At 44.0% G+C, this 57,671-nt stretch carries 59 protein-coding genes and 7 tRNA genes (1 of these 66 running past the window's edge); 14 read left to right on the forward strand and 52 right to left on the reverse strand.

The window, feature by feature from the left end:
• Positions 1-127: 127 nt before the first annotated feature.
• The 9 genes from KSZ58_RS17845 to KSZ58_RS17885 all read right to left on the reverse strand — a co-directional run bounded on the left by KSZ58_RS17845 (position 128) and on the right by KSZ58_RS17885 (position 2,610).
• On the reverse strand, positions 128-1,234 hold the full coding sequence (locus KSZ58_RS17845) for a site-specific integrase (RefSeq protein WP_008817711.1): 1,107 nt from the start codon (positions 1,232-1,234) through the stop codon (positions 128-130).
• Positions 1,235-1,416: 182 nt separating this feature from the next.
• Positions 1,417-1,492 (reverse strand) — tRNA-Phe (locus tag KSZ58_RS17850).
• Positions 1,493-1,495: 3 nt separating this feature from the next.
• Positions 1,496-1,572: transfer RNA gene (locus KSZ58_RS17855), tRNA-Met, on the reverse strand.
• 40 nt (positions 1,573-1,612) lie between these two features.
• Positions 1,613-1,703: transfer RNA gene (locus tag KSZ58_RS17860), tRNA-Ser, on the reverse strand.
• An 18-nt stretch (positions 1,704-1,721) separates the two neighbouring features.
• Positions 1,722-1,798, reverse strand: a tRNA-Ile gene (locus tag KSZ58_RS17865).
• A gap of 12 nt (positions 1,799-1,810) precedes the next feature.
• Positions 1,811-1,887, reverse strand: a tRNA-Met gene (locus KSZ58_RS17870).
• 18 nt (positions 1,888-1,905) lie between these two features.
• A tRNA-Pro gene (locus KSZ58_RS17875) sits at positions 1,906-1,982 on the reverse strand.
• 7 nt (positions 1,983-1,989) lie between these two features.
• Positions 1,990-2,066 (reverse strand) — tRNA-Arg (locus tag KSZ58_RS17880).
• Between the two features lie 184 nt (positions 2,067-2,250).
• The gene (locus KSZ58_RS17885; RefSeq protein WP_009270750.1) at positions 2,251-2,610 is read right to left on the reverse strand and encodes an iron chaperone; all 360 of its coding nucleotides are present in this window, start codon (positions 2,608-2,610) and stop codon (positions 2,251-2,253) included.
• A 359-nt stretch (positions 2,611-2,969) separates the two neighbouring features.
• Here KSZ58_RS17885 and KSZ58_RS17890 point away from each other — a divergent pair, with 359 nt between their 5' ends.
• Both KSZ58_RS17890 and KSZ58_RS17895 read left to right on the forward strand, forming a co-directional pair.
• Complete coding sequence (locus KSZ58_RS17890) at positions 2,970-3,113, forward strand: 2-C-methyl-D-erythritol 4-phosphate cytidylyltransferase (protein WP_198290057.1); 144 nt, start codon at positions 2,970-2,972, stop codon at positions 3,111-3,113.
• Entirely contained in the window at positions 3,110-4,462 is a 1,353-nt protein-coding gene (locus KSZ58_RS17895; protein WP_009270751.1) for an IS4 family transposase, read from the forward strand. Before KSZ58_RS17890 ends, KSZ58_RS17895 begins: the two co-directional genes overlap by 4 nt.
• A gap of 120 nt (positions 4,463-4,582) precedes the next feature.
• On the opposite strand, the gene KSZ58_RS17900 is transcribed toward KSZ58_RS17895, so the two are convergent.
• From KSZ58_RS17900 to KSZ58_RS17950, 11 genes are all read right to left on the reverse strand, one after another.
• Positions 4,583-5,245 (reverse strand): V-type ATP synthase subunit D, encoded by a 663-nt coding sequence (locus tag KSZ58_RS17900; RefSeq protein WP_008817714.1) that lies wholly within the window; start codon positions 5,243-5,245, stop codon positions 4,583-4,585.
• Positions 5,246-5,247: 2 nt separating this feature from the next.
• Complete coding sequence (locus tag KSZ58_RS17905) at positions 5,248-6,690, reverse strand: V-type ATP synthase subunit B (RefSeq protein WP_008817715.1); 1,443 nt, start codon at positions 6,688-6,690, stop codon at positions 5,248-5,250.
• A 12-nt stretch (positions 6,691-6,702) separates the two neighbouring features.
• Positions 6,703-8,454, reverse strand: coding sequence for a V-type ATP synthase subunit A (locus tag KSZ58_RS17910; RefSeq protein WP_008817716.1), 1,752 nt, complete (start codon positions 8,452-8,454; stop codon positions 6,703-6,705).
• 34 nt (positions 8,455-8,488) lie between these two features.
• On the reverse strand, positions 8,489-9,085 hold the full coding sequence (locus KSZ58_RS17915; protein ID WP_009270752.1) for a V-type ATP synthase subunit E: 597 nt from the start codon (positions 9,083-9,085) through the stop codon (positions 8,489-8,491).
• A gap of 10 nt (positions 9,086-9,095) precedes the next feature.
• Positions 9,096-9,404, reverse strand: coding sequence for a V-type ATP synthase subunit F (locus tag KSZ58_RS17920; RefSeq protein WP_008817718.1), 309 nt, complete (start codon positions 9,402-9,404; stop codon positions 9,096-9,098).
• Between the two features lie 18 nt (positions 9,405-9,422).
• The gene (locus KSZ58_RS17925) at positions 9,423-9,866 is read right to left on the reverse strand and encodes an ATP synthase subunit C (RefSeq protein WP_002609959.1); all 444 of its coding nucleotides are present in this window, start codon (positions 9,864-9,866) and stop codon (positions 9,423-9,425) included.
• Between the two features lie 14 nt (positions 9,867-9,880).
• The gene (locus KSZ58_RS17930) at positions 9,881-11,803 is read right to left on the reverse strand and encodes a V-type ATP synthase subunit I (RefSeq protein ID WP_008817719.1); all 1,923 of its coding nucleotides are present in this window, start codon (positions 11,801-11,803) and stop codon (positions 9,881-9,883) included.
• A 14-nt stretch (positions 11,804-11,817) separates the two neighbouring features.
• On the reverse strand, positions 11,818-12,864 hold the full coding sequence (locus KSZ58_RS17935; RefSeq protein WP_008817720.1) for a V-type ATPase subunit: 1,047 nt from the start codon (positions 12,862-12,864) through the stop codon (positions 11,818-11,820).
• A 39-nt stretch (positions 12,865-12,903) separates the two neighbouring features.
• Positions 12,904-13,215 (reverse strand): hypothetical protein, encoded by a 312-nt coding sequence (locus tag KSZ58_RS17940; RefSeq protein ID WP_008817721.1) that lies wholly within the window; start codon positions 13,213-13,215, stop codon positions 12,904-12,906.
• A gap of 797 nt (positions 13,216-14,012) precedes the next feature.
• Positions 14,013-15,269: a cation:proton antiporter gene (locus KSZ58_RS17945; RefSeq protein WP_008817722.1), complete on the reverse strand. Its 1,257-nt coding sequence runs from the start codon at positions 15,267-15,269 to the stop codon at positions 14,013-14,015.
• 414 nt (positions 15,270-15,683) lie between these two features.
• Positions 15,684-16,637, reverse strand: a complete 954-nt coding sequence (locus tag KSZ58_RS17950; RefSeq protein ID WP_009270753.1) for an RluA family pseudouridine synthase — start codon at positions 16,635-16,637, stop codon at positions 15,684-15,686.
• 208 nt (positions 16,638-16,845) lie between these two features.
• On the opposite strand from KSZ58_RS17950, the gene KSZ58_RS17955 reads away from it, so the two are divergent.
• On the forward strand, positions 16,846-19,191 hold the full coding sequence (locus KSZ58_RS17955; protein WP_175627780.1) for an ATP-dependent DNA helicase: 2,346 nt from the start codon (positions 16,846-16,848) through the stop codon (positions 19,189-19,191).
• A 308-nt stretch (positions 19,192-19,499) separates the two neighbouring features.
• Here KSZ58_RS17955 and KSZ58_RS17960 read toward each other — a convergent pair whose 3' ends face one another.
• From KSZ58_RS17960 to deoD, 3 genes are all read right to left on the reverse strand, one after another.
• Positions 19,500-19,733, reverse strand: coding sequence for a hypothetical protein (locus KSZ58_RS17960; protein WP_224720920.1), 234 nt, complete (start codon positions 19,731-19,733; stop codon positions 19,500-19,502).
• Between the two features lie 265 nt (positions 19,734-19,998).
• Entirely contained in the window at positions 19,999-21,189 is a 1,191-nt protein-coding gene (locus KSZ58_RS17965) for a phosphopentomutase (protein ID WP_009270755.1), read from the reverse strand.
• Between the two features lie 48 nt (positions 21,190-21,237).
• On the reverse strand, positions 21,238-21,954 hold the full coding sequence (deoD, locus tag KSZ58_RS17970) for a purine-nucleoside phosphorylase (protein WP_002609936.1): 717 nt from the start codon (positions 21,952-21,954) through the stop codon (positions 21,238-21,240).
• 141 nt (positions 21,955-22,095) lie between these two features.
• Here deoD and KSZ58_RS17975 point away from each other — a divergent pair, with 141 nt between their 5' ends.
• Positions 22,096-22,797, forward strand: a complete 702-nt coding sequence (locus tag KSZ58_RS17975; protein WP_008817726.1) for a Crp/Fnr family transcriptional regulator — start codon at positions 22,096-22,098, stop codon at positions 22,795-22,797.
• On the opposite strand, the gene KSZ58_RS17980 is transcribed toward KSZ58_RS17975, so the two are convergent.
• From KSZ58_RS17980 to KSZ58_RS18050, 16 genes are all read right to left on the reverse strand, one after another.
• Positions 22,798-23,442 (reverse strand): HAD family hydrolase, encoded by a 645-nt coding sequence (locus KSZ58_RS17980; RefSeq protein ID WP_008817727.1) that lies wholly within the window; start codon positions 23,440-23,442, stop codon positions 22,798-22,800.
• 243 nt (positions 23,443-23,685) lie between these two features.
• Entirely contained in the window at positions 23,686-23,796 is a 111-nt protein-coding gene (locus tag KSZ58_RS17985) for a PTS lactose/cellobiose transporter subunit IIA (protein WP_207636088.1), read from the reverse strand.
• 352 nt (positions 23,797-24,148) lie between these two features.
• Positions 24,149-24,352 carry a DUF4143 domain-containing protein gene (locus tag KSZ58_RS23525; RefSeq protein ID WP_374102574.1) on the reverse strand — a complete coding sequence of 68 codons (204 nt, stop codon included), beginning with the start codon at positions 24,350-24,352 and terminating at the stop codon, positions 24,149-24,151.
• Between the two features lie 62 nt (positions 24,353-24,414).
• Entirely contained in the window at positions 24,415-24,522 is a 108-nt protein-coding gene (locus KSZ58_RS23530; protein WP_374102572.1) for a hypothetical protein, read from the reverse strand.
• Between the two features lie 932 nt (positions 24,523-25,454).
• Positions 25,455-25,760, reverse strand: coding sequence for a DUF1648 domain-containing protein (locus KSZ58_RS17995; RefSeq protein ID WP_009270757.1), 306 nt, complete (start codon positions 25,758-25,760; stop codon positions 25,455-25,457).
• Between the two features lie 203 nt (positions 25,761-25,963).
• Entirely contained in the window at positions 25,964-26,194 is a 231-nt protein-coding gene (locus KSZ58_RS22895) for a hypothetical protein (protein WP_224720919.1), read from the reverse strand.
• Between the two features lie 170 nt (positions 26,195-26,364).
• Positions 26,365-26,745 carry a hypothetical protein gene (locus KSZ58_RS18005; RefSeq protein WP_009270758.1) on the reverse strand — a complete coding sequence of 127 codons (381 nt, stop codon included), beginning with the start codon at positions 26,743-26,745 and terminating at the stop codon, positions 26,365-26,367.
• A gap of 31 nt (positions 26,746-26,776) precedes the next feature.
• Complete coding sequence (gene rlmD, locus KSZ58_RS18010; RefSeq protein WP_009588236.1) at positions 26,777-28,138, reverse strand: 23S rRNA (uracil(1939)-C(5))-methyltransferase RlmD; 1,362 nt, start codon at positions 28,136-28,138, stop codon at positions 26,777-26,779.
• Positions 28,125-28,742, reverse strand: a complete 618-nt coding sequence (locus tag KSZ58_RS18015; protein ID WP_008817800.1) for an HAD family phosphatase — start codon at positions 28,740-28,742, stop codon at positions 28,125-28,127. The genes rlmD and KSZ58_RS18015 overlap by 14 nt, the downstream gene beginning before the upstream one ends.
• 296 nt (positions 28,743-29,038) lie before the next feature.
• Positions 29,039-29,974, reverse strand: coding sequence for a sulfite exporter TauE/SafE family protein (locus tag KSZ58_RS18020; RefSeq protein ID WP_008817801.1), 936 nt, complete (start codon positions 29,972-29,974; stop codon positions 29,039-29,041).
• Between the two features lie 199 nt (positions 29,975-30,173).
• A complete protein-coding gene (proC, locus tag KSZ58_RS18025; RefSeq protein WP_021419989.1) occupies positions 30,174-30,980 on the reverse strand; it encodes a pyrroline-5-carboxylate reductase in 807 nt (268 codons plus the stop codon).
• 28 nt (positions 30,981-31,008) lie between these two features.
• A complete protein-coding gene (hypD, locus tag KSZ58_RS18030) occupies positions 31,009-33,390 on the reverse strand; it encodes a trans-4-hydroxy-L-proline dehydratase (protein ID WP_009270794.1) in 2,382 nt (793 codons plus the stop codon).
• 3 nt (positions 33,391-33,393) lie between these two features.
• Entirely contained in the window at positions 33,394-34,308 is a 915-nt protein-coding gene (locus tag KSZ58_RS18035; protein ID WP_009588237.1) for a trans-4-hydroxy-L-proline dehydratase activase, read from the reverse strand.
• The gene (locus KSZ58_RS18040) at positions 34,305-34,880 is read right to left on the reverse strand and encodes a helix-turn-helix domain-containing protein (protein ID WP_161129247.1); all 576 of its coding nucleotides are present in this window, start codon (positions 34,878-34,880) and stop codon (positions 34,305-34,307) included. Before KSZ58_RS18040 ends, KSZ58_RS18035 begins: the two co-directional genes overlap by 4 nt.
• Positions 34,881-35,276: 396 nt before the next feature.
• Entirely contained in the window at positions 35,277-35,681 is a 405-nt protein-coding gene (locus tag KSZ58_RS18045) for a DUF2752 domain-containing protein (RefSeq protein ID WP_008817806.1), read from the reverse strand.
• Positions 35,682-35,687: 6 nt separating this feature from the next.
• A complete protein-coding gene (locus KSZ58_RS18050) occupies positions 35,688-36,014 on the reverse strand; it encodes a DUF4234 domain-containing protein (protein WP_008817807.1) in 327 nt (108 codons plus the stop codon).
• Between the two features lie 198 nt (positions 36,015-36,212).
• On the opposite strand from KSZ58_RS18050, the gene KSZ58_RS18055 reads away from it, so the two are divergent.
• A complete protein-coding gene (locus KSZ58_RS18055; RefSeq protein ID WP_238135817.1) occupies positions 36,213-36,575 on the forward strand; it encodes a hypothetical protein in 363 nt (120 codons plus the stop codon).
• Between the two features lie 39 nt (positions 36,576-36,614).
• Here KSZ58_RS18055 and htpG read toward each other — a convergent pair whose 3' ends face one another.
• Entirely contained in the window at positions 36,615-38,558 is a 1,944-nt protein-coding gene (gene htpG / locus KSZ58_RS18060) for a molecular chaperone HtpG (RefSeq protein WP_009270798.1), read from the reverse strand.
• A 495-nt stretch (positions 38,559-39,053) separates the two neighbouring features.
• Between htpG and proB the strand changes: the two genes are divergently transcribed.
• Positions 39,054-39,848 carry a glutamate 5-kinase gene (gene proB, locus KSZ58_RS18065; protein ID WP_008817810.1) on the forward strand — a complete coding sequence of 265 codons (795 nt, stop codon included), beginning with the start codon at positions 39,054-39,056 and terminating at the stop codon, positions 39,846-39,848.
• The gene (locus KSZ58_RS18070; RefSeq protein ID WP_009270799.1) at positions 39,849-41,096 is read left to right on the forward strand and encodes a glutamate-5-semialdehyde dehydrogenase; all 1,248 of its coding nucleotides are present in this window, start codon (positions 39,849-39,851) and stop codon (positions 41,094-41,096) included.
• A gap of 300 nt (positions 41,097-41,396) precedes the next feature.
• Here KSZ58_RS18070 and KSZ58_RS18075 read toward each other — a convergent pair whose 3' ends face one another.
• The 7 genes from KSZ58_RS18075 to KSZ58_RS18105 form a co-directional block, all read right to left on the reverse strand.
• Positions 41,397-42,017 carry a PD-(D/E)XK nuclease domain-containing protein gene (locus KSZ58_RS18075; protein WP_009270800.1) on the reverse strand — a complete coding sequence of 207 codons (621 nt, stop codon included), beginning with the start codon at positions 42,015-42,017 and terminating at the stop codon, positions 41,397-41,399.
• Positions 41,996-42,136, reverse strand: a complete 141-nt coding sequence (locus KSZ58_RS18080; protein ID WP_009588258.1) for a hypothetical protein — start codon at positions 42,134-42,136, stop codon at positions 41,996-41,998. Before KSZ58_RS18080 ends, KSZ58_RS18075 begins: the two co-directional genes overlap by 22 nt.
• Before the next feature lie 143 nt (positions 42,137-42,279).
• Positions 42,280-42,525 carry an AAA family ATPase gene (locus KSZ58_RS18085; RefSeq protein ID WP_253278434.1) on the reverse strand — a complete coding sequence of 82 codons (246 nt, stop codon included), beginning with the start codon at positions 42,523-42,525 and terminating at the stop codon, positions 42,280-42,282.
• 65 nt (positions 42,526-42,590) lie between these two features.
• Complete coding sequence (locus KSZ58_RS18090; RefSeq protein WP_009270802.1) at positions 42,591-42,962, reverse strand: AAA family ATPase; 372 nt, start codon at positions 42,960-42,962, stop codon at positions 42,591-42,593.
• Between the two features lie 46 nt (positions 42,963-43,008).
• Positions 43,009-43,200 (reverse strand): AAA family ATPase, encoded by a 192-nt coding sequence (locus KSZ58_RS18095; RefSeq protein WP_009270803.1) that lies wholly within the window; start codon positions 43,198-43,200, stop codon positions 43,009-43,011.
• Positions 43,201-43,437: 237 nt separating this feature from the next.
• Positions 43,438-44,436, reverse strand: coding sequence for an isocitrate/isopropylmalate dehydrogenase family protein (locus tag KSZ58_RS18100; protein ID WP_009270804.1), 999 nt, complete (start codon positions 44,434-44,436; stop codon positions 43,438-43,440).
• 1 nt (position 44,437) lies between these two features.
• Positions 44,438-45,772, reverse strand: coding sequence for a citrate synthase (locus KSZ58_RS18105; RefSeq protein ID WP_008817817.1), 1,335 nt, complete (start codon positions 45,770-45,772; stop codon positions 44,438-44,440).
• Positions 45,773-45,892: 120 nt separating this feature from the next.
• Between KSZ58_RS18105 and KSZ58_RS18110 the strand changes: the two genes are divergently transcribed.
• Together KSZ58_RS18110 and KSZ58_RS18115 are read left to right on the forward strand one after the other, a co-directional pair.
• The gene (locus KSZ58_RS18110; protein WP_009270805.1) at positions 45,893-47,815 is read left to right on the forward strand and encodes an aconitate hydratase; all 1,923 of its coding nucleotides are present in this window, start codon (positions 45,893-45,895) and stop codon (positions 47,813-47,815) included.
• A 214-nt stretch (positions 47,816-48,029) separates the two neighbouring features.
• Positions 48,030-49,349, forward strand: coding sequence for a serpin family protein (locus KSZ58_RS18115; protein ID WP_009270806.1), 1,320 nt, complete (start codon positions 48,030-48,032; stop codon positions 49,347-49,349).
• Between the two features lie 308 nt (positions 49,350-49,657).
• Here the strand turns inward: KSZ58_RS18115 and KSZ58_RS18120 are convergent, their stop codons facing one another.
• From KSZ58_RS18120 to KSZ58_RS18130, 3 genes are all read right to left on the reverse strand, one after another.
• Positions 49,658-50,584 carry a PD-(D/E)XK nuclease family transposase gene (locus KSZ58_RS18120; protein WP_009270807.1) on the reverse strand — a complete coding sequence of 309 codons (927 nt, stop codon included), beginning with the start codon at positions 50,582-50,584 and terminating at the stop codon, positions 49,658-49,660.
• A gap of 453 nt (positions 50,585-51,037) precedes the next feature.
• Positions 51,038-52,348 (reverse strand): MFS transporter, encoded by a 1,311-nt coding sequence (locus KSZ58_RS18125; RefSeq protein WP_008817821.1) that lies wholly within the window; start codon positions 52,346-52,348, stop codon positions 51,038-51,040.
• A gap of 74 nt (positions 52,349-52,422) precedes the next feature.
• Entirely contained in the window at positions 52,423-52,950 is a 528-nt protein-coding gene (locus KSZ58_RS18130) for a metallophosphoesterase (RefSeq protein WP_009270808.1), read from the reverse strand.
• Between the two features lie 255 nt (positions 52,951-53,205).
• Between KSZ58_RS18130 and KSZ58_RS18135 the strand changes: the two genes are divergently transcribed.
• On the forward strand, positions 53,206-53,436 hold the full coding sequence (locus KSZ58_RS18135; protein ID WP_008817823.1) for a hypothetical protein: 231 nt from the start codon (positions 53,206-53,208) through the stop codon (positions 53,434-53,436).
• 306 nt (positions 53,437-53,742) lie between these two features.
• Complete coding sequence (locus KSZ58_RS18140; protein ID WP_008817824.1) at positions 53,743-54,339, forward strand: GNAT family N-acetyltransferase; 597 nt, start codon at positions 53,743-53,745, stop codon at positions 54,337-54,339.
• 272 nt (positions 54,340-54,611) lie between these two features.
• Here KSZ58_RS18140 and KSZ58_RS18145 read toward each other — a convergent pair whose 3' ends face one another.
• Positions 54,612-54,992 carry a PTS sugar transporter subunit IIB gene (locus KSZ58_RS18145; RefSeq protein ID WP_008817825.1) on the reverse strand — a complete coding sequence of 127 codons (381 nt, stop codon included), beginning with the start codon at positions 54,990-54,992 and terminating at the stop codon, positions 54,612-54,614.
• On the reverse strand, positions 54,986-55,825 hold the full coding sequence (locus KSZ58_RS18150; RefSeq protein WP_009588240.1) for an alpha/beta fold hydrolase: 840 nt from the start codon (positions 55,823-55,825) through the stop codon (positions 54,986-54,988). The genes KSZ58_RS18145 and KSZ58_RS18150 overlap by 7 nt, the downstream gene beginning before the upstream one ends.
• Positions 55,826-56,004: 179 nt before the next feature.
• Between KSZ58_RS18150 and KSZ58_RS18155 the strand changes: the two genes are divergently transcribed.
• The 3 genes from KSZ58_RS18155 to KSZ58_RS18165 all read left to right on the forward strand — a co-directional run.
• On the forward strand, positions 56,005-56,622 hold the full coding sequence (locus tag KSZ58_RS18155; protein ID WP_008817827.1) for a TetR/AcrR family transcriptional regulator: 618 nt from the start codon (positions 56,005-56,007) through the stop codon (positions 56,620-56,622).
• Positions 56,623-56,707: 85 nt separating this feature from the next.
• Positions 56,708-57,406, forward strand: a complete 699-nt coding sequence (locus KSZ58_RS18160; protein ID WP_009270810.1) for an ABC transporter ATP-binding protein — start codon at positions 56,708-56,710, stop codon at positions 57,404-57,406.
• A 9-nt stretch (positions 57,407-57,415) separates the two neighbouring features.
• A protein-coding gene (locus KSZ58_RS18165; protein ID WP_009270811.1) for an ABC transporter permease crosses the window boundary here: on the forward strand, positions 57,416-57,671 show its beginning. 1,994 nt of this gene lie beyond the right edge of the window; the window shows 256 of its 2,250 coding nt (coding positions 1-256); the start codon lies at positions 57,416-57,418; the stop codon falls past the right edge of the window.

Genomic DNA, 57,671 nt, shown 5'->3' on the forward strand with positions numbered 1-57,671 from the left:
CGAAAAAAGGGCCTAAAACCAGATTCACTCAAAAAGTTGTTTTCAGTGTACCCAAAATACAAAAATCATAATAAAAAAGGCTGTGATTTTCAGAGAAACACTAATTTCTCTTACTCGTCACAGCCCCCTATTTTTTGAATACATTATTGATGATTTGAATCATAGCATCTTCTGTTTCATTGAACAGGTGAGAATAGGTTTTCAGCACCTCTTCTACTGTGTTTCCGAGGCGATCTGCAATGGCCTTGATATTTGCCCCGTGGTTAATCAAAAGCGTGGCATGGGAGTGTCTAAGGTCATGAATACGAATCTGCGGCAGCCCTGCAGCATCAGCCACTCTGTGAAATCTTTTATTAAGCAGCTTCGGAATAATCGGCTGATCCATACCAAACAGAAAGCCATCCGCAGACGCTCCAGGGCATGAATCATACCATTCAAGATATTTCTTCATAATCTGAAGCTCCTCCTCCGGCATTTTTATGACCCTGTAAGAGTTTTTGGTTTTAGGAGGTGTTACTACATACCTCTGACCACTCACGTACTGAGAAACAGTCTTATTGACGCGTATCGTCCCCTTCACGATATCCACATCGTCTTTTCTATTCAGGGCGAGCACTTCACCACGACGCATCCCCATATAATACAGAGTGCAGCAGATCGTATAATACATGATGTCGTCCTTAGGAAATGCCTGTACAAAGCGTTTCCACTCGTCAGGAGTGTAGAACTGCATTTCTTCTTTCAACTCGTCAGGGCGCTTAAAATTGGGGATAGAAGAAACAGGGTTACGCTCAATAAGATTCTGTTTAACAGCAAAGCTGAAAAGCTTATTCAGATACGTTCTCATCTTGTTAACATACGACAGTTTGTATTCTGGAGTGTTGTAGCTTTCGATGAAATCTTTTATCGTTTTGCTTCTGATCAGGTTGATTCTCTTATCATATAGCTCATTCATCTGGTCAAACATGTATTTATCAGTGGCAAGCGTGCTTGATTTCGTACTTCCTTGCTTTTCCCGTAAATACATTTCAGTAAGCTCTTTGAATGTGATATTGGAAGCCCGCATCTGTTCCAGATCCTCATTGTACTTAGCTAGGAAGCTATCCTCAATTTTCATAGCTTCTTTTTTTAGCTTGCAGCCTCTTGCCACACGATGATAGTCTTTGAAGCTCCCATCCTCCAATTTCACTTTACCACGTATATACCACTTACCGTTTCTCTTTTCAACAGCCATGAAACACACCCTCTTTCCTATCTCTAATATCAGTATAGCACCTAATCAGAATATAAAAAAGTAGATTTTTTCGTCATGTTTTCGTCATTTTGGTGTTTTTCGTCATAACAAGCAATGCAGCAAAACATAAAAAAAGCCTTTAAATAAAGGGTTTTCTTTATCTAAAGGCTTGTTTTCTTAAATGGTGGTCCCGGTCGGAATCGAACCAACGACACATGGATTTTCAGTCCATTGCTCTACCGACTGAGCTACGGGACCATTTGGTTGCGGGGGAAGGATTTGAACCAACGACCTCCGGGTTATGAGCCCGACGAGCTACCAGGCTGCTCTACCCCGCGATGTTTAATGAGCTATTCTTTTTTTTGTTGAAGATTTAAATGGCGGAGGAACTGGGATTCGAACCCAGGCGCCAGTTTCCCGACCTACCGGTTTTCAAGACCGGACCCTTCAACCACTTGGGTATTCCTCCAGATGTTCGGTAACATAATGGTGGACCCTGTAGGACTCGAACCTACGACCCACCGGTTATGAGCCGGATGCTCTGACCAACTGAGCTAAGGGTCCAATTAGCAAAATTGGTGGCGGGGGCGAGACTCGAACTCGCGACCTTCCGGGTATGAACCGGATGCTCTAGCCAACTAAGCTACCCAGCCGTGTTTACAATTTTACAATGGTCGGGATGACAGGATTTGAACCTGCGACCCCTTGATCCCAAATCAAGTGCACTACCAAGCTGTGCTACATCCCGAAATAAATGGCGCGCCCAGCAGGAATCGAACCCACAACCTTTTGATCCGTAGTCAAACGCTCTATCCAGTTGAGCTATGGGCGCATCGTTTTTCGTTTTCTATCTTCACGCTGTTCTCATCAGCGCTCATATATAATACAACAGAAAGACCATTTATGCAAGACTTTTTTTGAATTTTTTTCGTTTTTTTTATACAGATGCAAAATAGCCTTATAAATAAAGGACTTGTGCCTTTTTCTCCGATTGCTTTCACTCCTCTTTTGCAGGATTAATCGTGTGTCTCATTATATTCTTTACAAAAAATCAGTATTCTGCGAATCAAAGCAAGCGGCAGTTTTTCATGCAGCGGCAGATGAATTGCCGTTTTAGTACATTTATAGGAAGCAAGCTCCTCCTGAAATTCACGAATAGCATCATTCCCCGGATAGAAGCCGATATAGCCCTTGCACTGCCCCACCTGCACCAGATACCCATGATACAGAAATGTTGGCAATCCCCAGCTGATTTTCTCCTCTGCATCCGGCACCAGCTCTCTGCATATTGAAAGTATGTCCTGTATGCGGGCGCGATACTCCTCGTCACATCCCTGTACATAGTCCTGTATTGTCCGATACGTAGCCTTTACCATATATTCCTCTCCTTTACATGAACACGTTTCCTTATACCTCTATCTCTATCTCTATCTCTATCTCTATCTCTAGTATAGCACAGCATCAAAAAAAAGAGCCGCTAAGTTGCGGACTCAATGTCATCAACTTAAGGTATCTTGACAAATGTGTGGTTTATTGTATAGAAAACGAAAAAAGGTGAAATGATTACCTAAAATGGGTATCTATTTCACCTTTAATTATGCTATAATTGTAGTGTGAAATGAAAGGATGATTACACATTATTTAATATATATCTCAATTGATTTGTAGTGTGTATGATGGTGCTGTTATGTATGTGAGAACTTGGAAAAAAGGATCCAAAATCTATGCCAGTATTGTGAAATCTACTAGAAATGGTACAAAAGTTTCTCAGGAGACTGTTGCTTATCTTGGAGAAGTCACTTTTGATCAGATCCCTTATCTTAAAGCTGCTTATGCTAAGAATAAACCATTATTGGTTTATCCGGAGGAGTCCTTATGATGTCGTGTGAAAAATCTTATCTAAACAGGATTCATAGAACCGCTTTTCTGCTCGATACTGAATATATTGATATTATCCGTGGAAATAATCAAAATGCTTATACGAGAAAGAGAAAAATCCTTTTGCCTCATATCTTTATGCAGATGCTTGCCACAACCGGAAAATCACAGAAGAATGAAATTTCTGATTTCATTGAACAAGTTGATGAAAATATAGAAATATCTCAAACAGGTTATTTTAATGCGCGGATGAAATTTAACCCTGATGCCCTTCGTACAATTCTCCATGATATCAACAGAGATGTATATGCAGAAAAGAAATTATTAAAATTAAATGATTATTATATTATGGCGATTGCTGGAAGCGATTTTTTGATACCTAAATGGAGAGATAATAAAGAGGTTTGGAAAACAAAATTGCACGATGGTGATAATGATCCTGTGATGGGTTCTGCTTCCAGTATTTTTGATGTCATTAATAAATGTATTATAGATATATCTATAAATTCGTATAAATACAGTGAGAAATCAAGCGCAGAAGATCATTTGGGTTATGCACGAGATATCTTACCTCAAGGATCAAAAATGGTTTGTATATTTGACAGAGGATATCCTTCTATTAAGCTGATCGATCAGATGTTAGAAAGCGGTCAATATTTTGTCTTTCGATTAAAAGCAAATGATTTTAAAAGGGAATGTGAAGAACTTCGTGATGATGAAGATGATAAATGGATTGATGTCATATATGATAGATTGCGGAGTAATCACTTCCGTGAGGATAGATCATTTCGGATAAAACTTATGAATACTACCTACCATTTACGTTTTGTGAAATTCCAAATCGTACTCAATGACGGAAGAACAGCTACAGAGATATTATTGACAAATCTTTCTGAAACTGATTTTGATACAGAAAGTATGAAGGAACTGTATCATCTGCGCTGGGACATAGAAACCTGCTATCGCTCCATGAAGTCACAATTAAAGATGGAAGAATTCTCAGGTTATCGGGAACAATTGATAAAGCAGGATATATACGCATGTGCATTAGTATACAATGCTGTATCTGATATCGTATGTTCAAAAGAAAACTTAAGTACCATACAACAGGAAAGATATAAATATGAGATGGCATTTAATAGAAATTATGCTAGTGGAAAATTGAAACACTATCTACTGAAGATATTTGTGTATTATGATCATCCAAAGCTAGCCAAAAAAGCATCAGTAAAAATGGATAAAGAGATGATGCGTCATCTCTGTCCAATACGCCAAGACAGAAATAGCATATATAGCAGACAGAAAAAGCGATTGAATAAACATAGAATGACTTATCGTTATTCTTATTGATGTAGTGTGAAATAGTATGATAGTGCCAAATTCGTGTTTTTTTGCGCACTTATTTTTCAAAAAAAAGTATCCTCTATAGGAACATATTGATTGTTCTCTATACTGAATACTCTTTTTTTGTCAAGATACCTTAAGTTGATGACATTGAGTTGCGGACTCTTCAGCTTTTCTTCGATCCTTGGTTGCCTTGATGACCTTCTGACGGGAAAACTCCTCCCGCTCCTTTTCCTCAAGTGCATCCGTTATGAACTTGATATTATGTTCAAAATCCGGAATTACGATGTTCTTCAGAGCATTGGCACGCTTCTGCGCCTTGCGGATTGCATTCGCAAGCCGATAGACACTGTTCTCCACCTCTGCCAGAATCACTGTCATTTCCTTAACCTTATAGAAACAGCGGTAAGCATAATCCAGCTTGGAATTCGCATGATCCAAGCCGTATGTCAGCTTATACTCCTGCTTATCATATTGAATCTTTGGAATCTCCACACCCATGACGCTTCGATAACTGATATGAATACCGGTATCCACCGGCACTGCCTCTACCAGATCACTGATGACTCCCAGAGACATATTCGCCTGCTGCAGGGCATAGTACGCCTTCTGATACGTAATTGTAATCTTATCACGCAGCAGCTTTACATCATCCATAAGCGACATCATTTCACGCGTCAGGATATTCCGTTTCCGATCCATCAGCTCATAGCCCATATGAGCCAGATCATTTGATTTCTTTGTCGCAATCAGATTTCCTTTGGTAGGAAACACCTGTTTATTGGCCATAATCAGTTACCCTGAGATGCCAGTTCCTTGATGATAGGCCCACTCTTCAGGCCAAAGCGTTTCACCGCACGTTCATGATCGTAGTACACTTCAAGAACCTCGTTGTCTACACGGTCAAGCTCTGCACGCGGCAGGACACTGAGCAGATCCCAGCCCAGATCCAGCGTTTCTTCAATACTGCGGTTATCATCAAATCCCTGATTCAGGAAATGCTCCTCAAATAACGTACCAAAGGACATATACTGCTTGTCGACATCACTCAGCTCATCCTCACCGATAACAGAAGCCAGACTTCTGGCATCCTGCACCTTCGCATAGGCTGCGAACAGCTGGTTGGAAACATCTGAATGATCCTTTCTTGTAAAGCCTTCACCGATGCCATCCTTCATCAGACGTGACAAAGAAGGCAGAACACCAACCGGCGGATAAACACCCATCTGGTTCAGATTACGATCCAGTACAATCTGCCCTTCGGTAATATAACCGGTAAGGTCAGGAATCGGATGGGTAATATCATCATTGGGCATGGTCAGAATCGGAATCTGTGTTACAGACCCTCCGGCACCCTTGACAATCCCTGCTCTTTCATACAGCGAAGCCAAATCAGAGTACAGATATCCCGGATATCCTTTACGTCCCGGAATCTCCCCCTTACTGCTGGAGAATTCACGAAGCGCCTCGCAATAGGAGGTGATATCTGTCAGAATAACCAGTACATGCATATCCTGCTCATACGCCAGATACTCTGCAGCGGTTAAGGCACAACGCGGTGTCAGCGTACGCTCAATGATCGGGTCATTGGAAAGATTGATGAACATAACAACCTTTTCCATAACCCCTGCTTCCTCAAAGGAGCGTTTGAAATAATCCGCAACGTCATTTTTCACACCCATGGCTGCAAAAACGATACAGAAGTTCTTACCATCCCCTTCCGATATCTTCGCCTGCTTAACAAGCTGAACAGCCAGCTCATTGTGCGGCATACCGGATCCGGAGAAGATCGGCAGCTTCTGCCCGCGAATCAGCGTCGTTAAGGCATCAATACTGGAAATACCGGTATTGATATAGTTTCGCGGATATACACGGGAAACCGGATTCAGCGGCTGTCCGTTGATATCCGCACTTTTCTCGGCATAGATTTCTCCCAGCCCGTCGATGGGCTGTCCGCTTCCGTTAAAGGTTCGCCCCAGCATCTCGCGTGACAACGCCAGCTCCATCGGCTTTCCTGTAAATTTTGTTTTTGTGTTTTTCAGGGAGATTCCATTGGTTCCCTCAAACACCTGAATGGCAGCTTTCCTGCCCTCCAGCTGAACCACTCTTCCCAGACGTGTCGTTCCATCTCCGCACTTGATTTCCACCATCTCTTCATAGCTGGCGTTTTCCACGTTATCCAGGAAGACAAGAGGTCCGTTAATTTCACTTAATCCTACATATTGAAGACTCATGCACTTTCCTCCTTACGCAACCTGTGAGACAGCCGCATCAATCTGTCGGAAGTAATCATCCAGCAGCTCGATGTGGTCATTCGGCACATCGTATTTCATTTTGGTAACCTTGTCGAAAATACCGGAAGCCACAACCTGACTCATCGGTTTCCCCTGTGCTACCAGATCCTTGCATTTCTTATATAAATACAGAATAACATCCATCATTTTCATTTGTTTTTGTAAAGGTACATACGTATCATCCTTATGGAACGCATTCTGCTGCAGATATCCTACCCGGATGACCTTGCAGATTTCGATAACCAGCTTCTGATCCTCCGGTAACACATCGCTGCCGATCAGTTTTACGATTTCCATCAGCTTCGCTTCCTCTGCCAGCAGACTCATAATTTCCTGACGGCTGCGCAGAAAGCGCATATCCACATTTTTATTGTACCATTTCGTTAAGTCTGTCACATATTCGGAATAGCTTTCCGTCCAGTTGATGGCAAAATAATGACGCGCATAGGCCAACTGTTTGTCCAGCGCCCAGAAGCAGCGCACAAATCGCTTGGTGTTCTGAGTTACCGGCTCAGAGAAATCAGACCCCTGCGGTGATACGGCACCGATGATGGATACCGATCCCACCTGATCATTCAGTGTCTTCATATAGCCGGCACGCTCATAGAACTGTGAGATACGACTTGGCAGATAAGCCGGAAAGCCTTCCTCGGCCGGCATTTCCTCCAGACGTCCACTGATTTCACGAAGCGCCTCCGCCCAGCGTGATGTGGAGTCTGCCATGATGGCAACATGATAACCCATGTCACGATAATACTCTGCCAGTGTCAGACCGGTATAAATACTCGCCTCACGTGCCGCAACCGGCATGTTGGATGTGTTGGCGATCAGTACGGTACGATCCGTCAGCGGGCGATTGGATTTCGGGTCGATCAGCTCGGAGAATTCCTCCAGAACCTGCGTCATCTCGTTTCCACGCTCACCGCAGCCGACATAGACAATGATATCGGCATCACACCACTTCGCCAGCTGATGCTGCGTCATGGTCTTTCCGGTACCAAAGCCGCCCGGAATCGCTGCCGTACCACCCTTGGCAATCGGGAACAGGGTATCAAAAATACGCTGTCCGGTAATCAAAGGCACACTGATCGGTAATCGTTCCGCTACAGGACGTGCCGTTTTGATCGGCCATTTCTGTACCAGTGTCAGCTCATGAAGCTTATCCTTTTCATCCTTCACCTTCAGGATGCATTGATTGATGCTGTATGTTCCGTTCTCTGCCGCTTCCACAACCGTTCCATACAGGGTTGGCGGAATCATGCAGCGATGCTCGATCAGATCCGTTTCCGGAAGCGTCGCAAAAATCTGCCCGGGAACAACCTCATCCCCTACAGAAACCTTTACCGTTACATCCCATAAGACCTCTTCATCCAGCGGTGCCACATCGCTTCCGGTCGCAATAAAGGCTCCGGATTCCTTTGCGATTTCCTTCAACGGACGTTCAATGCCGTCAAAGATATTACGCAGGATACCAGGCCCCAATGTTACAGAAATCGGACTGCCCGTAGGCTCGACTGGTTCTCCCGGCTTTAATCCTGTTGTGGATTCATACACCTGAATCGTCGTTGCCTCTTTGCTGATGGAAATCACCTCTCCCATCAGACGTTTATGACCGACATATACTTTCTCCAGCATGGAGAAGTCGACTGCATTTTGGACCTTTACGACTGGACCGTTGATGGAATATATAACATTTTCACTCACATTATCACCTCAATCATACGGTTTCGTATGCAATTTATTTTATAAACAATCCGGAGTTCGTATAGAACCAGTCTTTCTGTTCATCGATGCCGGTGTCAAAGGTTTCATCTACAACGATTCCTTTTTCCTCACATTCCATGCGAAATCCTCCAAGCAGAATATCTGCATCGCATTTCCCCTCACAGGGCTTTCCATACGCCTCACAGATATCCTTCAAAACAGCCTGATCTCTGTCTGCGACATAAAACACAACCTGTTCATAACCCAGCTGTGCCAGATCAGAAGCTTTTTTCTTTAAAAGCTCTACATAATCCTTACGGATGGCAAATTCCTTCAGCTGCTGTTTTGCGGCCCTGAATACCGCATCGGTAAGCTCACGGCGTTTTTTCATAAGTCTGCGATTCGTTTCCTCATGTGCCTTGCTTAGCCGAATGGCATGCTCGCTGGCCATTTCCTTCAGCTCCTGTTCTCTGGTAAGTCCAGCCTCACGTTGTGCTTCCAGCTCCAGGCCCTCCATGGATTTTTTTCGGATTTCATCTATTTCCTGTTCAATACCGGCAATCTCGATGTCGCTAACTCGTTTTATCTCTTCCTCAAAGTACTGCTCCAATTTAATTTTGTCATCTAGCATAGCAAACACCTCATAGTTTCACACCGATTGCCTCGGATACATAGCGGTCAATGGTCTCTCCGATCTTTGCGGAGCCATGACGGTCGGGAATCTCGACAATCAGCGGTTTCTTTTGTTTCAGTTTTAATTCAGAAATAACCTCGGGGCAGGTTTCGATCAGCTTTGTCGTCATTAAAACGATAGCTATATCCTCCATATGCATCACACGCTCCAGCTCCTCCAGAACCTCATGACGCTCATGGACAACCACCCCTTCGATCCCTGCCAGACGCATCCCCATCTGGGTATCGATGTTATCACTGAGCAGGTAGAATTTCACGAATGATCACCACCCGTATTACAGCTTCATGAAGATAATGAAGATAGAGATTAGAAGACCGTAGATAGCAACACCTTCACCCAGGGCAACGAAGATCATGGATTTACCGAAGTTCTTCTCATTTTCAGAGAATGCTCCGATTGCGGCAGGTGCAGCGGCAGCAACGGCGATACCTGCACCAAGTGCGGAAAGTCCGGTCGCAAGTGCAGCGGCGATAAAGCCCAGACCCTGACCGATGGAGCCGGCCATTTTCATTGTGACATCATCAGCACCTGCAGCATAAGCCTTCGTAGCACTGAAGAACACTGTTCCCAATACGATTGCAAAGAAGAAGCAGACGTGCGTAATCATACGGCGTTTTGCTACGGATACACTCTTCTTTCCACGGAATACATTCACCAGCGGTAAAGAAATCAGCGCGATCAGAATAAGCGGTAATAAAAGTTCAAACATGTTTAACATGATAGTTCCTCCTTTTAATCATTCAGTGATTTAAACATAATACCGTTCCCCGTGAAATAACGGGAAAACATTTCATAGAATTCCAGACGAAGCACCTGGATTCCGACGATCATACCCTCCAGACACATGACGAAGATATTACCGAGAATCATCACGATCCATCCGGCACCTCCGGCCATGTCCATAATCAGCATAACAGCCATCATCATACCGGCATGTGACAGGACGAAGCCGCCGACACGCAGGTAGGAGATGGTATTGGTGATAAAGGACAGACAGATTTCAAACAGCTCGAAGAAGCTTTCCACAAAGAAGCCTCCAAAGCCATCCGGAAACATCTCCTTTTTCTCCATTTTTCTTTCCAGTGCCTCCTTCAGGAAAATCAGTACCAGCGGTACAAGCAGAAAGACAATGGCAAATACCGGATTGGTGATGACGCTGACTCCGCTCAACAGCTGATAAGCGCCTCCTCCAACCAGGGAAATATAGAAGACAAGTCCGGCAATCCCGTTCTGTGAAAAGAACAGCTCGCCGTAGTTTTTGTTTTTGATCTGCAGATACAGATTGATGCCGATACTGATTACGATTAAAACAGCTCCCAGCCCCACTGCCATGACAAGCAGTACGGGAATGAAATTGCTGGTCATAACCTCAACCGGCTTCTCAGATAGACCAAATACGGTCTTATACAAAGGATTCAGCAGCTCCTCGTTACCGAATACAGAACCGTATACAATACCGAAGATACTGGAGAAGATACCGATACGCATACCGATTTCCCCAAGCCGCATCCCTTTCCATTTATAAAACAGATATCCGACCAGGATCAGAACAAATCCCTGTCCCAGGTCTCCAAACATAATACCGAACAGAAGTGAATACGTAAACGCTACAAAGGGCGTTGGATCGATTCCTTCATATTCGGGAGTGCCATACATTTCTACAAACATCGAGAAGGGCCTGGCAAACCACCCATTCTTTAATTTGGTCGGAGGCGAAAGTCGCTTGTCGCTATGGGCAGGCCTGACTTCGATTTCCACCTCCTTCAAATTCGAGAATGATTCCTTCAATTTTGGCACATCTTCTTCAACCACAAAACCTGTAATGGAAAATCTTTCACCGAGACCCAGTACATATTTTCTGGCTTCAAAGGTATGGTTTATAAACTCCAGTTCCGCCTTGATGTCAGCGAAATTGTCAATGCATTCCGCCTTCAGAGCTTCAATGACTTCATTGACATGCTGCAACTGCTTGAGATCGTTGTCGATTTCCTCCTGCAGATTCTCTTTGGCCTGAATCGGATTTCCATGGACGAATTCCGGAATACGGATACGTTCAAAGTACAGAGAGGAGAAAATATTGTCCACATCTCCCTCGTATTTCGCGGTTGTGAAATATACACACCAGCTATACGTATCATCCGTACTGAATGACTTGAATACAAACGGGCGGTTGCGGTAATACTGCAGCTTTTCGACACTGTCGATCGGCAGTCTTCCGAAACGAATCTTGATATACTTGCATTCAAACAGATCATCCAGATTCAAATCAATGCTTTCTATATTGCGGACCTGCGTCAGCGCATCGCGGTTTTCCTGGATAACAGTCTCCAGCTCGCGGCGTATTGCAGCCCCGTTTTCAAAGCGCTCGTGGATGGAATCAATATACTTGCGGATGCCTTCCAGATCATACGCACCGTTTTTTACGTCCTTCACCGGAAGCGTCATATCCATGTCCTGCAGCACCTCATTGAAATGCGTCAGTACATCGGTTATCGGGTTTTCATCACTCAGCGTGGTAAGTCCGTGTACACTGTCCACAAACTTACTGGCCGGTTCCGGATGAAAGTAATCCAGTTCCACGAATTTCAAAAGTACATCGTTGAGATATTCATTATCCGCAAGGATGTTGACCAGTTTCATTTTTGAAATTGCCATGAACATTCTCCTTTCTAGTAGATCAGCATGCGCTCCATATCCTCAATGGATACATGATAACGCACACCTTCAATAATATTGATGATATTTTCCAGCTCACGCTCTGCGGTATACAGATAGCTGGAATATACCAGGGGGGCATCGAGAGAATAATAGATATTCTTCTTTGCCAATGCATACAGAAAGGAATCGGTATAGTGTTCGATATATACATAATCCTTCTCCATATCCTCAATTCCCAGACGATACGTGCTGCTTTGCAGCAGCTTGATAAATGCACGCGCATTCGGCTGTGCAATCAGCTCTTCCACAAATGCGGCGGACAGATGCTCATGCACCGGTACCAGCGATTCACGAATGACATCCTCACGGGCATTGAAGTATTTTTTGTAGCGGTAAATCTTTTCAATGTTGCTAAGCTCAATCTGGGTTGCGAAATACTGCTTGACTGCTTTTCTGCTTTTTCCCTTCAGCGTTTTGTCAATCACCTGAAAGGTATGGGTGTAATGCTGCATCTGCAGCTGTGTTTCAATCTTTGTATAGTCAATATCATTTTCCTCACCCTTTTTCACACGGTAAGGAAGCAGTACCGCATAATACATCGTATGCTTTAAAACATCCAGCAGCTCATCATAGCTATGAACATTCCCCAGCCGCAGCAGATCAAAGCTGGTGTACGACTTTAGAAAGATAGGAAATTCCGCAATGGCAGCTTCATACTCCCGGGAAATCAGTACCCGGATACGGGACAGAATCAAATCGATTTCAATCTGCTGCATATGCAGCCGGTAATACGGCTTCATGGCCGCATCCGCATAACGGTATAATTTCATGGTTTTCTTGAAAATTTCCTGTCGCAGGATACTTTCCAGCTGACCTCGGTGAATATTGTTCTCACGCACATCCTTCAGGGCAGCGGCATAGGAGGTCTCATGCTTCAGGTAACCGGCGATTTCCGCCACGCTTTTCTTATGCAGCAGCTCCTGATACATTTCTTCACTCAGCGCTTCCCCATGCATGCTTCTGGCCTTCGCCACAATAACACCTTCTGCCATACTCATATACACATCACCTCCCAACGTGTACAGGCGAACACATAACTACATCGCCAGTGTTCGTTTTACAATCTGTGAAACCCACTCCTCCTTATGCTCCTCATATTTCTGCTGGAGAGCATTGAGCGATTCCTCATAGGCTGCTTCTTCCTGCTGCATAGCATTCTGCAAATCCGCATCCATCTGTTCGCGCTTCTTCGCTATACAGTCTTCTGTTTCCTTTCGATACTTTTCTCTGATTTCCATACTCTGGTCCTGTATCAGATTCTGGATATTGTGGCGTTCCTGCTGTTTCTGCTCAACACGCGCTCTTGCCTGCTTGTCGGCATCTACGATTTTACGAATGATTTCTTCCAAAAAACGACACCTCCTTTATCCTTATTATATCACCGATTCGTTTGGCCGTTCACCAAACTTCTAGAAGTATACACCTTTTTATTTTGGTGTGCAAGCAAAGATTTCACTCCTTTTTATTATAAAATCGGTTCCGCAAAACCCCTGTAAAAATTGCGGTTTTCCATCCATTTTTCGTGTATTTTTTACCTTATGAAAATTTTGTAAACAAAGCGATACTGAAACCCCTTTTTCTGTACACGGCTGTTGGTTGTTGTTTCTGATTTAAAATACTGTTCAAGGGCTGCCTTCGTACATGCTGTTCCATATTCCATAATTGAAAATTTCAATTATGGAAAATATAAACAAAACATAAATTCTCTAAATTTTTCAGCTGCTCATAAAAGGAATACCTCCTATCACATATTGCGGACGGTCTGCACCATGAAAGAGGCACAACTGCACATCAGCTGCAAAGAGGCCTTCCTTTCCATACCCTCTTCAACAAGGCATCAACCGATTCGAAACTTACCATTCTTTATATGGTGATTCCATACAGAAAGACATACCTCATCTGCCCTAACGCATATCAGCTTTGCAATAAGCAAAAAAAACAGGCGACTATAATGTCTTGCGCATAGAATATTTAAAGCTGTATATCCGCAGAATACAAGAAAAAAACAGACCTTATCTGTACGGATAAAATCTGCATATTTGAATCCATGAATGTGATCCTCTATATTTATATAGGAAAGCAATCCTGCAATTTGGAATCAGGTGATTATCCAATAGTTCGCAGCTTTGGCAGCTTTCGGAAGCAATCAGCTCTGTTCCAGCACCTTTTGTGCCAGCTTTTCATTCTGTTCAATCTTCTCATAGTCCTCAATCAGCTCCGAGGATGCATATACATCCGGGTCATTTTCACGATCCTTGAAAACAATTTTCAACAGAATCGGGGTTATCACAGTTGTCAGTACAACCATAATGATAATCGGGCCGAAAAATGCCTCATTCATCAAGCCAACCTTCATCCCCTTGCTGGCGACAATCAGAGCGACCTCACCGCGGGATACCATGCCGATGCCGATTCGAAGACTCTGTATGTTCTCATACCGGCACAGCTTCGCCCCCAGACCGCAGCCAACGATCTTTGTCAGAATTGCCAGAACCAGAAGCAGTACCGAGAATATCATAATGCTGGTACTCATTTCCGGCAGCACAACCTTCAAGCCAATGCTGGCAAAGAACACCGGGGAAATCAATAAATAAGACAGGGTTTCAATACGCATCTGCACATAATTGCAGCGGCTCGTACCACTGATAATCAATCCTGCGATAAATGCACCGGTGATATCCGCAACCCCGAAGAAGGCTTCCGCAACATAGGCAAACAGCAGACAGAAGGCAAAGCTCAGAATAGAAAAGCGGCGGTGTACCTTTTGATAACGGTCAAACAGCTTTTCGATACCCTTACGTGCAAATATACCAACGATAACAGCCAGCACGAAGAAGGCAACGATTTTCAGCATAACCTCTGTTAGCTGTACGGATGTATCCGCCATACCGGTAATGATGGTCAATGCGACAATTCCCAAAATATCATCTATCAAAGCCGCCCCAAGGATGGCATTGCCGCTCGGTGTGGACAGCTTTCCCATCTCCTTCAGCGTTTCCACTGAGATACTGACGGAGGTTGCCGTCAGAATGACGCCGATAAACATGTTCTGCAGAAATGCTGTAGGCTCCGTATTGAAGAAGGATGCCAGCACATAACCGGCAATCAGCGGAACCAGTACACCGATAACGGCAATGACAAAGCTGTTTCTGCCGCTTTTCTTCAGCTCGGATATATCTGTTTCCAGACCGGCGGAGAACATCAGTACGATAACACCGATTTCCGCAATATGATCCAGGAATTCCGATTCCTGTACGATATTAAAGCATGCCGGCCCCAGCAGCAGTCCTGCAACCAGCGCCCCAACGACCTGCGGCATTTCGATTCTTCTTGTCAGCAGTCCGAATACTTTCGTACTGAGCAGAATCAGCGCCACGTCCAGCAGGTAACGATAAGATTCCATAAACTCTCTCCTTTTATTTTCAACTTAACTGATTATACACCCCTTTTTCATAAAAGCAAGCGATTTCATTCAAATTCTATCCGGTATTTATTTCCAGTGCTGCGATTCAATGATCAACCAGACAGTGTATATATGAAATAACATACGTTTCTAGCACAGGCCGCAGTTTTCATAAAGGTCATGATCCTTTGCCAGTCATTTTATTGCATACTGTTTCCTGCCAGTATCTGTGCATGAAGTTCTATTAGAATAAGTCTTGTGCATGCGATTTTACATGAAGCAAGTGAAGATGGGGGGAATGCTACAGGTTCTGTGGGTACACCGGTCTATTTTACGATTTTCAAAGGACCGTATCTATCCGATAACGTCCGGCTCGTATCTTTGAAAGAGTCAAAGGCATGCCGTTATACCATTTCAAAACGGTCTTGCGATATCCGCAAACTGCCGCTCAATATCGGTATCCTGCAGCTCGAATGCTCTGCCGTTGAGATACTGCAGACAGCACGCATCCCCCTGAAAATGAAATGCCACATGATACGCACAGAGTGCCTGATAAGTCTTCTCTTTTGTCTTCCTCGCCCCGTATTTTACATCGCCCAGCAGAGGATGTCCCAGCCAGCTCATAAGAGCTCGAATCTGATGACTTTTACCGCTGTGCAGCTCCACCTCAACAAGAGAGTAGCGCTCTGCCTCCTGCAATACACGATAGCCTGTTTCCATGCGGGTATAGCCTTCCCGCTCACGATCGATAACCTCCGCCGTATTTTGCTCATTCTTTCGATGATACAGCACGATATGATCCTGCTTTTTTTTCAATTTCCCCTGTACGATACACAGATATTTCTTTTCCACCTGACGAAGTGCGATTTTTTCACTCATGCAGCGAAGAGCCGCAGCTGTTTTAGCCGCAATTACCAGCCCCTGCGTGTTTCGGTCGATACGATGGCACAAGGCAGGGGTAAAGCTTTGTTCGGTGGTTGGATCGTATTCTTTTTTACAATACAGATAATGCAGCAGGCGGTCTGCCAGATTATCCTGCACCTCACTGGTGTCACTGTGTGCGCGAAGTCCCTTGGGCTTGTTGATCAGCAGAACAGCATCATCCTCATAGACCACATCCAGTGCATTCGGGACCTGTAGAAAGCTGCGCATGGTTGCTACTTCATAAAACTCCTCGGGGATATAGCACTGCATGGTGTCTCCCACCTGCAGTCGCTGGGAAATCTCACAGCGTTTCCGATTCACCTTGATTTTCTTATTCCTTATATATTTATACATCAGGCTCTTGGGCATGGTCTTCATCGTTTTCTGTATAAACTTATCCACCCGCTGATCCGCATCGTTTTCATTGATAATGAATTCTTTCATACACATTCCTCACCTTTCATGATATCAATTCACAGCAAATCCCTGATAGATGCTGCAGGCTTTCAGAACAGATCCTATGCAGTATCCCCACGGAGACAGCATTTTTCCATGAATTGTTATCTTTTCCCTGTATATTATACCGTACTTGCATTGCATAATCATAGAAAAACGACTAAAATTACAGTACAGAAGTGATACAGGAGGAGGGATGCGTGTGTATCGATGCAAAATGTCCGTGCGCGCTCTGGTAGAATCGGTATGGATCGGCGGTGATCTGGTATCCACAGCGCCATCCATCGAACGGGCAAATCTGGGTAGCCGTATTCATCGCATGCTGCAGCGCTCTGCACAGGGAGACTATGAAAGCGAAGTATTTCTGAAGCTGTCCAGTGAACTGGATGATATCCTGTTTGAAATTGAAGGCAGAGCGGATGGTGTTCGCAAGGAGGACGATCAGGTGACGATTGAGGAAATCAAAACAACCGCGATTCCCTTTTCCGAATTGAACGAGCCCGTCATGGTCCATCTCGCACAGGCCTATTGCTATGGCCATATGTATCTGGCTGAGCACGTTGCTCCCTCCATTCGCATCCAGATGACCTATTATCAGATTGATACCGAGGAAATCAAGCAGTTTGACGAGGAGAAAACACGGGAGGAGCTGGCGGCATTCTATATGGATACGCTGCGGCGCTATGTGAAGTGGGCAGCACTCAGCAGAGATTTGAAAATCAGCTCTTCCAGAACACTGAAGGAGCTGAAGTTTCCGTTTCCGGATTATCGCAGCGGACAGCGTGACTTTGCAGTCGCCGTATACAAAACCATTCTGGATCGGGAAAAGCTGTTCGCCTCCGCACCAACCGGTATCGGAAAGACAATTTCCACCCTGTTTCCGTCTTTGAAGGCAATTGGAGAGGGTAAGGCGGAAAAGGTATTTTATCTGTGTGCGAAAAATGTAACGGCCACAGTTGCCTATGATACTCTGCGACTGCTTTACAAGCAGGAGGTATCCTTTAAAAGCGTGGCAATCACAGCCAAGGATAAAATCTGCTTTCAGGATGTGCGCAACTGTGACCCCGAGGTATGTCCCTATGCAAAGGGCTATTATGATCGCTGTCAGGATGCCTTGTATGAGCTGCTGCAGGAAACACAGTTCATCGATCGTGAGGCCGTTGAAAAAAAAGCAAAGGAGCATTTGATCTGTCCCTTTGAGCTGAGCCTTGATGCAAGTCTGTATGGGGATGTGATTGTCTGTGACTATAACTATGTATTTGATCCGCGGGTGTATCTGAAACGTTTTTTTATGGAAAAGGGAGACTATATTTTTCTGGTGGATGAAGCACACAATCTGGTGGATCGTGCCAGAAGCATGTACAGCTGTGAGCTGAATAAGTCGGCGTTTCTTGCGGCTGCCCGCAATATCCCAAAGCAACGCAAGCCGCTGCATGCGGCACTGCGCGCTGTCAACCGTGAATTCCTGCGGTTAAAAAAGCAGTGCGAAGAGGAAGGACAGAATTTTATTCACCAAAAGGATCCAATTTCTTCCATCAGGCAGCGTCTGGCAGATGTGATTGAACAAATGGATATCTATCTGCAGAGTGAGCATGAAGATACCTGGGATGAAGAATTACGCGATCTGTATTTTTCATGCATAAACTACAACCGGATTTCCGAGTTTTATGATGAGGATTTTGTCACCTGTTATGAAAAGCAGAGCAGTGATATCGTACTGAAGCAGCTCTGTCTGAATCCGGCACATCCATTAAAGGAAACCTGTGCCATGGGACGAAGCACTGTCTTCTTTTCTGCGACGCTTTCTCCCATTGATTATTATCTCGATCTGCTGGGTGGAACAAGAAAGACCAGAAAGCTGTTTCTTCCTTCTCCATTCTCGGCAGAAAAGCGTAAAATCGTCCTGTGTGACGCCATTTCCACCCGCTATCGAAACCGCGATAGCTCCCTGCACCCGATTGCCGCTATGATTCACGCAGCGGTGCAGGCCAAAACAGGAAATTACATTGTTTTTCTGCCAAGCTATGCCTATATGAAGCAGGTTGCCCAGACCTTTTGTGAACAGTTCCCTGATATTCACGTATCCCTGCAGGAAAGCGGGATGAAGGAAGAAGAGAAGCAGCACTTTCTTGAACACTTCAATACCACACAAGAACTGCATGTTCTGTTCTGTGTATTAGGCGGCATGTTTTCTGAAGGAATAGACCTGAAGGGGGAAAAGCTGATCGGTACGATCATTGTCGGTGTAGGACTTCCGCAGGTCAATCCACAGCAGGAGCTGCTGCGTGAGCACTTTGACGAGGTTAACGAAACGGGGTATGCCTACGCATATCAGGTACCGGGGATGAATAAGGTACTGCAGGCTGCCGGCCGTGTTATTCGCTCGCACAGTGATATCGGTATCGTGTTACTCATTGACGAGCGCTTCACCACACCGTTTTATCAGCGGCTGTTACCAGAACACATGCGGCCGTTTCAAATTATCAATGATCCAACCCGTCTGCATGCGGCTGTAAAACAATTCTGGCAGCAAAACAGCTGATGTAGGCAGCCTGTATTTCCACCTTCAGGATCCTCTCTTATGGGATTGGAGCCGGCATCGTGATTTCACCGTGTATGTCTATCGCAAATTCTATTTTCCATCTAAAAATTTATTTGCCCCCTTCACAAATAAAGCATATCGTTTTGTGTGAAAGCAGGCTCTTCCTCATTCCAGACAGTATATATAAACGCTTTCTTTTCAAGGATTATCGAACAAAGCTGCAATGCTGTATATTTTTCAGCAGTTAAAGTATACAGTCTGATAAGCTTTTCATCCAATGTTCTATTATAAGCATCCTTGCCTGTATATCAGGAAATGGATGTCAACGCATCAACACACCTGCCGTTATATTTTTTACACGGCCTACATATATCATCATAGACGGTTAATTTTACATTGATTGTCGGATGATCGATAAGTTCATTTGCGACTTTATAGAAATCATGTCCCATGGGTTCATCCGGTATAAATCGTTCAATACCGGCACCATACAGCTTTATGATATCTATAAAATGATGCGGCTTGATGATAATTTCATCCACCCTGCATTCCTCCTTCTCCATCTCAGATTCCTATGTTTCTTAAATACATTTTATCACAGCGGACTATGAAAACCCATGCCCTTTCAGAAAACAGCATTCATAAGAATAAAATCGTAGTCTTTGTGTCCGCAGCAGCTAAAGCCCTGCCATTTAATTGTACGGATAGTTTCTTTTATACATAATAAAAAGGTATCAGCAGCAGAATTCCCGGTTTCATTCCTACGATCCTTCTCTGCAGATACCTTTTGGTGTTTTCGTCAGTACCTTATTTCAATTGTTTCAGACAGCTTGTTCCTATTGTGTTCTTCGGCATGGATACCTCAAAATTATCCGCAATCGTGGCTCCGATCATGGCAAAGGTATCACTTACCGGCAATAGTCCGTGTCCTTCCATACGCGGGCTGTATGCCAGAAACGGAACCATTTCCTTGGTATGATCCGTTCCCTTATAGGTTGGGTCATTCCCATGATCTGCAGTAATGATCAATAAATCATCCTCCTGCAGCTTATTGAGAACAACTCCCAGCAGCTCATCAAAGCGCTCCAGTTCTTCTCCATAGCCGACCGGATTTCTGCGATGTCCCCACAATGCATCAAAGTCAACCAGATTGACGAAGCATAAGCCGTGGAAATCCTGCTCCATGACCTCAATCGTCTGTTCCATGCCATGCACGCTGCTCTTGGATTTATGAGCCTGTGTAATGCCTTCACCATCAAAAATATCCTTGATTTTTCCAATGCTGATTACATCCAGTCCGGCTTCCTTCAGCGCATCCAGCGCTGTTTTCCCATACGGCTTCAATGCATAGTCGTGACGGTTGCTGGTGCGTTTGAATTCCCCTTTTTTACTTCCGGTATACGGACGCGCAATGACTCTTCCCACCATCCACTCCGGACGCATGGTCAGTTCTCTTGCGATTTCACAATAATGATATAAAGTCTCCACACCCATCGTTTCCTCATTTCCGCAAATCTGCAGAACAGAATCCGCTGAAGTATAGACGATCAGATCCCCGTTTTGTATTTCCTGCTCTGCCAGCTCGTCCAGAATCTCAGTTCCACTGGCAGACTTGTTTCCGATAATATGACGCCCTGTACGTTTTTCCAGCTCATCGATCAAATCCTGTGGAAAGCCGGTTTCCGTAAAGGTTTTAAACGGTGTCGTGATATGCAGTCCCATCATTTCCCAGTGTCCGGTCATCGTATCCTTGCCGACACTGGCTTCCAGCAGCTTCGTATAATAACCCAGGGGCTCGGCTGCCGGTGCCACATGCTTAAGCAGATGAAGGTTTGCCAGTCCCAGCTTTGCCAGATTCGGAATATGAAACTTCGGCATGCTTGCATCAATATGTCCCAGCGTATCACAGCCCTCATCATCATATTCCGCCGCATTCGGCATCGCACCGACACCGAGAGAATCTATGACGATTGTAAAAATCCTCTTATATGGTTTCATGTTAACCTCCTTGTGTGTTTTATTTATAACGTGCTTTCCTGTCGTATGTTATAATGCCACAGCTGTTTCCAGTGCAACCAGCATCATATCATGGAAGGATGTCTGACGCTCTTGTGCAGTTGTCTCTGCATGTGTAACCAGAGAATCGCTGATGGTCAGCAGGCAGGCAGCGCGCTTGTTTAAAATTTTGGCATTGTGGAATAGAGCAAAGCTTTCCATTTCAACACATACACAGCCATGCTTTTCAAAAAATTCCCGGTGTCCGTCCACGTTGTCCTCATGATAAAAAACATCGCTGGAATGAATTCTTGCCTTTGTCAGCGGTTTGTTCACCCTTGCGGCCGCTGCTTCTATTTCAGCATTCAGCTCAGCACTCGGTGTCTGAATATCACCGTCGACATCCGCCTGTGCCTTCGCGAAGGTGGATTCACTCCATGCACTGTCTGCAAGTACCAGATCAAACAGCTTCAGCGTATCCGTGTAGGCTCCTGCACTACCGATTCGAATAATGTTTTCTACCTCATAAAATTTATACAGCTCATAGGAATAGATTCCAATACTTGCCATTCCCATACCGCTTCCCATGACAGAGATTTTCTTTCCCTTATAGGTACCGGTATATCCGAACATATTGCGGACCGTGTTAAACTGTACCGGATTTTCCAAATAGGTTTCTGCAATGAATTTGGCGCGGAGCGGATCCCCCGGCATGAGTACAGTCTTGGCGATGTCGCCGCTGGCAGCAGCGTTATGTGGTGTTGACATAAATACTTCCTCCTTTACATAGGTTTTACGCAAAGCAGATTCCCATACATCCTGCTTGCTTTTTTTACAATAGTATCATACTATAGGAGCAGATAATAAAAAAAGGACATCTGTCCACTTTTTGAAAAGAAGGTGAATTTTATGACTGCCCTGCAGGATTTGTTAGAGGAAACAAAGGAATGCCATCACAGTCTGCTGAAGCAGCTGTTTGCCAATTGTCCCGTAGAGGTGCTGCAGCAGATGCAGCTGATCCGTCTACGTAAGAATCAAAATCTGATTTCCACTTACCAGACCAGCAATCCGGTATTTGTGCTGCTGGATGGCCGTCTGCAGGCGATCGAAGAGCGGGTCGTGGATATTCCTTACAGCTTTACGGAGCTGCACCCGGTGGATATCGTCGGCGATTATGAGCTGTTCACCGGCATGGAGGGACACTATGTGACGCTGAAAACGATGGAAGCCTCATGCTGCGCCAGACTGAGTGCTGCCTCCTATCTGCACTGGATGAAGAGTGATGCAAACGCCCTGTTTCTGCGTACGCAGATGCTGATGAAGGAGCTGTCTGTGCAGACGCAGCTTCAGCGGCAGTATTTGTTTATGGATAATCGCACACGCCTGCTTCTGTTTTTGCTGCGTTCCAATGGACAGAGTGGTGGAAGGATTCCTGCGACCCGGGAACGGATTGCAGCTTCCATCGGCTGTAGTGTGCGTACCTGCAACCGCATTATTCTCACCTTGTCACAGGAAGGCTTTGTGGACTGCATCCACGGCAAGCTGCAAATCAGCGAACAGCAGCGCAGTGCGATAAAAAAAGAACTGGAGACCTCCAGTTTCTCTTTCTGATCACGCCATCAGGGATTCACATTGGCGTATCGTATCGACAACCACGCAGCCTGTTTTTTCCAGCTTTCCCTTATCCTCATGTCCGTTGGCGATCAGAATACAACGGCAGCCGGCACCATGGGCAACCTCACTGTCGTGTACACTGTCACCGATAAAGACCACTTCCCGCGGATTCAGACCGCTTTCCTGTACAAAGCGCTTTGCCAGCTCTGCCTTGGATGCCGCATGGATATTATCCAGACCGCGTACCTGCTCAAAATATTGTTCAATATCATAATTATCCAGCTGCTCATGCAGGAAATGCAAATCACTGGCACTCAGCAGATACTGATGCACTCCCTTTTTCTTCAGCTGTGACAGCATGTCCGTTACCCCGTCATGCAAAGAGCAGGCCATACTGTGGGGCTGATAATAGCGCATATATTCCTTTGCGAGCATAGGAAACGGTGTCTTCTCAAAGTCAAAGCCGACTTTTTTATAATATTCTATCACAGGAAACTGAAAATATTTCCGGTATTCCCCTTTATCCAGAACCAGAGGCAGCTGTGCCTTTTTCAGAATGGTATTCAACGCTTCCATACTGACATCAATATCATCCAGCAGCGTACCGTTCCAATCCCAGACGACATGTTTTATATCATTCATAAGAAACCTCCTTCGTATTATTCTATTATATTGCCCCTTATTATATACAAAAGAATATCCCGGTGCAACCATTGTGCGTAAAATAATTGAAAAATTGAATAGGAAATCTGCATAGAAATCATACCGAATGATTACCATAGTATCATTCGGTAATTCATTTCGTTTTATGAGAAAAAGATGAAAAGTACCGGTAGAAAGTTTCTAAGCCGGCCTCCTCATCTTATTTTCCTGTAGCAGTATTGCTTATTTCATGGATGCTACTTTCTGATTCAGCTTTATAATCGAATTTGCCATATCCTTCATTAGAATTGCATTCATCAAATGATCCTGCGCATGTACTATATTGAGTGCCACAGGTGAAACTTTATATAGTTGAATAGTCTTTGAAAACGATTTCTTTATGAACCTCTTTTTAGTGCATCTTTTTGTATCATCTCCTTACGATTTCCTCTGTTTTATTTCAATTTTCCTCTTGACAGATTACCAGAAGGATTGAATCAGATATACGTAATTTGAAGAGAGACTAGATTTTCACTAAGATAAAGCTTTCTACCATATTGGCAAAGAATACAACCGATACCTATTTCTTTATCCGGAATATTATGAAGTACCGAGAAATTTTTAGCCATTCCCTTCATTGGATTTGCACTCATCTTTATTTCAATCGGATACAGAATGCCATCTTTTTCAATGATGAGATCAATTACTATTTTGTCCTTATCTCTATAATAATATATAGATGATATGCTTTACCGGAATTCAAATGCGTTATCATAACTTCAGAAACAACAAAGTTCTCAAATACATTTCTGGCTTTTGCGCCATTTTTCAATACTTCAGGTGTTGTCCACCTTTTCAAATAACATATCAAACCAGAATCGTGTAAATATACCTTAGGTGTTTTCACCACCTTCTTCAATATATTATTAGAATAAGGCTCCAGCAAAAAAATGATACCTGATATCTATAATATTAAAACCATTGTTTCACTGTATCGATACTGATTTCAACTTCATTTGCAATAGCATGGAAATTAAGCAATTCGCCGCATCTTGCAGCTAAAGCTGTAAGATACTTCATGAATTTTAACTCATTATTCACTAGCTGTCTCACATCTTTTTCAATATATGTTTTCAATCAATACTGTCTCGAGCGACCATCCGTGGCATTTTACGATTCCTATAATAATATTTATTGATGGCTGTTAAAAAATCTGCGGTTACTATGATAATTCGTAGGCTTTCCTTTATCCTACCGGATGGTGTTACCGAAAATCATGTAAATAATTTATATCACCACGATCCACCGTTACTTCCATTACTGTGCAGATATCCCGTTCCACACAAAATGCGGTAGTTTCATGCAATTTGTAAACACCGTCGCCCATTGTAGCCTGTTAAGGGTTATATTATGAGCATGTCCAATACGAAACATGAAGTTAGTAAGATTTCACCTCCCTTATCCTCTTCCTTAAAGAAGCCGGCAAAAATTACGTGCCACCTTTGTTTTATTTACTTGCTCTGTACGATTAACTCCATCTTCCATGATACATTCATTTTCTTATTCAATACAAAGACTGAATACGTTATCTTATGTATGTGAGATAGAGAATAATAAGTGATTTATCTGAATCAAAAGAGAATAAATAAATCACGTTATATTGTATCTACACACTCTATACCAGCTACTACTGAGACCTCTATATACTTTTTAAGCTCTTTATTTTTATAATTTACACCCTTATCCGTGAATACGAAATGCTCCGAAAAGTGCTTAAAACAAAGGATTTTTACGTACTTCGTCGATGTATCGAAACCACCGTCTCTACATGGACTGTGTGTCATTTTCAAACGTCGCATAGATAGAGTTATCCAACTAAACGCATGTATAAATTTTGATTATGCATTATAGCTATAATCAATAAAATATCGAACTTTACCTATATATATCACAGATGGCTTTGCTACCTTATTTATTTAAACAAATTTTTTATTAAACAAATAAACTGGGATTTAGCTATTCCATAACATGAAGATTATTGCAAAACATGTTAACATAGGAAAGTATAGAAAAGAGTATTTTTTAATACCATTTCTTCCAATCCGATTAGGTCTCTTTTCTAATATAACCATATATGTGACATGTCCTAAAAACCCAAGGACAGGTACTAATAAAATAATATACCATTTACTTGAATAAATATCTGCATTTCCAAAAAAATTAAAATGTGTAGCAATTTCATTAGGGAATGAATCACAAAACACCAACAATAGTACAGATGGAATAAAACATAAGACTCCATATTTGATATCTTTCATAAATTCCTCCAACTTCTAATTTTTCAGTTTGATAAACTTGAATTTGACGAGCTAATACTACAAAAGTCATTTATCAAACAAACTCAGCTATCACTATCTCATTTCCATCAATATCTTTTAAGCGAAGCTCGTTAGTTCCCCGATCATATCGCACAGGGTCAGCTAGTGGAAGCCCTTTTCCCTTTAACCATTCTACTGTTGAATCAAGATTTTTTGTTTGAAATACAAAGGATTGATAACCAGTCGGTGGTGCGTCGAATGCCTTGCAATCCCATATGCAAATAGTGGATATTTTCATTAAAGCCAAGATAAACCCCATTTGAATCGTCAACATTAGTTTTAATAAAGGGTATCTCTAATATTTCCCTGTAAAACTCAATCAGTTCTTTCGCATGCTCAGAAAAAATATTTGTGCAGTAGTATCCTGTTATCATCTTTTCACCATTCCATAATCATTTCTCATCGTCTAATATCCCTAAAATTGCTTCCCAAATTCAAATATGACTTACAGTTTTAGTTTATCTTTCTAATTGCGCCGAATACATGTTATACCTATTATTTTAGTGGTTAAATTAACCTTTTTAGAGTTGTATCCGAAATTTTATCATTTTGTTTCAGTAAGTCTCGTCTCATTAAGTTTAGTAAAGATAAAATATCTATCAAATTTCTCTTTTGCTTGAACTTCTGTTTGTCCATCATTGGTGAAATTAATATCTCCAATATCTGCCAGCTTCCTAATGATTGGCTCAGTAGAAAATAATATAATTTCTTGTTTGACAGCTATTAACCGCAAATGCAGTTCTTCCCTATTTGCACGTTGACTTGTGGACTGAGAAACGATTACCATAAGTTCTTTATATATTCTGAGTTTTTCTAAAAACAGTTGATGTTTCAAATTTGAACGATGATTCAAAAATATAGAAACCACTGCTACTACTGTTGTTGCAATTACTGCTGCTATAGAAATAATGTCTTTAAAATTCATAATCCCTCCTATAAATTTCTAATTTACCTTTCTATTTATTTCTCACTAATTTCACGATACTCTCTACATGAACCGTATGCGGGAACATATCCACCGGAACCAGCTTGCCCTGTACCCGATATCCCATACGCTCAAACATCTGCAAATCGCGAATCTGCGTCTGCGGATTACATGAGATATACAATACCTGTTTCGGCTTCATCCGTACCAGACTCTTAATGAAATCCTCACTGCTTCCACTTCTGGGAGGATCCATAATCACGACATCCAGCCGCTTCTTCTCCGCCGCAAGCCTTGTCATATAGCGCCCAGCATCCTCACAAACAAAACGGATATTGGATATCTGATTGATCTTCGCATTGATTTTGGCATCCTCCACCGCATCACGGTTGATTTCCACACCGATCACCTGCTTCACGAAGCGTGATACATACATCCCAATCGTCCCGATTCCACAATATGCATCCAGCACCGTTTCCTTACCACTTAGCTCCAGCAGCTCCACCGAACGCTGATAAAGAACTTCCGTTTGCTCATGATTGATCTGATAGAAAGACTTTGCAGATATCCGGAAGGTCATACCGCACAAAACATCCTCGATATACCCGGGACCATATAGTACACGCTCCTCATCCCCTAACACCACGCTTGTTTTTCTGGTATTCACATTCTGCACGATTGTTGTAATTTGAGGAAATCGTTTTCTTAGCTCCTGTATAAAATTCCTCCTTGCCGGAAACACATTGGAATTCAATACAAGAACGATCATGATCTGTTTGCTTACCGCACCATACCGCACGACTACATGCCGGATAAGCCCTTTGCGCTGATCCTCATTATACGGTTCGATGTGGAGCTTTCCCATCAGCTCCACAATGCCTGCAATTATGCTGTCACACACCTCAGGATGCAGAGGACAGCATTTATAGGGGATTATACGATGAGAGAATTCCTCATAAAAGCCTGCCTGTATTCGACGCTGCCTGTCCTTTTGAAATCCGATAATCACCTTATTGCGATACTGCCATGGCTCCTCCATCATGACGATATCCTCCGTCTGTAATTTCATTCCCTTCGCCCTGTCACACAGGGCTTGCATACTTTGGTTCTTAAATACACGCTGTCCCTGCGCATTCATATGTAGCAGCTGACAGCTTCCGCAGTGCTCATAAATCGGACACTTCACCGGTTTACGGAAAGGAGATGCCCTTTTAATTTCTACAACCTCACCGATATACCCCTTTGCAATACGCCTGACAATTCGGACACGGACCTCCTCCTGCTTCAACACATGGCGCACAAGTACGATATCCTTTCCTATACGCAGCAGTCCGTTATGCGCCTCATCCATACCGGTGATAACACCGCTTACCATCTGCTTAATCTTTAACATGACATTCCTCTTTCAACAGCTTCTGCGCCTTCGCGATACAGCCCTCATCTGTAAATAAGATTCCCTGTATTCCCATCTTCTCTGCCTGCCTAGTATTTTCCACATTATCATCCAGATAAAGAAGCTCCTCGGCGTTGAGCTCATAGCGCTCAAGCAGCACTTCAAAAATATAGGGATCCGGTTTGTTGGTTTTCTCCTCATAGGACAATACCGCACCGTCCGCCAGTGGAAAGAACTGCTGGGTTTCCTTCAAATAATCCGCAGAATCCTGACTGATATTGGAAAGAATATAAATTCCATAACCGGCATTCTTCATCTGTTTCATAAAGGCTATGCTTTCCTGCATCGGCTGCATCAGCTGCAGCCAGTTCTGTAATACGATATCCGTCTCCTCAACCATATCCGGATATGCATCGTGATACACCGCATACAGATCCTCCAGCATCCAGATTCCCTGATCATACTTCTCCCATGCTTCATGTGTAAAAATACGGCTGCAGACACGGTGTGTCTTTTCTTCACTTTGAAACCACCGGATAAAATAGGTCTCCGGTGCAAAGGTCATCAATACATTTCCTATATCAAATACAATATGTTTTATCATGCTTTCTACTCCTTGTTTTCATTTCTATTATACTATAAGAAGCCCCGGCTTCCCAGTCACTAATATCAATATTGCAAAATCTGGATAATGAAAGAATATAAAAAGGATGAACTGCCACATCATGCTACTTTCTCAATCAGGCCTGCATTAAAAAAAGAAGCATTCTTATAACAGAATTTAAATTCTCCTTCTATCGTATACCCTAAGTAAAATAGAACCTGACATTACGGCTGTCATGCTTGTTCAAAGAGCACAACAGAAAAAAGAGGTCACATGGAAGTGAACCTCTTACAATTTTAATCTACGATTTCCACTGCTTCAGCTTTTGCAGCTGCTGTATGCTCCGTTACCTTTGAAAACCCGGCACGCAGCATGACAGTGGATGTATATACCGTTACACATACAACGATCCATTTCAGTACATCCAGCGGCAGTGATTTGATCAGAAGAGATGCAACCAGAGTTGCAATTGATCCGAAAATCGCCATGGAAAGTGCTGATTTTCGATTGTATGCCCCCTCCTTGATAAACTTTACAGATGCAGGCGGCATCAGGAAGGCACAGGATCCCATCATAATCGGGAACGCGACATCCGGAGACATTCCCAATAGATACACAAGGACCATGCAGGGATTATACAGACCGACACCCGCTGTCATCAATGCTCCCAGAATAAAGTTGACGATACCGGCAATCACAAGCTTTCCACCCGCGAGTCCAATGGCATCTCCACCAATCGGCATTAACTTCAAAAGACTTGCCAGCATGATGCATGCCGTACATGCAAGTGCAAACCCCATTACCAGACGAATTTTCTTCTCTGACATGCGGGAAACCACACCTGCTCCGAGAACTGCACCAAGCATAGCGGCAGCCAGCATGACAACCAGTGTCCATGCCTCAACCTTGACAACCGTTGTAAAAATCAGTGCCTGCAGCAGTACCGGAATACAGTTGGCAACATTCATCGTTCCCGGAATCAGCTTATCCCGTGTCTGCTTCGTAAATTTCAGTAATGCTGTCTGTGGAGCGAATGCCCCGATTCCCAGCGGATCGAAGAAATTTACCAGAGCCCCGATAGCGCCGGTCTTCCACCAGGAGGTATCTCCCTCAAACTCATCCTTGTGTTTGATCAGGTCGTAAGCGAAAAAAGCAGTGTATCCGATCAGCAGTACGATCAGCAATCCAATAATAATAGTAGTAATATCCATAATCTTCTCTTTAACTCCCATTGTACGCTCTTGCGTCTTCTCTATTGTTTAACTCCAATGCTGCTTGCTGTTATTCACCGGCACTCTGTTCCAGCATCCCTCTGTTACAGGCGCCGTCTTGCTTTCAGCAGTTCTTGCAATTGCAGACATCCCTGCACGCTAATTGCAATCCTCGCCGCAAACACATGTGAAGCACAGCCTTCTTCCAAATTCCTCTGTTTTATTTCGACATCTCTCTTGATTTATCCGCACAAGCCTTCATGCTCTGCATAATGCTGGAGCGAAATCCGGTTTCCTCAAGCTTTGCGACAGCAGCGATGGTCGTTCCTCCCGGTGAACAAACCATATCCTTCAGCTCTCCCGGATGCTTTCCGGTTTCCAGAACCATCTGGGCACTTCCCAGTACCGCCTGTGCCGCAAATTTATATGCCTGTGGTCTTGGCATACCTTCCACTACGGCGGCATCTGCCATTGCTTCAATCATCATATAGACATATGCCGGTGATGATCCGCTGACTGCCGTTACCGCATCCATCAGGTGCTCTGGTACAATTTCACTCTTACCGAAGCTGTTGAAGATAGCCGTAATCTCTGCGGTTTCTTCCTTTGTGACATTCTTTGCAGGTGCAATGGCAGCCATACCCTCACCAACAAGTGCCGGTGTGTTTGGCATTGTCTTGACGATTTTGATTTCTCTTCCAAACAGCTGTGCTACCGCTTCGGAGGATTGTCCGGCTGCAATCACGACGATGATGACATCCTCTTTCACAACAGCCTTGATCTGATTGATGACAACCGGGTACAGGAACGGCTTTACAGACAGCACAATGATGTCGCATACCTTTGCCAGCTGCGCATTGTCTGTTGTCGTATTGACGCCATAGCTTTCCCGTACACGAGCCAGACTCTCCTCGTTGATGTCGGATACATAAATGTTTTCTTTGGCAGTCAGACCGGCCTTGATGATCCCCCCGATCATCGCACCGCCCATGTTTCCGCTGCCGATAAATCCAATGGTCTTGTTCATAACTATTTTCCTTCTTTCCTAATATTGTTTATGAAAAGCTCTGCTCTGTACGATTAATGATTTCATCCTGCAGCTCTTTGCTCAGATTGCGGAAATGATCGGAGTAGCCTGCAACTCGTACAATCAGATCGCGGTATTCCGCAGGATTCTGCTGTGCCTTGATCAGTGTTTCACGGTCGATGACATTGAACTGAATGTGGTGTCCGTCCATGTTGAAATAGGAGCGGATCAAATCTGCCATATTGCTTAAACCGTCTTCTCCGGCTACAACACTTGGTGTAAACTTCTGGTTCAGCAGCGTACCACCGGTAGACAGATGATCCATCTTGCTTGCGGAGCGAATAACGGAGGTTGGTCCATTCACATCCGCTGCCTTTTCCGGAGAAATCCCCTCACTGACCGGTTTGTGTGCCAGACGGCCGTTTGGAGAAGCCAGCATAACCTCACCAAAATATACATGGCAGGTGGTCGGCAGCATATTGATTCTCCACTGACCGTTACGCATGTTCGGACGACCGGTGATCGTATTCTTATAGAAGGTAAACACCTCCTTCATAATCGCGTCTGCATAATCATCATCATTTCCATACTTCGGTGTCTTGCGGGAAACCAGATTATAGAGACGAACATGCTCTTCTCCTTCGAAGTTATCCTGCAATGCCTTCATCAGCTCACCCATTGTGAAATTCTTTTTGTCATACACATTGTATTTGATTGCGGACAAAGAGTCGGTGATTGTTCCGATACCTACTCCCTGCAGGTAGTTCGTATTGTAGCGAGCACCTCCGGCATTGTAGTCCTTGCCGTTGGTGATGCAGTCGTCGGTGATGATGGAAAGGAACGGTGCCGGCATGTATTTCGCATAGATACGGGTAATCATATTGCTTCCCTTAACCTTGATATCCGCAAAATGCTCAATCTGCTTTTTGTAGGCATCAAACAGCTCGTCATAGCTCTTAAAGTCTTCCGCTTCTCCCAGCTGTAAGCCCAGCTGCTTTCCGCCAACCGGATCCCATCCGTTATGCAGTGTGATTTCCAGAATTTTCGGCAGATTGAAATATCCCTGCAGAATGTATGCTTCCCGTCCGAAGGCTCCGGTTTCCACACAGCCGGAGGTTCCTCCACGACGTGCATCCTCAATGGATTTCCCGGCATTCAGCAGCTCCTGAATAATCGCCTCCGTATTGTAGAAGGCAGGCTGTCCCCAGCCCTTTCGACTGATTTCACATGCTCTCTTGATAAATTTCATCGGTGTCTTTTTGGAGATCTGTACGTTGCTGGATGGCTGCAGCAGCTTCATTTCATCCATAACATCCAGAATCAGATAGGATACATCATTGACCCCGTCTTCTCCATCCGGTGTAATCCCTCCGGTATTGATATTCGCAAAATCCGTATAAGTGGAGGATTCCTTCAGCGTGATGCCCACCTTTGGAGGAGCCGGCTGATTGTTGAATTTCACCCACAGACATTCCAGAAGCTCCTTTGCCTTGGATTTATCCAGACGTCCCGCTTCGATATCTGCTTCATAAAACGGATTCAGATGCTGATCCAGACGTCCCGGGGAGTATGCATCCCATGGATTCAGCTCGGTTGTCACACCGAGGTGTACAAACCAGTACATCTGAATCGCCTGCCAGTAGGTCTTCGGCTTATGTGCCGGAACGATGTCACAGTTTGCGGCAATCTGCAGCAGTTCTTCCTTACGTACAGGGTCACTTTCCTTTTCCGCAAGCTCTCTGGCCAGCGCTGCATAGCGTTTTCCCAGAATCATGATGGCATCGCACATAATACTCATACCACGCAGCTCATCGCGTTTTTCGATTGCCTCCGGATCGTTTAGGAAATCAATCGCAGCGATTGCCTCTTCAATGTCCTGCTGGTAATCCAGAAATCCCTTTGCATAGATTTTCTCAGAGCCGACGGTATGCCCCGGACCACGCTGTTCCATAAATTCTGTAAAGATACCTGCCTCATAGCAGTCCTTCCATTCCTGTGACATGGAATTGATTATCTTATGACGGATGGAGCGTTTTTCCCAGAATGGGATAATCGTTTCCTCCTGCTGCTTCATGTCCTCATCACTGACCTTAAAGCAGATCAGCTCACGGTCGTTCATAACCTTCATATCCTCCAGCGTGTGGCAGCACAGCTCCGGGAAGGTAGGGGTAGACTGCGGTCCTGCTCCCTTATCTCCGACAATCAGCTCACCGTCTTCAATCGTGATGGTCTTGCGGGAAAAAATTTCCTTCATTGACAGTGCGCGCAGCTCCGGAATTGATACCTCACCCTCGTATTTCTTGTAGGCATCCGTCATGAGCATGGCACGTTCCATAAAAATGTGCGGTGTTGTTTCCTCGCTCTGCTTTCTTAGTTTCTTGATTCGATCATTCATTCCTCTGAGTTCCATTGTTTATCCTCCTATCTTCACCTGTTGAAAACCATGTTCCTCAAACAGCGATTTCAGCATTTCCATATGCTCCTGTGATGGCACGCCCAAATCCGCTGCGGGATAGACGCGACCAAGCTTTTCATATTTGCTGCTTCCCGTATTGTGATACGGCAGCAGATTCACCTTGACGATTCCAATGCGCTTTTTCAAATATGTAATGATATCCAGCATTGTATCCGCATCGCTGTTCACCGGAACAACGACCGGTATGCGGATGTTGATATCCGCACGATGATCCGCAAGAAATTCCAGATTCTCCAGTATGACATCATTGGATTTTCCCATATACTTTTTGTGTGCTTCATCATTCAGTGTCTTGATATCGTACAAAAAGGTATCCACATACGGCAGCAGCCGTGCATAGCTTTCCTTTGGCGCATACCCGCAGGTATCAATCGCGACATTGTATCCCTTATCCTTCAGCTGTCTGCACAGCTCTTCCAGATAATCAATATCCTGCGTCATGACCTCTCCCCCGGAAAGCGTTACACCCCCGCCGCTTTCCTCATAGAAATGCGCGTCCTTGTTTACGATGGTCATCAGCTCCTTAATGCTGTACTGCTTTCCGACGATTTCACGGTTGTTGTGAAGGCAGTAATCCAGACAGTCTGCACAGAGCACACATTTATCTGTATCCGTATGTGCTGTACCATCCTCCTCAATCGTAATGGCTCCGTGACTGCAAGCCTTACGGCAATATCCGCAGCCACTGCATTTTTCCCGGTTAAACATCAGCTCCGGTGCATACCTCTGACTTTCCGGGTTGTGGCACCACCAGCAGTTCAGCAGACAGCCCTTAAAGAATATCGTTGTACGGATACCGTCTCCGTCATGCACAGAATATTTCTGAATATTGATTACGGTAGGCTCTTTCATAGCTTCTCTCCTGCTTCCTGAAAAAGGTTCGGTGTATTGATGGTGATAAATTTTACGACCTTATTGGTCTGATTGCTCCAGTTATGTGTTCTTGTGGATTTGTAATGTGCACAGTCTCCCGGATACAGATCACAGACATCAGCCTCAATCTGCAGTGTCAGGATACCTTCCAGCACATAGACGAATTCTTCCCCCTCATGTGGATACGGCAGCGACTCCTCCACTTCCTTTTGGGGCAAAATCTCGACCAGCTTCGGCAGCATTTCCCCACGATCTGCCATATTTGTCATCGCATATTCGATGATTGAGCTTCCCTCAATACGCAGAATTTCCCGCTCATAGCTGCGTAGTACCGCTTTTTCCTTAGTTTTCGGCTGTTCCATGAAATACGTCATCTCAACTCCGAGCGCCTTTGCGACCTTCTTCAGCGTATCGTGAGCAATGGAGGTCAGTCCACGTTCCAGCTGGGACAGATAACCGATGGAAAGCTCAGTTGCTTCACTGATATCCTTCAGTGTCATCTTATTTTCTGTCCGTTTCTGTTTGATTAGTTCACCAATATTTTTATTCATATACAGCAACACCTCTTTACAGGCTTATTATATATTTCACAAGTGATGCTGTCTATATTTTTAAGTAAAATTCGCATTAATTTACGTTAATTTTTGAAATATTATGCACATTTTAACCTTTTATACAAGTTATATGCCCTATTTTTTACCTTATTCTATACTATCAGCAGATGCTTTTCAATGAATTTGCTGTAACCGTTATCACTTTTTCACAAACAGACCGTATGCGCTCCTTATCATAAACAAAAAAAGCCGATATATATCGACTTATCGAGCTTTCCTCTGTTGTTTGCTTTTCACATTTTTTCACAAGCTGAGATTTCTACTTCATCAGACAAGGAAATTTTTATAAAAAGCTCATGTACCTGTAATATTGCCATAAAGGAAGAAACACTTCTAAAAAAACAGCTGCAGCAGGCCAATAAACGGTGCATGCTCATTCACCTGCATAGGCGCATGAGGAAACACATAAAGCATTCGCCACAGGTATACAGCAAGCATTATCCATAACAAAAGCACACTCATCACACGAAATGCTCTTCTCTTTAAAATATCTTCTCTGTTTCTCACAAAAAGCACTGCGCATACCGCTGCGTAAGGAAGCAGAAGGAATACAGCCGGATGGAAATACCAGGCAGCAGAAAGATTACCTTTCCACAGCCAGTATATGGCAGAAAACATATTGCAGCCCGGACATGGTATCCCAAATATCCGCTCCATCGGACAGAAGCTTCCGAAAACGAAGAGCACCAGAAACAGGATTACTCCGATTCCCAGTGCATTTTTTCCATCACGACTCATATCATATCAGTAGGTGCGATCGATCAAATCATTGATACTGCTTTGCATGATACAGAGCGATATAATCGGCAAGCCAAACACAGCGAGCAAAACATTGATCAGACTATTATCCTCGGCTCCTATCATATACAGCTTTTTGGAATATTTCCAGAAACAGAATATACCCCAGATACCGCAGGTCACAAAGGACAGCAGTAGATCAGTGATAGCTGTATCATTTTCTCTTGCACCGTAATTGATATCACTGAATACTTGTACCCAGGCAATCAGATAGTAAATGCCGCAGGTTATAATAGACAACACGATAATACCAAATATACTTCTTCGTCTCATACAGGCACCTCCCTCGTCGTATGATATGCTGTATCCGGTAAAACCATATCCGTCTACCGGAAGTGTTTTAATTGTACCATAGAATGAGACTCCTGTGTGATGAAACAGGTGTTTTTATACGGATGCAGGCATCTCTGTAGCATTTATACAAAACATGAAGCGACTCCCCTTTTATTCAGCAGCAAAGCTCCTCAGCATATGAAAAAGCAGTTGTTTGACTTTACTCTATGCTTTTGCCATGCGACGTATCCAGCAGCATTTCTGCCAAAGCAGCTGGAAGCAGTCTTCCATGCCTTTATTGTTCTTCGTAACCGTTTCGCCTCGCATTCACCTGGTACAGCAGCATATTTTCCACTGGCAGTGGACGATTACTTGTTCCTTCCCATGATGCTACAAAAAGACGACCTGTTCCTGCGCATACTGCTGATATACAGATGTCGCTATCCGCGTGTTATGGACAGTAAAAGTCACTATTGCTTCATATCGGCGTTTCATCACTTTGTTCTGCATTTGAAATCTCTAGGTAATAAGAAAACCTGTCTCAGTGTAAAGCTTCACTAAAACAGGTTGTTTTCTTGTTTAATTTAACGGAATGCGCTTTTATTTGCTGGCCTTTACCATGAAATCACAGATTTTCTTAGAGAATTCTGTAGGATTTTCAATCGGGAAGCCCTCAATCAGCAATGCCTGATCGTACAATAAATCTGCATAATCCTTCACTGCATCCTTATCCTGCTCGTATACCTTCTGCAAAGCATTGAAGATTTCATGATTCGGATTGATTTCCAGAATACGGGATGCCTTCATACCATACGGATTTCCTTCCGGCATAGCACTTAACACCTTTTCCATCTCAAAGGACATGCCTTCCTCACTGCTCAGACAAACCGGATCATCCACCAGGCGGGAAGAAATCTTAACATCCTTCACCTTATCGCCCAGCACTTCCTTAATGCCGCTTAACAGATCCTTATTTTCCTCAGCCTTTTTCTCCAGTTCCTTCTTTTCCTCTTCACTATCCAGGTCCAGATCACCCTGAGAAATGTTCTTAAAGGTTTTCTCTTTGTAATTCATCAGTGCCTGTAATGCAAACTCATCCACATTGTCCGTCAGATACAGGATTTCATATCCCTTTTCCTTCACCTTCTTGACCTGTGGCAGATTGTCAATCAGTTCAACCTTGTCACCGCTCATGAAGTAGATGTGCTCCTGTCCTTCCTCCATGCGGTTAATATATTCATCCAGTGTAACCAGCTTCTGTTCCTTACTGGAATAGAACATCAGCAGATCCTGCAGGGTTTCCTTGTTTGCGCCAAAGTCATTGTATACACCGAATTTGATCTGCAGACCGAAATTCTTCCAGAACTTCTCATACTCTTCGCGGTCATTGCGCAGCATCAGCAGCAGCTCGGATTTGATTTTCTTTTCGATACGGTTCGCAATCACCTTCAGCTGACGGTCATGCTGCAGCATTTCACGTGAGATATTCAAAGAAAGATCCTGGGAATCCACCAGACCCTTTACGAAACGGAAATGCTCCGGAATCAGCTCTTCCGCATTATCCATAATGAAGACACCACGGCTATACAGCTGCAGACCCTTCTTGTAGTCCTGAGAATAATAGTTGAACGGTGCCTTACCCGGGATAAACATCAGTGTTGTAAAGGAAACTGCACCCTCTACACTCGTATGAATCACCTTCTGCGGCTCTGTATAATCGTTGAATTTGCTCTTATAGAACTCATCGTATTCTTCTTTTGTTATTTCAGACTTGCTTCTCTTCCACAACGGAATCATGGAATTCAGCGTTTTCAATTCCTTTACAGTTTCATATTTCGGTTCAGCAGGCTTATCCGCATCCTCGTTTTCACTTTCCGCATCGTCCACACGCTTGCTGGTTTCCACCCACATCTCAATCGGGTAACGGATATAGTCGGAATATTTCTTAATCAGACGCTCAATCTCATACTGCTGCAGATAGTCGTCATAATTCTCATCTTCCGTGTTATCCTTCAGATACAGAACGATTTCTGTTCCATGCTCATCTTTTTCACATTCATCAATGGAATAGCCGTCAACCGCATTGCTGCTCCACAGATAGGCGGTTTCCTCACCGTATTTCTTCGTCGTTACCTCCACACGGCTGGCAACCATAAATGCAGAATAGAAGCCGACACCAAACTGTCCGATGATATCCACATCATCCTTCTTCTCTGCATCTTCCATCTCCTGCTTAAACGCCAGAGAGCCACTCTTCGCAATCGTTCCCAGATTGTCCTCAAGCTCATCCTTGTTCATACCCAGACCGTTATCACGGATTGTCAGAGTACGGTTTTCCTTATCTGCCTCCAGATAAATTTTAAAGCCGGATGTATCTACATCACTCAGGTTATCAGACAGTGCCTGATAATACAGCTTGTCAATTGCATCACTTGCATTGGAGATCAGCTCTCTCAAAAAGATTTCCTTATGTGTATAAATAGAGTTGATCATCAGATCTAATAGACGTTTGGACTCAGCCTTGAATTGTTTCTTTCTCGCCATACGTAATTACCTCCTGTTAGCACTCGCTCTTTAAGTCTGCTAACAGTATAGTACAGAATTTTAGCACTGTCAACACTTTAGTGCTAAAAATCAAAAACTTTACTCGCTTTCTGATTTCTATTCACTCCCAAAACACAGGCACGCTATTTCACCGTCATGTATATACGGTAGAGTCACGATTACAGCCTGTCCAATCTTATTTCCTCTCGTAATAAATCCTCTTTTTTTATTAGACTCTACACATAATGTTTTTTTTGTTTATGCAAGTAATTCCCAGGTATATATCTACAAGGCTTGTATACGAGAAGAGCTATCCTCTTTTTATCCATATCCTTTACTGACTATAGAGTTTCCTTTCAACACTTACCCCCTTTTCCTAATATTCGCCATTGTCTATTGGAAGCGTGTATTTCATATTCATATATAGAAAGCATTGCGTCTTTGATTCTTCTTCGGTATAATAGAAGAAACAATTTTCAAAGGAGTTGTAAATAAATGAAAGATATGAAAGAAATAAAACGGATGGTAGTCAAAGTTGGTTCCTCCACGCTGACACATTCCGGAGGCGGTTTAAATTTCCAACGAATAGATGCCCTTGCAATGGTGCTGAGCGATATCAAAAACAGTGGTTTGGATATTGTCCTGGTAAGCAGTGGCGCAGTTGCAGCAGGTGTAGCCAAGATGCAGATGCGCAAACGTCCGGAGCTGATGCGTGAAAAACAGGCAGCTGCCTCAGTGGGACAGTGTGAGCTAATGTTTATCTATGATAAATTCTTCTCTCAATACGGACAAAGCATCGCACAGCTGCTGATTACCAAAACTGTCACAAAGAACGAGATGCTGCGTGAGAATGCAGTCAATACGTTGGAAACCCTGCTGGAATATGGTGTGATTCCCATTGTCAATGAAAATGACAGTGTGGCAGTCGATGAAATCGCCTATGGGGACAATGATACACTGAGTGCAGTAACCGCTTATCTGACCAATGCCGATCTGCTGGTGCTGCTGTCCGATATTGATGGATTGTATGAGGATGACCCCGTAAAAAACAAAAATGCCAAATTGATTCCGGTCGTCAACAGCATTGATGAATCCATTTTCAATATGGCAAAGGGTGCAGGGTCTTCACGAGGTACCGGTGGCATGGTTACCAAGATATCCGCAGCACAGTTTGCAAATGAGCATGGTATTCCCATGATTATCGCCAATGGGAAAAAGCCATCCATTCTGTATGATATCCTTCGGGATGAATATCGCGGTACCCTGTTTGATACAAAGGAGGAAGTTTAGATGAAGACACTGGAACAGTTGGGAAATGCCTGTAAGCAGGCATCCCGTCAGATTATGAATGCGGACAGAAATCAGAAAGACGCATTGCTACGTGCAATCGCAAAGCAATTGGAACAGGATATGCCCGCTATCCTCAAAGCGAATGCCCTAGATGTTGAAAACGGGAAAGCGAATGGTATGAATGCAGGGCTGCTTGATCGCATGCTGTTAAATGAAGCACGGATGCAGCAGATTATCGAGGGTGTGTATCAGGTATGTGCATTACCGGATCCTATCGGAGAAATCACAGATATGCATACTACAGAAAACGGATTGCAGATTGGAACCATGCGTGTTGCACTGGGTGTCGTCGGCATGATCTATGAAGCAAGACCGAATGTGACCGTGGATGCGGCGGTCCTGTCTTTAAAAGCCGGCAATGCGGTTATGCTGCGTGGCAGCAAGGATATTCTGCAAAGCAATCTGGTTATCGTAAGCAGTATGCGAAGGGCTGCCGCTGCCTGTGGCTTCTGTGCGGATATCATCACACTTCTGGAGGATACCTCCCGGGAAACGGCAACTGCCTTTATGAAGCTGAATGCATATCTCGATGTGCTGATTCCCCGCGGCGGTGCCGGACTGATTGCCAATACAGTTAAAAATGCAACGGTACCGGTACTGGAAACGGGCACCGGAAACTGTCATGTCTATGTCGATAAGGATGCTGATACTGCCAAGGTGATTCCTATTATCATCAATGCCAAGACACAGCGGACAAGCGTATGCAACGCATGTGAAAGTGTATTGATCCATAAGGATATCAGTGACAGTTTTACACAGGAGCTTCTTGCGTCATTAAAGCAGCACCATGTAAAAATTCATGCGGATTCCCATATATGCGCTTTGGATACGGATTGTATTCCCGCTACTGAGGAGGATTACGCAAGCGAGTATCTGAATTTGGAAATCTCCATAAAAACGGTATCTACTCTGGAGGAAGCCATCACACACATCAACACCTATTCCACACATCACAGTGAAGCAATCATTTCCGAGAATTACACATCGGTTAAAAGATTTCTGAAGGAGGTTGACAGTGCCTGTGTATATGCCAACGCATCTACGCGTTTCTCAGATGGATTTGAATTTGGTCTGGGAGCAGAAATCGGAATCAGTACACAGAAGCTGCATGCACGTGGTCCTATGGGACTGCAGGCTTTAACAACCAAAAAATATATCATATTGGGAGAAGGACAGATACGACCTTGACTCTTTAATATCCAACAACAAAAAGGGAATAAAAAAACGGTTCTTACCCCATTATGTGAATAATATGAATAAATTAAAAATAAGAGAATACAGCGCTATTGTATGTTAATCAATAGAAGTTGCATTCTCTTTTTTGTAAACACCCTAACGTAAGAAAGAGTCAAGAAACCGAAATCTTTTTTAGTTGTATAAAAAACATGCTCTGTACATCACTATAAGGCTATATATCATAGCGTATCATCAAAACCATTCACGGTGCTTATTTTTATAAGGATTTAGAACATGACCGTTTTCAAATGATTACCCAATTGATTCTGCGTCCTTCCCTACATAAATTTCAACCTGTTTACCACAATGTGCCATGCCAATTTTCATTACATTTTCCATATCCATTGCATATTCTTTATCCAGAATTTGTTGAAATCCCTTCTGAGCCAGTTCTTTTAAATTTACATTCGCATCTTTTGTGTATTTCAATTCGATCAGAAATGAAGCTCTATCAATCAGCTTGCTTTTCAGCAATATATCCAGTCTGCCGGAACCTCGCTCACGATTGCTGATGATTTCATATTTGTTATCCAACTGCATGAACAGCCCTAATAGCAGAGTCTGATAGGAATTCTCATTGATTAAATCATCCTCTGGAGGCCAGTTGGTCAAGTAGCTGACAGCAGTCTTCAGGATGTTACGATAACCACTTATAAAAGCATCCCAATTCTTATTCTGAAAATTATCTAAAAGATACGCAACACTGCTTTCATCCAAATGGAAATAATATGCAGTTAAAGACTGAAATTCTCTTTTAATTTCATTATTGGGTATCTTTAACACAAACTTGCCTTCTAAAGCATCTGTAATTTCCTTAATTGTAAGATATCCTGCATTTAGGCACTGCCCGCCTAAGGCGCAAACAAGCCCCAAAGGCTGTTTGTTTCCTTCAACTCATAAAAGGATGCCTCAAAATTTACCAGGGTATTTACTGTTCCTGTCCGTATCAGCTCTTCATAGCCTTCTTTAAATGATGAATCACAATCCTGCATAGCCTGCTTTATCATTTTATTAGAGCTTGTATTCACCCAGTACGGGATCAATTCTCCCCTGTTAACATAATTGATAATGGACCAGGGATTGTAGATAGCAATTCCTCCTATATTGTATCCGTCACGCCTTGGGCGGGCAGCGCCTACATATTCTGAATTTCGGTGTTATACTCATAATCATATGCATGCAGAATTTGTTCCACCTCTGCTTTTTTAAAACCAAAATATTCCGCATACTCCTTATCTTTCACCGTGCAAACAAGCAGATTGTTTAAATCTGAGAAAACATTCTCTTTCACAACGCGCTGTATACCGGTGAGCATCGCATACTGCAAATCATCACTGGTTTTCAGTGACGTATGAAGCATGGAAGAAAGAGAGCTTCGCAAATCGTCATAAATCCCCTGCGTGTGTGCTTCGATGAATGGTGTATCGCGCCTTGGGCGGGCAGTGCCTATTCATCAATAAACAGCATGACCCGTTTTCCATAATACTGGTGACATTTCGTCATAAGAAAACTAATCGCATTTACTACATCTTTTAATGAACCGTTTTGTATATCCGACATACCGCGCAGAATGACATCATATGCCGGTTTTTCAAATATATCGATATTTTCAAGAACCTGCTTATTCTTTTTATATTCCTTTAAAAGCTGCAATTTCATTTGCATGACAATATTATTTTTATCCCCCTTTGCATCCGCAAAAGAAAGAAAAATTGTAGGGTAGGTGTTCATTACCGTGGAATATTCTGTCTGCATAATCTCCGTATCTTTGAATATAGCTTTTGCATCCTTCGTGTTGTCAAAAAAGCTGGCAAGCACGCCATGGGCGGGCAGCGCCTACTCATATTGATTGTTTTTCCCGCTACTAGCGCGCCTCTTGTCGGATACCAAAGGTATCGGCAATATTTCGGTGAAAGTGCCTAGGTCGCGTGATCAGGGTTACTGTTGCTTTACGTTCCAGAAATTCTGCAATCATTCGGCTTTTATCAACCGTATAGTAATCCTCTTCCCGTAATTTTTGATAGCTGTTTACCCCGATAGGTATTGCCTTTCTCATGTTACTCATCACCCGCCTTGTCCTTTTCATTATACCCTATTTTCTCTTATGCTTCATACAAAAATCAAGAAAATGCGGATACAAGTCAAGCATCAACATATTGAATCGAATAAAAATCTGCCTCTTAATATCCTCTAATCATACCTAAATATCTTATTCTCAAGTCTATTAGATAAAATTCTAAAGCAAAACAGCCGTAGCTTTTCTGTAATACGGCTGTTTCATATATCTTATTAGCTATGATAATTTTGCGATAACGGCATCACGATATTCCTCAGTTGTCGAGCTTCCATGCAGATCCGGTGTCAGATATTTCTGCTCCATCAGCACAGCATCCACCGCTTTACGAATGTTCGCAGCACACTCACCTTCCTGTAAATGCTCCAGCATCATACAGGCAGACCACAGCAGTGCCGTCGGATTTGCGATATGCTTTCCAGCGATATCCGGTGCAGAGCCGTGTACCGCTTCAAACATTGCATAGTCCGTTCCGATATTACTGCTTGGTAGAAGCCCCAGCCCCCCAATCAGGCCGCTTGTCAGATCACTGACAATATCCCCGTACAAATTCGGCATCACCATGACATCGAAGGTTTCCGGGCGCATGACCAGCTGCATACATACATTATCCACGATTTTATCATCCGCTTCGATATCCGGATAGTCCTTTGCGATTTCCTGAAAGATGGAAAGAAACATCCCGTCACTCATTTTCAGAATATTTGCCTTATGTACACAGGTAACCTTTTTTCTGCCATTTGCCCGTGCATATGCAAAAGCATCCCGTATGATGCGTGTACTGGCCTTGCGTGTGATAATCTTTGTCGCATGCACCGTATCCGCATCAATCTGTTCCTCCACACCAACATACAAATCCTCTGTATTCTCGCGGAAGGTCACAATATCCACATGGTCAAACGGTGTCTTTACTGCCGTATTGGATTTTGCAGGACGAATATTCGCATATAAATCATATTTATTTCGGAGCGTCACATTCAGGGAACGAAATCCCTTTCCAATTGGTGTTGTAATCGGAGCCTTCAATAAAATACGGTTTTTCTCGAAGGATGCAAACGCCGCATCCGGAATCAGCTTCCCGTTGCGCTCATATTCCGCTTCTCCAACCTCAAAGCATTCATAAGCCAATGGTGCCTTTGCTGCCATTAGAATCTGTAACACGGCATCCACGATTTCCGGTCCGATGCCGTCTCCCTTAAATACTGTTATCGTTCTCATCTCATCTGTCCTCCATTTTTACATATTTCTTCACACTGCCGACATATTTGGTTGCCGGACGCATAATTCTTCCATCGTATTCCTTGTTTTCAATATTGTGGGCAAGCCATCCGATGGTTCTCGCCATAACAAACAACGGTGTAAACAAATCCTCCGGAATGCCCATCATGCCATATACAAAGCCGCTGTAGAAGTCCACATTGCTGGATATATGCACCCCCTTAACATCCAGTATGACCTCCTTTGCGCACTGCTCAAAGCGCTGATAAAATTCATACTCCCTGACCTTGCCCTTTTTCTCGGCAAGCTTTTCAATATATTCCTGCAGTACCTCACTTCGCGGATCGCTCAGCGTATAAATCGCATGCCCCATTCCATATACTAAACCACTGTAATCGTAAAACTGCTTATGCAGGATACGGTAAATCAGTGCCTTGATTTCAATATCATTTTCACAGTAGCCGATTTCTTCTATAACAGCTTTCATCATACCGCTCACCTTCAGATTGGCACCACCATGCCTTGGTCCCTTCATACTGCCAATGGCTCCGACCATGGAGGAATAAAAATCCGTTCCGGTGGAGGAGATGACCACATTGGTAAACGTTGAGTTGTTCCCTCCGCCATGATCCGCGTGTACAATCAGCATCATATCCAGCAGCTTGGCCTCCAGATCGCTGAATGCATGATCCTTGCGCAGCATATACAAAATATTCTCCGCAATGGAAAGCTGCTCCTGTGCCGGATGGATCACCAGGCTTTCCTTATTATACCGGTGCATTTTGCTCTGATAGGCATAGCAGATGATCGAAGGCAGCTTGGCAAGAATATTCAGACCCTGCTCCAGCGTATTCTCCACCGATATGTTGTCCGGTGCATCATCATAATCATATAAGGCAAGCACTGCCTGTTGCAGCCGGTTCATCAGATTTTTTCCCGGCATATGCAGAAATTTGGATTCCAGAAAGTCATCCGGCAGCTCATAATGCGCACGCAGATAGCCACAGAACTCCTGCAGCTCCTCCTTCTTCGGAAGATAGCCGAAGAGTAATAAAAAGCAGGCTTCCTCGTACCCGCAAATCGTTTCATAATTTCTGCCATGGATGATGTCCCGCAGCTCTATGCCCCGATAGTACAGCTTTCCTATATCATCTGTTTTCACTTCTTCAACATATTTATAACCGACAACGTCCGCAATTTTGGTCAGACCGACACGTACTCCGGTGCCATCTTCATTTCGCAGACCCTTTTTAATATCATACTTGCGAAACAGATCATTTGCGATATCGTTATGCTCCCGCGCCTTCTGGTAAAAAGAATTCAAATGCTCATTCATTTCCTCTACCTCCTTTTACAGTATTCTTTCACCATTATATCATAATTTTCATAAATTCAATGAAATATTTTCATTTTTCATGATATAATATTCCATGTATACGAGAAAGGAAGGGAAGTTATGCCAACAATAACCGAGAAAATCATACAGAAGCATCTGGTAGAAGGGGTGATGGAGCGAGGAAAACCCATCGCAATCCGCATTGATCAGACACTGACACAGGATGCCACAGGAACCATGGCCTATCTGCAGCTGGAGGCGATGGGTGTGGATCAGGTCAAAACCGATCTGTCTATCAGCTATGTCGACCATAATACATTACAGAGCGGCTTTGAAAACGCCGATGATCACAAATATTTACAGACGGTGGCAATGAAGCACGGTGTTCGTTTTTCACGTCCCGGTAACGGAATCTGCCACCAGGTTCATCTGGAGCGCTTTGCAAAGCCGCAAGCTACCCTTTTGGGAAGTGATTCCCATACACCGACTGCGGGAGGCATGGGGGCTTTGGCTATTGGAGCCGGCGGTCTGGATGTTGCCTGTGCCATGGCCGGCATGCCGTTTCATCTCAACATGCCGAACATTATCAACGTTCGGTTACATGGTTCCCTGACAAAGGGTGTCAGCTCCAAGGATATCATTTTAAAGGTATTACAGATACTGAGTGTAAAAGGCGGTGTGGGGAATGTTATAGAATACAGCGGAGACGGTGTACGAAGTCTGAGTATCCCCCAGCGTGCCACCATTACCAATATGGGAGCTGAGCTCGGTGCAACGACCTCGATTTTTCCAAGTGATGAGGTTACACGGGAATTTTTAAAGAAACAGCACCGTGAGGATGCTTATGAGGAACTGAAAGCCGATGAGGATGCTGTTTATGATACCGTTATCGATATTGATCTGAACACACTGGAGCCGATGATCGCCATGCCGCATTCTCCGGACAATGTTCTTCCTATCAGCGAGGTGCTCGGTCTGAAGGTGGATCAGGTAGCCATCGGAAGCTGTACCAATTCCTCCTATATGGATATGATGAGCGTTGCCGGTATTCTGAAGAATAAAACCGTAGATCCAAATGTCAGTCTGGTTATTTCTCCGGGCTCCCGACAGGTACTGCATATGATTTCGCAAAACGGTGGTCTCTCCGATATGATTTCCGCAGGTGCCAGAATACTCGAATCCACCTGTGGTCCTTGTATCGGCATGGGACAGTCACCGATTACCAATGCACTTTCCCTGCGTACCTTTAACCGGAATTTCTACGGCAGAAGCGGTACCCTGAGTGCGAAGGTTTGTCTGGTTTCTCCGGAAACCGCAGCTGCAAGTGCACTGTACGGCTATATTGTTGATCCACGTACCGTGGAGTATGAGCTGCCACAGGAACCGGAAGTCTTTACCATTGACGATTCCATGATCATTGTTCCGGATGCAGAAACAGCTGCGGAAACAGAGGTTGTGCGCGGTCCCAATATCAAGCCACTGCCAATCAATACCCCATTGGAGGATCGCATTGACAAAAAGGTCATGATTAAGGTAGGTGACAATATCACCACCGATCACATTGCACCGGCAGGTGCAAAGGTGTTGCCTTACCGTTCCAATATTGAAAAAATCAGTGAATTCATCTTCATGAACGTAAAAGCAAGCTTCCATGATGACTGCCTCAAACACGGAGGAGGATTTATTATTGCAGGAGCCAATTATGGACAGGGAAGCTCCCGTGAGCATGCCGCATTAGCCCCAATGTATCTGGGAATCAAAGCGGTGATTGCCAAAAGCTTTGCACGGATCCACCGTGCCAACCTGATCAATTTCGGCATTATTCCGTTTACCTTCTGTAACGAGGAGGATTACGATACCATTGATGAACTGGATGAATTAACTATCACAAATTTGAAATCCCTTGCGGAGCATACACCGGTGGAGGTAATGAATATCACGAAAAACAAAAGCTTTCAGGTTTTCCATAGTCTGACACAGCGTGATATTGAAACCATACTGGCCGGAGGTACATTGAATCTGATTCGTCAGAATCAAAGCTAAACCAAATCAGCAGCTAATATGTACAGTCATATTTTAACTGCAATCAACAGGCGCAAGCTCTCCACCTACAGGGCTTGCGCCTTTAACATGCTGTCTTGTTTGCCTTTTCTCTCAGTTTTCATATGCTTTTATTATAATTTCTATTACAATAAAGGAAAGAAATGAAATAAATCGCAGGCGTGATTCGTTTACAGTACAGAAAGAAGGGATTCTTATGAAAAAAACAGTACGTATCCTATGTGTGCTTCTGCTTCTCACCGGCTGCTCCTCCCTGCAAAAGACAGCACCAAGCAAAACGGAAAAACCGCAGGAGCAGGCAAATCCAAAAATCGCAGCACCCGCTGATATCCACTATCCAAAAAGTCCTTCCATCGAGGATCATGATGCACAAATCGCCATAGTAGACGATAATCCTGTAGACGGTACCTTGCTGAGCGGCTATGCGGATTTCTCACAGGAAAGCTTTTCCGCAATCCTAAAGACCGCTTCCGATAATGTCAGCTATTCCCCGCTGAGCTTGTATTATCCGCTGATGATGACACTGCAGGCAAGTGAGGGACAGACAGCAGAGCAGCTGCAGACGCTGCTTCATGTTGACGGCAGGGATTCTGCAAAAAATATGGGGAATCTGTATCGCCGTTTATATACCGACAATGAAAGCGGACAGCTGAAAATTGCAAATTCCTTATGGATACAAAATTCATATCCGGTAAATAAAGACTTTATAGAAACCGCAAATAAGCAGTTTTATGCCGCTGCCTATGATGTGGATTTTTCACAGGCAAAGACTGCGGACCTTATGGCTGCGTGGATTCGTGAGCACACCAATGGAAATCTGTCCCCCTCTATAAGGACAAATGAATCCATGCGCATGGCGATTCTCAACGCAGTTTACTATAAAGCACGGTTTGATACTGAGTTCGATAAAAAGGATACAAAAAAGGATATCTTTTATGCACAGGATGGTAAGGTTGATACAGATTTCATGCATAAGGAGATGGGATCTCATTTCTTTATTGACAACAAGGACTATGCCGCCACTTCCCTGACATTGAGCAATTCCTCCAGCCTGACGCTGGTACTGCCAAAGGAAGGTAAGGATATCCGCAGAATGATGGAGCAAAAGGAATTTCTACAGGAATTACTGAAGGACGATACCGAGGGAGCAGATTTTGGTATCGTGAAGCTCTCTCTGCCAAAGTTCAAGGTTCATTCCAAGCTGCAGCTTGCGGATACCTTAAAAGCTATGGGTGTCACCTCTTTGTTTGATATAGCCGCAGAGTTAAATGGTATAACGAATGAAAAGCCCTTTTTTGTTTCAGATATCCAGCAGGAAACCAGCATTGCACTGAATGAGGAGGGGATTGAAGCAAGTGCATATACGATGATTGGTGCCACAGGTGCCGCTAATATGGAGCATCCTAAGGTTCTGGATTTGAACCTGAACCGCCCGTTTCTCTATGTGATTTCCACCCGTATGGATGGTGTTGAACTTCCGCTTTTTATCGGCGTATGCAGTAATCCTGCATCATAAATGATAAAAGCAGGTAAACTCTGCTGATGACACCGTATTTCCCATGCGGGTATCATAAAAGCCCAAAGCTGACAACAGGTCCATGCTTCACAATTCCACATATTCAAAATTATCATCCTGCTGTTTCACAGCCTTCTGCCTGTGCTGTATTCTCTTCGATATAACCAATCGCCTTAAGAATACACACATCGTAGATATATTATCCCTCCTTGTTTGTACCCATACATAGTACAGGTCCTTTTGCTTCCTACAGCCGATAATGAAAAAAGCTGAAGCCTTTATTGCAGGTTCAGCTTTTTTCAAGTAAACTATTTAGCATTTCGATCTGTCAGCTGTGCTTTTAAAGCATCATATGTACTACACTCCAAAATGCTGATGAGAGCATCCTCAACCTGTTGCGTAGTCAATGTATCCACCCAGGCATCATCCACGCCATACTTGTGTAGTAACAGTAATTTTAAGGAAGTTCTTTTACCTTCCTCCATTCCTGATTTTTTAGCTTCTGCTGTTTGCTCCCTCAGATTGGCCTGGACTGCGCGTTCGGCAAATTCTGCCGATTCCGCCCAGCTGAATAACTGATTATCTTCTTTCATTTCATTATATTTTTCCACTGCCACATCCACCATCCTTCTCTTCATGTTTAGTATAGCATCATCCGGATTATATGCAAGCACATAACAAAATGTTTCAAATTCTGTCAGATTTTTTATGCCTCCAACTTCCCTGATTCGCTGTTTGATCATCGGCAGGAATACGATAGCCCGATTCAGTGTGCCATTGGGCTCCTCCTGATTATCTTCATCCTTCACCTTATAGTGACGAATCATACGTCCTCCTGCTTTTGGCATCGAATTCATAAAAATAATCTGATAAAACGGCTTCAGCTTGGTATAATCATTGCCCTGCTTCAGCTGTCTGCCAACCAGGCGGTAGCCATACTGCTGAAATCGCAGCTGTTCTTCCTGTGTATAACCGGATACCTGCATTTCCAAATCATAAAAATGGCCTGCCTCATCCTCCAATACAACATCCAGTACTGCTCGTTTTCCGAAAAAGACTTCCGGCAGCAGTTCAGGGTTCAGCACTTTTGTTGTTTGAACCTTTAAACCGTAAATCTCTTCAATAATCCTGCTTCTCAGCAGCTCAGAGCCTGCATCCTCTCCAATCAGCATATACTTGAAAAAAACATCATTGTGAAAGGGAATCGGATACTCCCTTTTCATCTCTTTTTGCATATGTACAATCCTCCTTTTTTTTTATATACAGTCTTATATACGTATGAAAAGGACAAAACTCCTAAAATATATTGAAATTCGTTAAAAAAGTATAAGGTAAGACAGGAAGCATACTTGCACTGCCCGAAACCACCCTCTACCATATTGCTATTTTACCGGCATACAACACAACCGGCATTTTTCGATATAAGGATGGATGCGCAGCAGAATACCCATAATACCGGAATGTTCTGCCTTCCGGCTCCCTTTTTTGCATCCCCTGCTTCCTGCTGATATCTTTCAGAGAATGAACAACTATGCTCATCCAAAGCCTCTCGTATGTTCATCATGTAAAAGACTGTGTTTGATTCACAGCTTTATACGGCTGGATGTCCCCTACTATACAAGAAAAAAGAGCAGTCTTCCCATAGCATGAAGTCGGCCCTTCTTTATGATGCATTCCTTTGTGCTTCCTTATTTTTTCTTATGAAATTTCTGTTCGCTTTCCGGATCCTTGACAAATGCCAGGAACAGCATGCCCAGCAGCATCATCGGAATCAGACCGAGAATACCATATTGTGTTTCTCCGGTAATCATGATAATTGTAGATACCGCCATCGGCCCTAATATTGCCGAGAATTTGGAGAATACAGAGAAAAATCCAAAAAATTCATTGGAATCTGCTTTATCCGGAATCAGCTTGGCAAAGTAGGAACGGGAAACGGACTGGATACCGCCCTGAAACATACCGACCAGCAACGCCACCACCCAGATAAAAGACGGATAGGTCTTAATCAGGGATCCTGCCAGTACGACACCGACATAACCGATGATTCCGGCATAGATCATTTTCTTACTGCCTACATGCTCCACCAGCTTACCAAACAGAATGGAGAACGGACAGGCAACAATATTGATGACAATTACGACCACCAGACTCATGACATCACTGATTCCCATCTCTGTCGCAAGGGAAACCGCCATTTTGATAACCGTATTCACACAGTCAATATAGAAAAAGTAGGATATACAGAACAGAAAGATATTTTTATTCTTTTTAATATCACGGAATGTGTGATATAAATGAGAAAACGATTCCCGCACAACATGCGGTACCGGTTCGTGAAAATTTTTCTGCTTCACATGTTTCAGCATTGGACGCGAATATACAAGCCACCAAAGTACGGCCATTCCCATCGTAAGACCGCAGGCCATCCGATAACTCAGGGTAAAGGAACCAAGCACCAGATCACCGGTCTTCGGATCACCGAGAAGTGTTACCAGCGCAAAGGGTATCACGAAAATCAGAAACGGCAATACAGAGCCGATATAGCCCCATGCATAGCCGGCAGCACTCACCTTATCCACCCGTTCATCATCGCAGACATCCACGATAAAGGCATCGTAGAAAATAATGGAACCGTTATAGCCGAGCATAGCAATAATGAAAATTACAATCGCCGCACGGTAGTCGATGAATGGCAGGGCAAGGCCAAAGCCGCCAAAGATGCCCATAAACAGGAAGAACTTAAACATCTTCATTTTCTTATCCTTGTAATCCGCCATCGTTCCAAGCACCGGTGATATCACGGCCAGAATAATCGCATAGATTGCATTTGCCCAACCGACATACACACTGCTGTCACCGGGTGTAATTTTCGCAATCAGCAGCGGAAATATGACAGTACAGGTGGTCAGCACCTGCGCTGAATTTCCCACATCATATAAAATCCAGCTGGTTTCCTCTTTGGTAAAGCCAAGTTTTGTCAGAATTTTTGTGAACATATTATTCGTTCCTTTCTCTTCATAAAGACAGTGTAGCACAGGGATATTGTCTTGGGGATACGGATAACAAAAGCTTAACAATTTTCAACAGCAAGAAGCTGTGCCCGGATACAGCAGCCGTGGATCTCCACCACAGCATATCCGCTATGCGGAGTCCCATAGCATACAGAACCCGGATTGATCAAAACGACACCGTCAACCTCGGTAAAGCACTGATGATGCGTATGTCCGAAAAACAGCGTGTCACAACCCTTTCGTTTCGCATAGGCTGCCAGCTTTCCATACAGGGTGCGCATGCACAGACCCATGATTTCATCGTTTGGAACATGGTGCATTGCGAGAACCTCCTGTACAGTTTCATCATCGAAGATATCACCATGCAGACAGATTGCCTTACGTCCCTCCAGCGTCAGCTTTACCTTTTTGGGGAGCCGTTGTGTGCGGTCATGATTGCCTTTCACAATGGTGCATTCATCGATTTCCCGTAACGGAAAGCCGACATCCCCCAGATGGATTTTCAAGTCTGCAGCTGCGTGCTCCTGCAAAATGCTTCTTGCAGTCTTTAACTCTCCATGTGTATCGGACATCAATAGAATTTTCATGTTGTACACCTTCATATCTGTTAGCTTTATTATAATATGATTCCCGAAGAATAGAAACAGAAAGTTTACAATTCAAGAAAAACAGCGGTTTCTCTCAAAATTGTGCAGTTGTCCGTAGGCATGCAGCCTTACCTTGCAAAGCCCTATATATCTTTTCCCTGTGATAGCGCAATACGCCTAGATAGGCGTTGCATCTTCACATATCTTATACTGAGATACAAAGATGATCTCAGAAAATAAAAGGAGGATTTCAATATGTATAACAATTGTGGATGTAACAGAGAATTTGGTTTCAATGATGGCTGCGGGTACAACCGTTCTGAATGGAACAGCGGATGTGGATGCAACAACGATTACTACAACGACAACGCTGCACTGTATGAAGCAGAATGTGTAGCACGTGCTGCTCTGCGTCGTAGAAACAGAGAAAACCGCTGTGCTCGTGAATTCGTTCGCTGTATGAAAAACGCCCGCTGCGGTTACTAGTCAGCTGGGCTTGAAAGGTCTGTGATCCGCAGGCCTTTTTTTATATGTAAATGACAACAGTGCAATATATGAAACCGACTGCCATTCGCAGGAAAGTGTATATAAATGAAATAAACACAGAAAGTAAATAAAATGAATATTCTCTGCCACCTGACGGTAAGGCCCGGCAATGCAAAAGCAATAAAAGAATCAGCCCGGGAAGAATCAAAATAAAGGCTGTTTCATTTGCAGACGCCTCGTATCACAGCTTGCGGTTTTTGTACCTTTATGCCATAATAAATAGCAGAAATAAAGGGAGGACAGCTTATGGAGCATAAAGGAACTACTGTCATTACATCAAAAAGACTGCTTCTGCGTCGTTTTGTCATAGAGGATGCAGAGGCGATGTTTCATAACTGGGCCAGTGATCCAGATGTATGCCGTTTTCTGACCTGGCCGCCGCATCCGGATGTCAATGTCACTCGTCGTATTCTTCAGAATTGGATTACAAGCTATGCACAGCCGAATTTCTATCAATGGGCCATTGCATTACAGGAACATCCGCATAATGTCATTGGCAGTATATCCGTTGTCGCTCAGAATGAGGAATTGGATCTGGTACATATCGGCTATTGCTTAGGAAAAGAATGGTGGCATCTGCATATCACCAGTGAAGCATTCACAGCCATCATTCCCTTTCTGTTTGAAGAGGTGAAGGCAAACCGCATAGAAACAAGGCACGATCCGGATAATCCGAATTCCGGAAGAGTCATGCGTTCCTGCGGACTTACCTATGAAGGGACGGCAAGAGAGGCAGACCGCAGCAACCGCGGTATCGTGGATGCCTGCAATTACAGCCTTCTGAAAAAAGAATATCCGCAATGGCTTCATGAAAGAGGCATCACATCCACAGCTTTCAGATAAAGACTTTTCACAGATACTCCCACATACTTGCATTTTCCGGATGTCTATGCTTCCGTATACAGGTTGCATATGCAAAAAACAGATAAAAAAAACCTTTCTTTCTTATCTGTCAATGGATAATTCACAGGCTGTAATATAATGAAAGAAGAAATAAGCTCCTGTATTATCAGAATTTATTTCTTCTTTTAATTTTAGCTTTTTATTTCTGCACCCTGCTGAGCAGAAATCAACCTTATCGACAGCAGCTCTTTTTCACGACATATGGAAAGGTATCAAATCATAGCATTCAGAATATACTGAAGTGCCTGCTTTCCATCCATTTTCCCAAAGGTTTTCATATCGATGATATGTATGGGAATATCAAAGCAATTCAGCTTCTTTTTCATGGAATCCTTTAAGTAACGCATCTGCGGTGCAAGCCAGATGGCCTGCATGTGATATTCGAAGTGATAGCGGCGAATGAATTTTTCGTCAATGATTTCCGCAGAGCCGTAAGCAAGGACAAGATCATTTTCCCGCAGGGCATCCTCCAGATGATTTCCCAGCTCATGTATTTCTTCCACATAAATCTGTTCCCTGCAGCTTGCCTTTTGGATCTGCTTGCAAAACATACCGCTGGTATTTCCGGTCGCACAGCATACATAAACTAGCATACGGGTTCCTCCTTTAGAAAAGCTCGTATTTCTTTCAGAAAGGCATCTCTTTGATCAGTGAACACCTCATGCCCGCAATGCTCATAGAAACGCTTGATGATTGTTTTCCTTTCGCATGCGGCGAGTTCATCATACAGCGTCCTCCAGCTACAGACAGGATCGTCCTTCCCCTGCAGAATCAGCAGCGGCACTTCACAGGCATCAAACAGGCCGTGAAAGCTGTGTTGGAAAAACCAGGATGACATCGCGCAGATATGACGAAGAGATTTAGATGGATTGTCTGCACTGTAAATAAAGGCACGAAAATCCTCCATCGCAAACAAAGCCTCCGGTGTGGGCGGATCCTCTGCTTTTTGAGGCAGCTCCTTCATACGCACACGAAAAGCTGCGGACATGCGTTCAAACTGTTCCAGCAGCTGTGAACGGCTGAAGCTGATTGCTGGTGAGCTCAGAATACAGCCTGTCAGCTCCTGCGCAAACCGTTCCAGACACAGAGCAGCCAGACAGCCGCCAAAGGAGCCACCCCATACATACAGACGCTTTACACTCCAGCGTGATCTGGTATCCTGTATCACACGCAGGACATCATTTGTAAGTGTATCTATACACAGACCCTTTTTCAAATCATATGATGATGCACCGCTTCCCCGCTGATCAAAATGGATACAAAGGGCATCCTCCTCCAATGCACGAAACGCCGGCAGCTCCATAATCGCCTGTGCACCGCTGCCGGGTCCGCCATGCAGAAAAATAATCGCTGTGCCCCTGTCAAATCTACCACAGGCATACACCTGCAAAAGACAGTCCTTGCTTTGTATTTGATAACGTTCCATAGGTCCCTCCCACTCGTATAAGCTCATCATAGCATGCCGTAATCGCTTATGCAAGATGGAATGCGCATATTCGGTTAAGCGGTTACGCAAATACACTCCTATCCCCTTATGAATGACACCCCTTGACAGAATACGACAAAGGATATAAGATAACAGTGTTATGTGCAGGAGGTGAGAGAATGCAGCAGGAAACAACACGCGAAAGACTGCTGGAAAGCGCAAGCCGTGAATTTTTATCAAACGGCTATCAAAAAGCATCCCTGAGAACCATTTGCAGGAATGCCGGCGTTACCACAGGTGCCCTGTACTTTTTCTTCAAGGACAAATCGGCCTTGTTTCATGCCCTGGTCAAGGATGCCGCAGAAGCAGTCATGCAGATGCTTTACCAGCATACCAGCTTTGAGGAAGAGGTGTACAGCAATACCGACCAGCTCATGGATATGGAGCATGATATTCGCTTTGCTCAGGAGCTGATTTCCTTTTACTATGCACATGAAACGGCACTCGAGCTGCTGTTCAACTGTTCCTGGGGATCCGCATATCAGGATTTCACCGAGCAGATCATTGCTTACCTGGTCAAACGGAATACGAAAATCATCTCTGCGATGGTGAAGGACGATGACACGGTATTCAATGCGTGCACATTGCACTGGCTTTCCCAGATACAGGTCGAGGCATTTCTGCACATATTATCTCATCACTACTCTCAGGAACAGGCATTGCATCAGATTCGCATTGTCGTTACCTTTCTGCGGGGTGGATTCGAGGGTCTGTATCAACAGGCCGTCAAAAACTAGATCAGGGGAATACTCCCCTTTTCTTTTACCGCATAACATAACAGCGTTATGTTATGCCAGGCATATCAATAAAGGAGGAAGTTGTATGTATCTGCAGGCAAACAATGTAGAGAAGTTTTATGGAAACAAGGAAGCACGCGTTCAGGTTTTGAAGGGAATCAGCTGTGGCATTGAGCAGGGAGAAATCTGTGTACTGCTGGGGCCCTCCGGCTCTGGTAAATCCACTTTTTTAAATCTGATTGGCGGCATTGAACGCATTGATAAAGGAGAATTACTGATTGGCGGCAAGGACCTGGCAGGGATGCCGGATAAGGAGCTTGCCCTCTATCGGCGACATACGCTTGGCTTTGTCTTTCAATCCTACCATCTTGTCAGCAATCTGACGGTAAAGGAAAACATGGAATCCGGAGCATATCTTGGACGACATCCCAAATCCATTGAAGACCTGCTGGAGAGGCTGGGGCTGACACAGCATCGCAATAAGTATCCGAACCAGTTGTCCGGAGGTCAGCAGCAGCGCTGTGCCATCGGTAGGGCACTGGCGAAAAATCCGGAGCTTCTTCTATGTGATGAGCCGACGGGTGCTCTGGATTATCATACCTCCAGAGACATACTGCGACTGCTGGAGGAAATCAACCGCGATTTTCAAACAACCGTGATTCTTGTGACCCATAATGCGGCATTCGCCGATATGGCACATCGTGTCCTGTGGCTGAAGGACGGCCGTATCACCCAGGTGCACTGCAATGCACAGCGTGTAGCGGCTGATGCACTGGAATGGTAGGTGATCGTGATGCGAAATCCCCTGCATAAGACTTTAAAAAAAGAATTTCTTCGCAACCGCTCCCGTTATATTTCTCTTTCCCTTGTTTTGATCCTCATGATCGGTGTAGTAACCGGCTTTCTCAGCGTTGCCTACAGTGCCAAAGAGCTGCTGATCAAGGATCAGATCAGCAGTAAGGTGGAGGACGGACAGCTTGCCCTGCGGGATAGGATGGATGTAAAGACCAAAACAAAGCTGGAAGCACTCGGTTTAAAGGTGTACGAGC

Source organism: Erysipelatoclostridium sp. DFI.2.3 (assembly GCF_019132535.1).
GTDB lineage: Bacteria > Bacillota_I > Bacilli_A > Erysipelotrichales > Erysipelotrichaceae > Clostridium_AQ > Clostridium_AQ innocuum.

Bases quoted from the DNA above. Each gene is read 5' to 3' on its own strand.
- deoD (WP_002609936.1), bottom strand. From the start codon at position 21,954: ATGTCAACACCACATAACGCTGCTGCCAGCGGCGACATCGCCAAGACT.
- KSZ58_RS17895 (WP_009270751.1), top strand. From the start codon at position 3,110: ATGATGTCGTGTGAAAAATCTTATCTAAACAGGATTCATAGAACCGCT.
- KSZ58_RS18135 (WP_008817823.1), top strand. From the start codon at position 53,206: ATGTATAACAATTGTGGATGTAACAGAGAATTTGGTTTCAATGATGGC.
- proB (WP_008817810.1), top strand. From the start codon at position 39,054: ATGAAAGATATGAAAGAAATAAAACGGATGGTAGTCAAAGTTGGTTCC.
- htpG (WP_009270798.1), bottom strand. From the start codon at position 38,558: ATGGCGAGAAAGAAACAATTCAAGGCTGAGTCCAAACGTCTATTAGAT.
- KSZ58_RS17885 (WP_009270750.1), bottom strand. From the start codon at position 2,610: ATGGTAAAGGCTACGTATCGGACAATACAGGACTATGTACAGGGATGT.
- KSZ58_RS18110 (WP_009270805.1), top strand. From the start codon at position 45,893: ATGCCAACAATAACCGAGAAAATCATACAGAAGCATCTGGTAGAAGGG.
- KSZ58_RS23530 (WP_374102572.1), bottom strand. From the start codon at position 24,522: ATGAAGTATCTTACAGCTTTAGCTGCAAGATGCGGCGAATTGCTTAAT.
- KSZ58_RS18020 (WP_008817801.1), bottom strand. From the start codon at position 29,974: ATGGGAGTTAAAGAGAAGATTATGGATATTACTACTATTATTATTGGA.
- KSZ58_RS18160 (WP_009270810.1), top strand. From the start codon at position 56,708: ATGTATCTGCAGGCAAACAATGTAGAGAAGTTTTATGGAAACAAGGAA.
- KSZ58_RS18100 (WP_009270804.1), bottom strand. From the start codon at position 44,436: ATGAGAACGATAACAGTATTTAAGGGAGACGGCATCGGACCGGAAATC.
- KSZ58_RS17955 (WP_175627780.1), top strand. From the start codon at position 16,846: ATGCGTGTGTATCGATGCAAAATGTCCGTGCGCGCTCTGGTAGAATCG.
- KSZ58_RS18145 (WP_008817825.1), bottom strand. From the start codon at position 54,992: ATGCTAGTTTATGTATGCTGTGCGACCGGAAATACCAGCGGTATGTTT.
- KSZ58_RS18040 (WP_161129247.1), bottom strand. From the start codon at position 34,880: ATGAATAAAAATATTGGTGAACTAATCAAACAGAAACGGACAGAAAAT.
- KSZ58_RS17930 (WP_008817719.1), bottom strand. From the start codon at position 11,803: ATGGCAATTTCAAAAATGAAACTGGTCAACATCCTTGCGGATAATGAA.
- KSZ58_RS17845 (WP_008817711.1), bottom strand. From the start codon at position 1,234: ATGGCTGTTGAAAAGAGAAACGGTAAGTGGTATATACGTGGTAAAGTG.
- KSZ58_RS18115 (WP_009270806.1), top strand. From the start codon at position 48,030: ATGAAAAAAACAGTACGTATCCTATGTGTGCTTCTGCTTCTCACCGGC.
- KSZ58_RS18015 (WP_008817800.1), bottom strand. From the start codon at position 28,742: ATGATAAAACATATTGTATTTGATATAGGAAATGTATTGATGACCTTT.
- KSZ58_RS17900 (WP_008817714.1), bottom strand. From the start codon at position 5,245: ATGGCCAATAAACAGGTGTTTCCTACCAAAGGAAATCTGATTGCGACA.
- KSZ58_RS18140 (WP_008817824.1), top strand. From the start codon at position 53,743: ATGGAGCATAAAGGAACTACTGTCATTACATCAAAAAGACTGCTTCTG.
- KSZ58_RS17995 (WP_009270757.1), bottom strand. From the start codon at position 25,760: ATGAAAGATATCAAATATGGAGTCTTATGTTTTATTCCATCTGTACTA.
- KSZ58_RS17915 (WP_009270752.1), bottom strand. From the start codon at position 9,085: ATGCTAGATGACAAAATTAAATTGGAGCAGTACTTTGAGGAAGAGATA.
- KSZ58_RS18080 (WP_009588258.1), bottom strand. From the start codon at position 42,136: ATGCAGGATTGTGATTCATCATTTAAAGAAGGCTATGAAGAGCTGATA.
- KSZ58_RS17945 (WP_008817722.1), bottom strand. From the start codon at position 15,269: ATGGAATCTTATCGTTACCTGCTGGACGTGGCGCTGATTCTGCTCAGT.
- KSZ58_RS18005 (WP_009270758.1), bottom strand. From the start codon at position 26,745: ATGAATTTTAAAGACATTATTTCTATAGCAGCAGTAATTGCAACAACA.
- KSZ58_RS18035 (WP_009588237.1), bottom strand. From the start codon at position 34,308: ATGAAAGAGCCTACCGTAATCAATATTCAGAAATATTCTGTGCATGAC.
- KSZ58_RS17925 (WP_002609959.1), bottom strand. From the start codon at position 9,866: ATGTTAAACATGTTTGAACTTTTATTACCGCTTATTCTGATCGCGCTG.
- KSZ58_RS17975 (WP_008817726.1), top strand. From the start codon at position 22,096: ATGACTGCCCTGCAGGATTTGTTAGAGGAAACAAAGGAATGCCATCAC.
- KSZ58_RS18130 (WP_009270808.1), bottom strand. From the start codon at position 52,950: ATGAAAATTCTATTGATGTCCGATACACATGGAGAGTTAAAGACTGCA.
- KSZ58_RS18070 (WP_009270799.1), top strand. From the start codon at position 39,849: ATGAAGACACTGGAACAGTTGGGAAATGCCTGTAAGCAGGCATCCCGT.
- KSZ58_RS18125 (WP_008817821.1), bottom strand. From the start codon at position 52,348: ATGTTCACAAAAATTCTGACAAAACTTGGCTTTACCAAAGAGGAAACC.
- KSZ58_RS17935 (WP_008817720.1), bottom strand. From the start codon at position 12,864: ATGAGTATGGCAGAAGGTGTTATTGTGGCGAAGGCCAGAAGCATGCAT.
- KSZ58_RS18095 (WP_009270803.1), bottom strand. From the start codon at position 43,200: ATGAGAAAGGCAATACCTATCGGGGTAAACAGCTATCAAAAATTACGG.
- proC (WP_021419989.1), bottom strand. From the start codon at position 30,980: ATGAACAAGACCATTGGATTTATCGGCAGCGGAAACATGGGCGGTGCG.
- KSZ58_RS17905 (WP_008817715.1), bottom strand. From the start codon at position 6,690: ATGAGTCTTCAATATGTAGGATTAAGTGAAATTAACGGACCTCTTGTC.
- KSZ58_RS18155 (WP_008817827.1), top strand. From the start codon at position 56,005: ATGCAGCAGGAAACAACACGCGAAAGACTGCTGGAAAGCGCAAGCCGT.
- KSZ58_RS18050 (WP_008817807.1), bottom strand. From the start codon at position 36,014: ATGAGACGAAGAAGTATATTTGGTATTATCGTGTTGTCTATTATAACC.
- KSZ58_RS17980 (WP_008817727.1), bottom strand. From the start codon at position 23,442: ATGAATGATATAAAACATGTCGTCTGGGATTGGAACGGTACGCTGCTG.
- KSZ58_RS22895 (WP_224720919.1), bottom strand. From the start codon at position 26,194: ATGATAACAGGATACTACTGCACAAATATTTTTTCTGAGCATGCGAAA.
- KSZ58_RS17950 (WP_009270753.1), bottom strand. From the start codon at position 16,637: ATGAAAGAATTCATTATCAATGAAAACGATGCGGATCAGCGGGTGGAT.
- KSZ58_RS18150 (WP_009588240.1), bottom strand. From the start codon at position 55,825: ATGGAACGTTATCAAATACAAAGCAAGGACTGTCTTTTGCAGGTGTAT.
- KSZ58_RS18120 (WP_009270807.1), bottom strand. From the start codon at position 50,584: ATGCAAAAAGAGATGAAAAGGGAGTATCCGATTCCCTTTCACAATGAT.
- rlmD (WP_009588236.1), bottom strand. From the start codon at position 28,138: ATGTTAAAGATTAAGCAGATGGTAAGCGGTGTTATCACCGGTATGGAT.
- KSZ58_RS17965 (WP_009270755.1), bottom strand. From the start codon at position 21,189: ATGAAACCATATAAGAGGATTTTTACAATCGTCATAGATTCTCTCGGT.
- KSZ58_RS18045 (WP_008817806.1), bottom strand. From the start codon at position 35,681: ATGAGTCGTGATGGAAAAAATGCACTGGGAATCGGAGTAATCCTGTTT.
- KSZ58_RS18105 (WP_008817817.1), bottom strand. From the start codon at position 45,772: ATGAATGAGCATTTGAATTCTTTTTACCAGAAGGCGCGGGAGCATAAC.
- KSZ58_RS18055 (WP_238135817.1), top strand. From the start codon at position 36,213: ATGAAAAAGCAGTTGTTTGACTTTACTCTATGCTTTTGCCATGCGACG.
- hypD (WP_009270794.1), bottom strand. From the start codon at position 33,390: ATGGAACTCAGAGGAATGAATGATCGAATCAAGAAACTAAGAAAGCAG.